Origin of the sequence: Parasphingorhabdus sp. (assembly GCF_036963805.1) — a bacterium.
GTDB lineage: Bacteria > Pseudomonadota > Alphaproteobacteria > Sphingomonadales > Sphingomonadaceae > Parasphingorhabdus.
In genome coordinates this window covers 1-57671 of record NZ_JBALUN010000005.1, presented here as the reverse complement: position 1 = coordinate 57671, position 57671 = coordinate 1, and the positions used below count along the sequence as shown (strand labels likewise).

Annotated in this window: 41 protein-coding genes and 1 pseudogene (1 of these 42 running past the window's edge); 25 read left to right on the top strand and 17 right to left on the bottom strand. The window is 53.3% G+C overall.

Going from position 1 to position 57671, the window contains the following annotated elements; all coding sequences use genetic code 11:
• The 3 genes in view from cbiB to cobU are tightly spaced (each overlapping or abutting the next) and all read left to right on the top strand, a layout consistent with a single transcriptional unit that may run on beyond the window.
• Window positions 1-713, top strand: partial view of an adenosylcobinamide-phosphate synthase CbiB gene (gene cbiB, locus V7676_RS13105; protein WP_335660149.1) — the 3' portion only. Its footprint begins 223 nt before the window's first position; the window shows 713 of its 936 coding nt (coding positions 224-936); its start codon lies off the left edge, out of view; the stop codon is at window positions 711-713.
• Window positions 701-2161 carry a cobyric acid synthase gene (locus V7676_RS13100; RefSeq protein WP_335660148.1) on the top strand — a complete coding sequence of 487 codons (1461 nt, stop codon included), beginning with the start codon at window positions 701-703 and terminating at the stop codon, window positions 2159-2161. Before cbiB ends, V7676_RS13100 begins: the two co-directional genes overlap by 13 nt.
• Window positions 2158-2664, top strand: coding sequence for a bifunctional adenosylcobinamide kinase/adenosylcobinamide-phosphate guanylyltransferase (cobU, locus tag V7676_RS13095; RefSeq protein ID WP_335660147.1), 507 nt, complete (start codon window positions 2158-2160; stop codon window positions 2662-2664). Before V7676_RS13100 ends, cobU begins: the two co-directional genes overlap by 4 nt.
• 48 nt (window positions 2665-2712) lie before the next feature.
• Here cobU and V7676_RS13090 read toward each other — a convergent pair whose 3' ends face one another.
• The 5 genes from V7676_RS13090 to V7676_RS13070 are packed head-to-tail and all read right to left on the bottom strand — an operon-like array spanning window position 2713 to window position 8657.
• Complete coding sequence (locus V7676_RS13090; protein WP_335660146.1) at window positions 2713-3558, bottom strand: HpcH/HpaI aldolase/citrate lyase family protein; 846 nt, start codon at window positions 3556-3558, stop codon at window positions 2713-2715.
• Window positions 3555-4010: a MaoC family dehydratase gene (locus V7676_RS13085; RefSeq protein WP_335660145.1), complete on the bottom strand. Its 456-nt coding sequence runs from the start codon at window positions 4008-4010 to the stop codon at window positions 3555-3557. The genes V7676_RS13090 and V7676_RS13085 overlap by 4 nt, the downstream gene beginning before the upstream one ends.
• Window positions 4010-5893: an acetyl/propionyl/methylcrotonyl-CoA carboxylase subunit alpha gene (locus V7676_RS13080; RefSeq protein WP_335660144.1), complete on the bottom strand. Its 1884-nt coding sequence runs from the start codon at window positions 5891-5893 to the stop codon at window positions 4010-4012. The genes V7676_RS13085 and V7676_RS13080 overlap by 1 nt, the downstream gene beginning before the upstream one ends.
• Before the next feature lie 5 nt (window positions 5894-5898).
• Window positions 5899-7500, bottom strand: coding sequence for a carboxyl transferase domain-containing protein (locus tag V7676_RS13075; protein ID WP_335660143.1), 1602 nt, complete (start codon window positions 7498-7500; stop codon window positions 5899-5901).
• Window positions 7497-8657 carry an isovaleryl-CoA dehydrogenase gene (locus V7676_RS13070; RefSeq protein WP_335660142.1) on the bottom strand — a complete coding sequence of 387 codons (1161 nt, stop codon included), beginning with the start codon at window positions 8655-8657 and terminating at the stop codon, window positions 7497-7499. Before V7676_RS13070 ends, V7676_RS13075 begins: the two co-directional genes overlap by 4 nt.
• A gap of 91 nt (window positions 8658-8748) precedes the next feature.
• Between V7676_RS13070 and V7676_RS13065 the strand changes: the two genes are divergently transcribed.
• Complete coding sequence (locus V7676_RS13065) at window positions 8749-9612, top strand: LysR family transcriptional regulator (protein WP_335660141.1); 864 nt, start codon at window positions 8749-8751, stop codon at window positions 9610-9612.
• An 88-nt stretch (window positions 9613-9700) separates the two neighbouring features.
• Here V7676_RS13065 and V7676_RS13060 read toward each other — a convergent pair whose 3' ends face one another.
• Window positions 9701-10402 (bottom strand): GntR family transcriptional regulator, encoded by a 702-nt coding sequence (locus tag V7676_RS13060; protein WP_335660140.1) that lies wholly within the window; start codon window positions 10400-10402, stop codon window positions 9701-9703.
• Between the two features lie 211 nt (window positions 10403-10613).
• Here V7676_RS13060 and V7676_RS13055 point away from each other — a divergent pair, with 211 nt between their 5' ends.
• Together V7676_RS13055 and V7676_RS13050 are read left to right on the top strand one after the other, a co-directional pair.
• The gene (locus V7676_RS13055; protein WP_335660139.1) at window positions 10614-11789 is read left to right on the top strand and encodes an acyl-CoA dehydrogenase family protein; all 1176 of its coding nucleotides are present in this window, start codon (window positions 10614-10616) and stop codon (window positions 11787-11789) included.
• Complete coding sequence (locus tag V7676_RS13050; RefSeq protein WP_335660138.1) at window positions 11786-12862, top strand: phosphotransferase; 1077 nt, start codon at window positions 11786-11788, stop codon at window positions 12860-12862. Before V7676_RS13055 ends, V7676_RS13050 begins: the two co-directional genes overlap by 4 nt.
• A 40-nt stretch (window positions 12863-12902) precedes the next feature.
• On the opposite strand, the gene ilvD is transcribed toward V7676_RS13050, so the two are convergent.
• On the bottom strand, window positions 12903-14756 hold the full coding sequence (ilvD, locus tag V7676_RS13045) for a dihydroxy-acid dehydratase (protein ID WP_335660137.1): 1854 nt from the start codon (window positions 14754-14756) through the stop codon (window positions 12903-12905).
• Between the two features lie 113 nt (window positions 14757-14869).
• Here ilvD and V7676_RS13040 point away from each other — a divergent pair, with 113 nt between their 5' ends.
• From V7676_RS13040 to V7676_RS13010, 7 genes are all read left to right on the top strand, one after another.
• The gene (locus tag V7676_RS13040) at window positions 14870-15784 is read left to right on the top strand and encodes a LysR substrate-binding domain-containing protein (RefSeq protein WP_335660272.1); all 915 of its coding nucleotides are present in this window, start codon (window positions 14870-14872) and stop codon (window positions 15782-15784) included.
• Between the two features lie 332 nt (window positions 15785-16116).
• On the top strand, window positions 16117-20769 hold the full coding sequence (gene gltB, locus V7676_RS13035) for a glutamate synthase large subunit (RefSeq protein ID WP_335660136.1): 4653 nt from the start codon (window positions 16117-16119) through the stop codon (window positions 20767-20769).
• A gap of 21 nt (window positions 20770-20790) precedes the next feature.
• Window positions 20791-22227, top strand: a complete 1437-nt coding sequence (locus V7676_RS13030) for a glutamate synthase subunit beta (protein WP_335660135.1) — start codon at window positions 20791-20793, stop codon at window positions 22225-22227.
• Between the two features lie 290 nt (window positions 22228-22517).
• Entirely contained in the window at window positions 22518-24719 is a 2202-nt protein-coding gene (locus V7676_RS13025; RefSeq protein ID WP_335660134.1) for an autotransporter assembly complex protein TamA, read from the top strand.
• The gene (locus V7676_RS13020) at window positions 24719-28927 is read left to right on the top strand and encodes a translocation/assembly module TamB domain-containing protein (protein ID WP_335660133.1); all 4209 of its coding nucleotides are present in this window, start codon (window positions 24719-24721) and stop codon (window positions 28925-28927) included. The genes V7676_RS13025 and V7676_RS13020 overlap by 1 nt, the downstream gene beginning before the upstream one ends.
• Window positions 28924-29157: a hypothetical protein gene (locus V7676_RS13015; RefSeq protein ID WP_335660132.1), complete on the top strand. Its 234-nt coding sequence runs from the start codon at window positions 28924-28926 to the stop codon at window positions 29155-29157. Before V7676_RS13020 ends, V7676_RS13015 begins: the two co-directional genes overlap by 4 nt.
• A 430-nt stretch (window positions 29158-29587) precedes the next feature.
• On the top strand, window positions 29588-31468 hold the full coding sequence (locus V7676_RS13010; RefSeq protein ID WP_335660131.1) for a CshA/CshB family fibrillar adhesin-related protein: 1881 nt from the start codon (window positions 29588-29590) through the stop codon (window positions 31466-31468).
• 222 nt (window positions 31469-31690) lie between these two features.
• Here the strand turns inward: V7676_RS13010 and V7676_RS13005 are convergent, their stop codons facing one another.
• Complete coding sequence (locus tag V7676_RS13005) at window positions 31691-32941, bottom strand: PepSY-associated TM helix domain-containing protein (protein ID WP_335660130.1); 1251 nt, start codon at window positions 32939-32941, stop codon at window positions 31691-31693.
• Between the two features lie 195 nt (window positions 32942-33136).
• Window positions 33137-35425: a TonB-dependent siderophore receptor gene (locus V7676_RS13000; protein WP_335660129.1), complete on the bottom strand. Its 2289-nt coding sequence runs from the start codon at window positions 35423-35425 to the stop codon at window positions 33137-33139.
• Window positions 35426-35473: 48 nt separating this feature from the next.
• On the opposite strand from V7676_RS13000, the gene V7676_RS12995 reads away from it, so the two are divergent.
• The 3 genes from V7676_RS12995 (at window position 35474) to V7676_RS12985 (ending at window position 38684) form a co-directional block, all read left to right on the top strand.
• A complete protein-coding gene (locus tag V7676_RS12995) occupies window positions 35474-35713 on the top strand; it encodes a hypothetical protein (protein WP_335660128.1) in 240 nt (79 codons plus the stop codon).
• A gap of 217 nt (window positions 35714-35930) precedes the next feature.
• Window positions 35931-37202, top strand: a complete 1272-nt coding sequence (locus V7676_RS12990; protein WP_335660127.1) for a tyrosine-type recombinase/integrase — start codon at window positions 35931-35933, stop codon at window positions 37200-37202.
• 993 nt (window positions 37203-38195) lie between these two features.
• Window positions 38196-38684, top strand: a complete 489-nt coding sequence (locus tag V7676_RS12985) for a hypothetical protein (RefSeq protein WP_335660126.1) — start codon at window positions 38196-38198, stop codon at window positions 38682-38684.
• Window positions 38685-39501: 817 nt separating this feature from the next.
• On the opposite strand, the pseudogene V7676_RS12980 reads toward V7676_RS12985, so the two are convergent.
• The 8 genes and pseudogenes from V7676_RS12980 to V7676_RS12945 all read right to left on the bottom strand — a co-directional run.
• Window positions 39502-39893, bottom strand: a pseudogene (locus V7676_RS12980) (IS5 family transposase); the annotation flags it as partial.
• Between the two features lie 337 nt (window positions 39894-40230).
• A complete protein-coding gene (locus V7676_RS12975) occupies window positions 40231-40983 on the bottom strand; it encodes an SDR family NAD(P)-dependent oxidoreductase (RefSeq protein WP_335660125.1) in 753 nt (250 codons plus the stop codon).
• On the bottom strand, window positions 40980-42413 hold the full coding sequence (locus tag V7676_RS12970) for an FAD-dependent oxidoreductase (RefSeq protein WP_335660124.1): 1434 nt from the start codon (window positions 42411-42413) through the stop codon (window positions 40980-40982). Before V7676_RS12970 ends, V7676_RS12975 begins: the two co-directional genes overlap by 4 nt.
• On the bottom strand, window positions 42410-43258 hold the full coding sequence (locus V7676_RS12965; RefSeq protein WP_335660123.1) for an isocitrate lyase/PEP mutase family protein: 849 nt from the start codon (window positions 43256-43258) through the stop codon (window positions 42410-42412). Before V7676_RS12965 ends, V7676_RS12970 begins: the two co-directional genes overlap by 4 nt.
• A gap of 4 nt (window positions 43259-43262) precedes the next feature.
• A complete protein-coding gene (locus V7676_RS12960; protein ID WP_335660122.1) occupies window positions 43263-43856 on the bottom strand; it encodes an isochorismatase family cysteine hydrolase in 594 nt (197 codons plus the stop codon).
• 68 nt (window positions 43857-43924) lie between these two features.
• Complete coding sequence (locus tag V7676_RS12955) at window positions 43925-44839, bottom strand: SMP-30/gluconolactonase/LRE family protein (RefSeq protein WP_335660121.1); 915 nt, start codon at window positions 44837-44839, stop codon at window positions 43925-43927.
• The gene (locus V7676_RS12950) at window positions 44839-47196 is read right to left on the bottom strand and encodes a TonB-dependent receptor (protein ID WP_335660120.1); all 2358 of its coding nucleotides are present in this window, start codon (window positions 47194-47196) and stop codon (window positions 44839-44841) included. Before V7676_RS12950 ends, V7676_RS12955 begins: the two co-directional genes overlap by 1 nt.
• A 182-nt stretch (window positions 47197-47378) precedes the next feature.
• Complete coding sequence (locus V7676_RS12945; protein ID WP_335660119.1) at window positions 47379-48278, bottom strand: LysR family transcriptional regulator; 900 nt, start codon at window positions 48276-48278, stop codon at window positions 47379-47381.
• A gap of 115 nt (window positions 48279-48393) precedes the next feature.
• On the opposite strand from V7676_RS12945, the gene V7676_RS12940 reads away from it, so the two are divergent.
• From V7676_RS12940 to V7676_RS12900, 9 genes are all read left to right on the top strand, one after another.
• A complete protein-coding gene (locus tag V7676_RS12940) occupies window positions 48394-49293 on the top strand; it encodes a VOC family protein (RefSeq protein ID WP_335660118.1) in 900 nt (299 codons plus the stop codon).
• Window positions 49294-49323: 30 nt separating this feature from the next.
• Window positions 49324-50208: an alpha/beta fold hydrolase gene (locus V7676_RS12935; protein ID WP_335660117.1), complete on the top strand. Its 885-nt coding sequence runs from the start codon at window positions 49324-49326 to the stop codon at window positions 50206-50208.
• A gap of 3 nt (window positions 50209-50211) precedes the next feature.
• Window positions 50212-50811, top strand: coding sequence for a flavin reductase family protein (locus V7676_RS12930; protein WP_335660116.1), 600 nt, complete (start codon window positions 50212-50214; stop codon window positions 50809-50811).
• Window positions 50789-52030: an acyl-CoA dehydrogenase family protein gene (locus tag V7676_RS12925; RefSeq protein WP_335660115.1), complete on the top strand. Its 1242-nt coding sequence runs from the start codon at window positions 50789-50791 to the stop codon at window positions 52028-52030. The genes V7676_RS12930 and V7676_RS12925 overlap by 23 nt, the downstream gene beginning before the upstream one ends.
• A 61-nt stretch (window positions 52031-52091) precedes the next feature.
• Entirely contained in the window at window positions 52092-52898 is an 807-nt protein-coding gene (locus tag V7676_RS12920) for an aspartate/glutamate racemase family protein (RefSeq protein WP_335660114.1), read from the top strand.
• Complete coding sequence (locus tag V7676_RS12915) at window positions 52895-54241, top strand: FAD-dependent oxidoreductase (RefSeq protein WP_335660113.1); 1347 nt, start codon at window positions 52895-52897, stop codon at window positions 54239-54241. The genes V7676_RS12920 and V7676_RS12915 overlap by 4 nt, the downstream gene beginning before the upstream one ends.
• Window positions 54238-54999 carry a hypothetical protein gene (locus V7676_RS12910; protein ID WP_335660112.1) on the top strand — a complete coding sequence of 254 codons (762 nt, stop codon included), beginning with the start codon at window positions 54238-54240 and terminating at the stop codon, window positions 54997-54999. The genes V7676_RS12915 and V7676_RS12910 overlap by 4 nt, the downstream gene beginning before the upstream one ends.
• Window positions 54996-55733, top strand: coding sequence for an electron transfer flavoprotein subunit alpha/FixB family protein (locus V7676_RS12905; protein WP_335660111.1), 738 nt, complete (start codon window positions 54996-54998; stop codon window positions 55731-55733). Before V7676_RS12910 ends, V7676_RS12905 begins: the two co-directional genes overlap by 4 nt.
• Window positions 55734-55855: 122 nt before the next feature.
• On the top strand, window positions 55856-57244 hold the full coding sequence (locus tag V7676_RS12900) for a sulfatase family protein (protein WP_335660110.1): 1389 nt from the start codon (window positions 55856-55858) through the stop codon (window positions 57242-57244).
• Window positions 57245-57671: the final 427 nt, after the last annotated feature.

Below are 57671 nucleotides of genomic sequence, written 5' to 3'. Positions count from 1 at the left end.
TGTTCGAGTGGGTTGTTTATGCATATTGCGGCACAGCGGGTTGGCCTTTGCTTGCCATCGCAGCATTTCCTGCATTGGCGCAGCGCAGTCTCTATGATCATGTCCGGCGGGTTGCCCATGCGCTTCGTGCCGGGGAATTGGAAAACGGGCGTGCAGCGGTAGCTATGATTGTAGGCCGTGATACCGTCCGCTTGGATGAACAAGGGATCGCGCGCGCTGCCATAGAAAGCCTTTCTGAAAGTTTTTGTGACGGGGTGGTAGCGCCGCTATTTTGGTTGATGGTTTTGGGATTGCCGGGGATTTGGATCTATAAAGCCGTCAATACCGCAGACAGTTTAATCGGGCATCCCGAACCGGAATATTTGGCTTTCGGATGGGCGGCAGCGCGATGCGATGATATCCTCAATCTCATTCCGGCTCGGCTATCGGGCGTGCTTATATGCCTCGCAGGTTGTGGAGGATGGCGGATTTTGTGGCGGGATCATGCCAAGCATGCATCCCCCAACGCCGGATGGAGCGAGGCGGCGATCGCGGGTGCGTTGAAGCTACGTCTTGCCGGACCGATAAGCTATGACGGACAGGAATATCTGAAACCGCATATCGGCGATGGTAGATCGCCACGTCCGACGGATATATGTCGGGCACTCAGATTATATATTCGTGCATCTGGTCTGCTTTGGATCACGACAGGGGGAATTATATGGCTACATTGATGCTACAGGGCACGGGGTCCGATGTCGGTAAATCGGTTCTGGTTGCCGGATTATGCCGCGCGCTATCCAATCGCGGGTTGCGGGTGATGCCGTTTAAGCCGCAAAATATGTCCAATAATGCGGCAGTGACGAGTGACGGCGGAGAAATTGGCCGGGCGCAGGCCTTGCAAGCCATTGCTGCCAGAGTGGAATTGCACAGCGACATGAACCCGGTGCTGCTGAAACCACAGGCGGATCGCCAATCGCAACTGATCGTCCATGGCAAGGTTCGGGGAATATTGGGATCAAGCAATTTTCGGGAAGCGCGGCGCAATTTGCTGCCGCAGGTCATGGAGAGTTATTACCGGCTTTCGAAGCAATGCGATATTGTGATGGTTGAGGGCGCGGGCTCTCCCGCCGAGATTAACCTGCGCGAAGGAGATATTGCCAATATGGGCTTTGCGCGGGTGGCCAATGTGCCGGTAGTGCTGGTTGGCGATATAGATCGCGGCGGCGTCATCGCAGCCATAGCAGGAACGAAAATGGTCATTGATTCAGCCGATAGCGCTATGATTCACGGGTTTATCATTAACAAATTTCGCGGTGATCCAGCATTATTTGAGGATGGCTATCAGTCCATTGAGCAGATTTCTGGGTGGCGCGGCTATGGAATTGTGCCTTGGCTTTCTGATGCAGTGCGCTTGCCGAGTGAGGATGCAGTTATATTGGAAAAGCCTGTTTCTTCTGCAAAGAAGCGTCAGATTATTGCTTGTCCGATATTACCGCGTATCGCCAATTTCGACGATCTCGATCCGCTTAAACTGGAACCGGAAGTTGAACTTGTCATGGTTCCGCCTGGTACGCCCATTCCGGCTGAGGCGGCGCTCATCATCTTGCCGGGTTCCAAAGCAACGATCGCGGATATGTCTGCGATACGGGATCAGGGGTGGGATATTGATATGCTGTCCCACCATCGGCGCGGCGGTGCGATATGGGGCATTTGTGGCGGTTATCAGATGCTTGGTCGAACCATTAGCGACCCGCATGGCATAGAGGGCCCGATACGCGACATTGCCGGACTAGGGTTGCTGGATATCGCAACGGAACTGGCTCCCTTGAAGGAATTAAAGGCGGTGCGCGGGACGGCTTTTGATGAAGTGCTGGAAGGTTATGAAATGCATGTTGGGATCACAAGTGGAGCCGATTGCAAACGACCTTTTGCGCTGTTGCAGAGGCAGAGGCCCGAAGGTGCGATCAGCGCAGACGGACTAGTGATAGGGACATATTGCCACGGCTTTTTGGGTTCCACCGCGCTGCGGCGCGCTATGCTGCAACGGCTTCGGATCAACAGCGACGGGCGCGATTATGTGGCGTCTGTCGATGCGGCGTTGGACAATATTGCCTCTGAACTGGAGCGGTATGTCGATATCGACGGGTTGCTAAGAATTGCGGCGGGTGCAGGGCAATGACCTCTTTACTGGTCCTTGGCGGCGCGCGGTCGGGCAAAAGCCGCTATGCACAAAGCCATGTCGAGGCGATGGGTAGCAAATTAGCTTATATTGCGACTGCGCAAGCGCTGGATAGTGAAATGGCGGGACGAATATTGCGGCATCAAAGCGACCGCGATGGACGTTGGCACACGATAGAGGCGCCGTTTGCGCTACCCGAGGCAATCACCGAAGCGTCCCATAAAGCCGATGCCATATTGGTCGATTGTTTGACGCTTTGGCTTTCCAACCTGATGTTGGATGACCGTGATGTGGAAAGTGCCGGCGATGCATTATGTAAAGTGGTGCAGAAAACCTCTTGCCCAGTAGCGCTCGTCGCCAATGAAGTAGGCTTAGGCATTGTCCCGGACAACGCGCTATCGCGGCAGTTTCGGGATTCGGCAGGCTGGCTAAACCAAAAGCTCGCCAAAGTTGTGGAGGAAGTCATATTTGTCGCTGCGGGGCTGCCCATGCGATTAAAATAGAATCCGCTACTTGCAGGCTGCTTTCCGGATATACCCTAAGCCCGTCTATTATTCTGCGCGTTCCAGCAGCTTTCTGGCCAATACCAGATGCGGGTAATCGATCATCTTTCCGTCAATGCTCAACGCGCCAATATTGGGCTGCGCAGCAAATGCCGCGACTATTTTCTTTGCATTCGCCAATTCCTCTGCCGAAGGCGCAAATCCTGAATTTATTGCTTCAACCTGAGCAGGATGGATCGCCATCATACCGGTAAAACCATCCCGGCGGCCGCGCGCAATATAATCTGCCAAGCCTTGTGTATCCGAAATCGCTGGAAATACTGTTTCAATAGCGGGAACGCCTGCCGCATGTGCCCCAAATAATGTCAACGCCCGTACCATTTCATAGGGGGATGTATAGCGACCATCATCTTCGCGCGATGACGCAGCGCCGATGGCTGCAGGTAAATCTTCTGCGCCCCATGTCAGGCCCATTAAGTGCGCGCTGACGTGTTTATAGCTACCCAGACCAAAAACGGCCGCAGGCGTTTCGGATGCAATCGGGAGGATGGGAACGGCATTATCTCCCATTATTTCGATCAGCTTTTCAACCGACTTTGAATCTTCTGCCTTTGGTAGCATTAGCCCATCGGGCCTGCTTGAACTGCCGACCGATAATATAGCCGCCAGATCGGCCTCAGCTAAACCGCTATCTAAGGGATTTATGCGAACCAACACGCTGGATTTCCGAGGTTGTGCGAGATATTTAGCGACGTTCAACCGAGCTTGGGGCTTTTGTTCAGTTGAAACAGAATCTTCAAGGTCGAGAATAATCGCGTCGGCTCCGCTCGCGACGGCTTTTGAAAAGCGTTCAGGGCGATCACCAGGGACAAAGAGCAGGGACCGTAGCTTCATTCGGCGGACTCTTTCTTGATTAGGGCCATCCGTAAGCACTGACACGTAACCTCTTCTCGCTGATTAAACAGCATATGTTGAAAGGTCACAATTCCGGCGTTGGGGCGGGATTTGCTTTCCTTGAGGGCGACGACCTCTGTGCGTGCATTCATGGTATCACCGATGAAAACCGGTTTTGGCATGACCAATTTATCATAGCCCAGATTGGCAACCAATGTGCCGAGGGTGGTGTCGCCTACCGACAGGCCGACCATCAGTGAAAAAGTGAAAGTACCGTTGACTAATATTTGACCAAATTCACTTTGTTTCGCTGCTTCTGCATCCAGATGAAGCGGCTGCGGGTTGTGGGTCATCGTAGTGAACAGCAGATTGTCGGTCTCCGTCACAGTCCTGCGAATTTCATGTGTAATTACATCACCCACAGTCCATTGATTAAAGAAGCGACCTGCCATTATTCTTCCTGTTCAATTTTTATCAGCAGCATGGATTCGGTAACCTGCTCACCAGTTTTTGCCGCTAGCTCGGTGACTATTCCATCAAACGGAGCGGTGAGGGAATGTTCCATTTTCATCGCTTCCAATGTTATCAATTTATCGCCCATTTTCACTTTTTGACCGGAACTGACTTCTACCGCAATGATGCGGCCGGGCATAGGTGCCAAAATAGCGCCTTGTGCAGCACTATTTGCATGGCCAGCATCCGTTCTCGGTAGGGATAGCGTATAGCGTTCCCCGGATTCATAAAGAGTGACTGCTGGCTCCGGTTTGCATGTCGCACTTCCTGCGAGCGAAGGGATGGGGAGGGACAGGCTGTGTAATGTGCCATATTGATCGGTGAGCGAGAGCGCGTCCTTTTGAGGTGCGTTGATACGAAATCCCGACAAATGATGAAATGGCCCAGACCCTGCTCCCAATATCCTGCTTGCTGCGTCGTTCAGCAGAGTCTGGCTGGGCATTGGGCGGTCTGTCAAAGTTTCGCCGCGCCGTTCGATAAGGCCGGTATCGACATTACCGCTTCCAAAGTCCGTATCGCTTGCCAGCCGAAAGAGAAAACCGGCATTGGTTGTGAGCGGTCCAACACGCGCATCGGACAAGGTTTTGCAGAGTTTTTTCACCGTTTCGGCGCGAGTATCGCTATGAACAATGACCTTCGCAATCATCGGATCATAATAGGGCGTGATTTCGCTGCCTTCTCCGACACCGGTATCAATTCGTGCTTCGTCGCTCGTACCAGATGAATTCAGCGAAAATGTTTCGAGCTTGCCTATGCTGGGCAAAAATCCGCTGCTCGCATCTTCCGCATAGAGCCGCACTTCCATTGCCCAGCCGTGGATCGAGAGCTCGTCTTGGCTTTTGGGCAATTGCTCACCAGCAGCCACACGCAATTGCCATTCCACCAGATCAACGCCGGTAATTGCTTCTGTCACCGGATGTTCTACCTGCAACCTTGTATTCATTTCCATGAACCAGATTTTATCGGCGTTCAGCGCGCCGCTGGCATCGGCGATAAATTCTATGGTGCCAGCATTTTCGTAATTGACCGCTTTTGCGGCGCGAACAGCGGCGGCGCAAATTGCGCTGCGTGTTGTCTCGTCCATGCCGGGGGCAGGGGCTTCTTCGATGACTTTTTGATGGCGGCGTTGCAGCGAACAATCGCGCTCGAACAGATGGACGATATTGCCGTGACTATCGCCAAAAACCTGCACCTCGATATGGCGCGGATTGTTGATCCATTTTTCAATGAGGACGATGTCGTTGCCAAAGCTTGCTTCAGCCTCGCGTTGGCAAGAGGAGAGCGCGCTCAGGAAGTCCGCCGCAACGTCAACCTTGCGCATACCCTTGCCGCCACCGCCGGCGACTGCTTTGATGAGAACCGGATAGCCGATTTTCTCCGCTTCTTTAGCGAGATGGTCCGGGGATTGATTGTCGCCCTGATAGCCCGGTGTAACCGGAACACCGGCATCGGTCATCAGCTTTTTGGCAGCGTCTTTTAGGCCCATGTCGCGGATGCTTGCGGGCTTGGGGCCGACCCATATCAAACCTGCGTCAATCACGCTTTGCGCAAAATCCGCGTTTTCCGACAGGAAGCCGTAGCCCGGATGTATTGCCTCTGCGCCGGTTTGTTTGGCGGCTGCCAGAATCTTGTCTGCGACTAAATAGCTCTCGGCGGCTGGTGATGGGCCTATGTGCACAGCCTCGTCCGCAGCTTTCACGTGCATGGCGTGCGCATCGGCATCCGAATAAACGGCGATGGTACGAATGCCCATGGCCCGCGCGGTGCGGATGATACGGCAAGCAATTTCACCGCGATTGGCGATTAGAAGGGATTTCATCATCGGGGTTACATCCTGAACACGCCAAAGCGCGCTTTCTCTTCTATCGGTGCGTTGAGCGTCGCTGCTAGCGCTAGGCCCAGTACATCGCGGGTTTGGGCGGGGTCGATAATGCCGTCATCCCAAAGACGCGCTGTGGCGAAATAGGGATTGCCTTCATCCTCATATTTTTGCCGGATCGGGGCCTTGAAGGCTTCGGCTTCCTCGGGTGTCCAATTGTCTGCATCGCGGTGAACCGTGGCGAGTACGCTTGCCGCTTGTTCGCCGCCCATCACAGAAATCCGCGCATTGGGCCAAGTGAACAGGAATCGCGGATCATAGGCCCGCCCGCACATGCCGTAATTGCCTGCGCCAAAGCTGCCGCCGATTAGCACGGTAATTTTGGGAACCTGTGCGGTCGCAACAGCCGTGACCAGCTTCGCGCCATGTTTGGCAATACCTTCTGCTTCATATTTGCCGCCAACCATGAATCCGGAGATATTTTGCAGGAATAATAAGGGTATCCGCCGTTGGCACGCCAATTCTATGAAATGCGCGCCTTTGACCGCGCTTTCGCTGAACAACACGCCATTATTGGCTAATATTGCGACGGGCATTCCATGGATATGCGCAAAACCGCAGACCAAAGTTGTGCCGTAAAGCGCCTTAAATTCTTGAAATTCCGAACCGTCCACTAGCCGCGTGATAACCTCGCGCACATCATAGGGCGTACGGACATCCTCTGGCACAACGCCGTAAAGCTCTTCGGCCGCATATTTAGGTGCGCGTGGTTCTGCCATATTAATATCAGGCGTGCGCGGTGGCGGCAGGTGCGACACAATATCGCGCATGATTTGCAGTGCATGTTCGTCATTATCGGCGACATGGTCGACCACACCGGATTTGCGTCCGTGGAGGTCCCCGCCGCCCAGTTCCTCAGCCGTTATGATTTCGCCGGTGGCCGCTTTGACGAGTGGCGGTCCCGCCAGAAAAATTGTGCCCTGTTCGCGCACGATGATGCTTTCGTCAGACATGGCCGGAACATAAGCGCCGCCCGCCGTACAGCTGCCCATGACACAGGCGATTTGCGGGATGGATTTTGCCGACATTTGCGCCTGATTGAAAAACATCCGGCCAAAATGGTCGCGGTCGGGGAAGACTTCCGCCTGATGGGGCAGGTTTGCTCCGCCGCTATCCACCAAGTACAGGCACGGCAGATGGTTGACCTCCGCTATTTCTTGCGCGCGGATATGCTTTTTGACCGTCATCGGAAAATAAGCGCCGCCTTTTACCGTGGGATCATTGGCGACGATCAGACATTGCCGTCCCGATATCCGGCCAATGGCGGTGATGATGCCTGCACCGGGCGCGCCATCATCATAAAGGCCATTTGCTGCTAATTGGCTGAGTTCCATCAAGGGCGTGCCGGGATCAATCAGTCTTTCGACCCGTTCACGTGGGAGTAGTTTGCCGCGTGCAACATGGCGCTCGCGCGATTTCTCGTTGCCACCTTTTGCCGTTTCCGCCACTTTGGCGCGCAACTCTTTGGCCAGCATCTTGTTATGAGCGGCATTGCTTTGAAAGACCGGATCGGCGCTGTTCAACTTGGTGGAGACTATCGGCGCGCTCATAGTCCGATCAGCTCCCGCCCGATCAGCATCCGGCGAATTTCATTGGTGCCCGCTCCAATATCAAGCAGCTTGGCGTCGCGCATATAGCGTTCTACCGGCCAGTCCTTTGTATAGCCCGCACCGCCCAGCGCCTGTATTGCTTCCAACGATACTTTGACCGCATTTTCCGAAGCCAGCAGGATCGCGCCAGCTGCATCAAAGCGGGTTGTTTTACCCGCATCGCAAGCCTGAGCGACCGCATAAACATAGGCCCGCGCCGAACCGAGCGCGACATACATGTCTGCCACTTTTGCCTGCATCAGTTGGAACGCTCCAATCGGTTTTCCAAATTGTTGGCGTTCCCGAACAAATGGAATGACCACATCTAGACAGGCTTGCATGATGCCAAGCTGTATCCCCGACAGAACAGCGCGTTCATAATCCAGACCCGACATTAACACGCCAGCGCCGCCGTTCAGCGGCCCCATGATATTTTCGGCAGGCACTTTGCAGTCGTCAAAAACCAGCTCCGCAGTGGGAGAGCCGCGCATCCCCATTTTGTCGATTTTTTGGCCAATGCTGAAACCCGGCATGTCTTTTTCAATCAAAAAGGCGGTAATGCCTTTTGATCCGGCGTCCGCATCGGTTCTCGCATAGACCACCAGAACATCGGCATATGCGGAATTGGTGATCCAGAATTTTGTACCGTTGAGGACATAATGATCGCCTTGCTTTTCGGCTTTCAATTTCATGGAAATAACATCACTGCCTGCACCCGCTTCCGACATAGCGAGGCTGCCGACATGCTCACCAGAGATAAGCTTGGGCAGATATTTTGCCTTTTGCGCTTCATTGCCCCAGCGGCGGATCTGATTGACGCATAAATTGCTGTGCGCGCCGTAGGAAAGGCCGATAGAGGCGCTCGCCCGCGAAACTTCTTCTACCGCGACGACATGTTCCAAATAGCCGAGACCAAGGCCGCCATATTCTTCTTCTACGGTAATACCGTGCAGGCCGAGCGCCCCCATGGCTTCCCAAAGCTCATCACGGGGAAACCAGTCATCGGCATCAATCTTAGCAGCGAGAGGTTCAATTTTATCGACAGCAAAGCGGCGGGTCGTTTCGCGGATCATTTCGGCATTTTCACCAAGCGCAAAGTCCATCATCGCTTCTGACATATCGGGTTCCTCTCGTTGTTTTGCCAATGATAGCGTATTTTAACGATAATGAAAAATTGAAACTAATGAATATATACTATAGTGCTCATCTATGATTGATCGATATTCATTACGCTATTTTCTGGCCGTTGTAGACAATGGAAATTTTTCACGTGCGGCTGCTCAGGTCAATGTTGCGCAGCCAACGCTATCTGTTGGCATATCAAAGCTGGAAAAAAATTTAGGCGTGCGATTGTTCCATCGTACTAGCAAACGGGTGCATTTGACGCCGGAGGGTACGCGGTTTTTGAACCATGCGCGCACTATCGAAAATGAATTTAATGCCGCCGAATCTTCCGTGCGCGCAGAAGGCTCTGCCGAGCAACTACGGGTGGGCATATTGAATAGCATATCCAGTGATTTTATTGCTGACGCCATAGTCACCGGTCACAAAAATAATATGGGCCAAGTTGAATTTGTCGAAGGTAGTGAACGGCAACTTGCCAATCATCTGGCGCGCGGGCGCGTGGATATTGCGCTCACGCTGGTCGGGCGTGGCGGCGACCGGTTTTTAGAGGAAATCCTCTATGAGGAAGGCTATGCGCTCGCACTTTCGCGCGATCACCCGCTGGCGAAGGAAGATGTGATACCGGCGGAGGCGTTAGGGGATGAGGTTATGATGGTTCGCCGTCACTGCGAAGCTTTGTCCGAGACAAGCCGCCATTTTACCGAACGCGGCGTCCGTCCGTTTTTTGCCTTTCGTTCAACTGATGATGATAAAATATTAAAGATGGTCGCCTGCGGCTTGGGATTAACCGTGATGCCGGAGAGACATGAAGCCGCCAATGTGGTGCGCCCCAAAATGCTCGGGTTTGATTTACGGCGCAAAATTGGCGTTGCTTTTGGTCATCGCAAGGAATCTTTGGCTCAGGCATCGCACCCGATTATCGACGCATTTCGGGCAGGCGTTTCGTAATTATTTGAGATGGGGGGCGGTTGTTAACTTCACCTTTGTGAAGCGCTGCACTCCAGTGGACATTGATTAACTCGTCAGGGATAGGCCGTCATGCCGTTGAGCTAGGGGCCGAAAATTGCTTATAAATACGTCCTACTTCGCCGCGTATATTCTCGACATGCCGGCGACTTATCGCCTCGGCTGCTACCGGATCACGCGCATAAATTGCATCGTGGATAAGACCATAATCTGCCAGCCTGATCATTTGCATGCGGGTCGAACGAAATTGCGAATATATGATATGCATCCCGATCGCCGGAAAAAGCCGTTGAATTTCACGATTCCCACCAATTAAAAGTAACGCGCGATAAAATTGACGGCGGGCTTTACTGAACAGTTCATCATCCTGACATTCTACCGCTTCTTTTAGTAACTGAACGGCGCTTGTCATTTCGCCTGTGAACGGGGATGAGTGGGCGTGGCGTGCTGCTGTCGATGCGGCTAAGCCAGTCATTGCACCTGCCACATCTAACACTTCATGCAACTCTGCATGATCGAGTTTCCTGATCGCAGCCGAGCGATGGCGCGATAAATCTACGACACCTCGCGCTGCCAGTCGCTGCATGGCTTCTCTTATAGCATTACGCCCGACGCCAAATTGTGCCGCCAGTTCGGTTTCTATCAATCGCTGGCCCGGAACAAGCCTGCCTGCCTCTAGATATTCCATCATCGTCGATGCGATTTTATCCACAGAGCTAGTGATCACGGGCATTGAAATCTCGCGGTCAGTTGTTTCGGGCTTGTGTTCCACATTGCATCCTCATATTGTTCTACAATCTTGTAGCGTTAATCTGTGAGAGTTTTAAAGAGGGAATATGGCGGATATATCAGTTACAGGGAAGCGGGTCGTTTTAACGGGCACTTCCAGTGAACTGAGCGCTTATTTCCCGCGGCTACCTAGCTGTAAATATGATTGTATGGGTGAGCAATAGCTCAGCCTTTCTTTAAGCCAGGAGTGAATAATGAGCCTTGAAACAACAGAGCGTGCGACGGAAATTGCGAACAAAGTAGAAGCATTTGTACGCGATGTCGTGTTTCCGTATGAAAAAGACTCGCGCTGCGGTGCGCATGGCCCAAGCGATGACTTGGTCGATGAAATGCGCGAAAAAGCACGGGCTGCAGGTGCGCTCACGCCGCATATATTGGCTGATGGATCGCATCTGACGCAGCGCGAGACCGCGGCAGTATTGATCGCATCTGGTCTTTCTCCTTTAGGTCCGCTCGCTTGCAACACGATGGCGCCCGACGAAGGTAACATGTATCTCATCGGTCATGTCGCGACAGATGGGCAAAAAGCCCATTTTCTTGAGCCGATGGTCAAAGGAGAAGCGCGCTCTGCTTTCTTTATGACCGAACCAGCGGAAGAGGGTGGAGCGGGCTCTGACCCCTCTATGATGAATACTACCTGCAAATTAGAAGGCAACCACTGGGTTATAAATGGCCGCAAAGCTTTCATCACCGGCGCGGAAGGTGCAAAAGTAGGTATTATCATGGCTAAATCCGATGAAGGGGCCTGTATGTTCCTTGTCGATTTGCCCGATCCCGCTGTCCGTATCGAGCGAGTGCTCCATACCATCGATAGTTCTATGCCAGGCGGCCACGCGGTGGTGAATATTGAGGATTTGCGCGTACCGGCTGATCAAATGCTCGGCAATAGCGGGGATGGCTTTAAATATGCGCAACTGCGGCTAAGCCCCGCTCGCTTGTCCCACTGCATGCGTTGGCTAGGGTGCTGCATCCGCGCGCAAGAGATTGCTACCGCTTATGCGTGTAAACGTCAGGCATTTGGAAAGTTATTGGTCGATCATGAGGGCGTGGGCTTCATGCTTGCGGAAAATATGATCGATATCCAGCAATCCGAATTGATGATCGACTGGTGCGCTGCTGTACTCGACACCGGCGCACTCGGCACAGCAGAAAGTTCTATCGCCAAGGTAGCTGTGTCAGAGGCACTAATGCGCATTGCGGATAAATGCGTGCAGGTCATGGGTGGCACTGGCGTAACTGGTGACACGATTGTCGAGCAAGTCTTCCGTGAAGTTCGCGCATTCCGGATTTATGATGGCCCGACCGAAGTGCATAAATGGAGCCTGGCAAAAAAAGTGAAGCGTGATTTCTTGAAAGCAAACGCATCATGACTGGGCCGCAAGACGAAAATTTAGGCACCACGGCTGTACGTGAAGGCTTTGAATTTGACGAAGCGGCATTGGCAGCCTGGATGCAAGAAAATGTAGCGGGTTTCGCGGGGCCCATGACGGTTGAACAGTTTAAGGGGGGGCAGTCGAACCCCACTTATAAGCTGGTTACCGAGGATGCTAAATATGTGCTGAGGCGCAAGCCACCGGGTGAATTATTGAAAGGCGCCCATGCCGTCGAGCGGGAGGCTAAAGTATTAATCGGTCTTGCCAAGGCTGATTTTCCAGTCGCGCATGTCTATGGCCTGTGCACTGATGATTCAGTATTGGGTACATGGTTTTATGTGATGGAAATGGTGGAAGGGCGCATTTTTTGGGATGCGACCGTACCAGGTGTTCCCACGGAGGAGCGGGCCGCAATTTTTGATGCGATGAACGAGACTCTGGCGAAGCTCCATAGCGTAGATTATGAAGCGGTCGGGCTTGGTGATTATGGCCGACCCGGAAATTATTTCGAACGACAAATCGGACGTTGGACGAAACAATATCTGGCCGATGAAGATGCAGGGCGCGATCCGTATCTGGATAAACTCATCCAGTGGTTGCCTGTAAATATTCCCGTTGGAGACGATATGACGAGCATCGCTCATGGCGACTTTCGTATCGACAATATGATTTTTCATTTCACAGAACCAAAAGTACTGGCGGTGCTGGATTGGGAGCTTTCTACCTTAGGCCATCCCGGCGCTGATTTTGCCTATAACGCGATGATGTATCGCATGCCGCCTGAAATTGTTGCCGGACTTGGCGGCGCTGACATAGCTGCGCTTGGTATCCTGACCGAAGAAGAATATGTTGCAGCCTATTGTAAGCGGACAGGGCGTGGAGATATGCCGAATTACAACTTTTATGTCGCGTTTAATTTCTTCCGGCTCGCAGCAATTTTCCATGGCATAAAGGGACGCGTATTACGCGGAACGGCTTCGTCTTTACAAGCAATTGAGCGAGTAAAAATATTGCCAATGCTTACCAAATTAGCTTGGGAACAAGCTGTGAGGGTAGATAGCGCCGATTAGGTCAGAGAATCTACAGCGGGTTTATGGCTGCGGTGCATAATTATTCACCCTCAACCTGACTCACATCGCGCACCGCGCCGCGTGCCGCATTGGTGGTAATCGCTGCATAGGCGCGCAGTGCCGGTGATACGTTGCGCTTGCGGCCAAAGGGCTTCCACGCTTTTTTACCGCGCGCCAGCATTTCCTCTTTGCGTGATGCCAGTTCGGTCTCATCCACATCAAGCTTGATGATCCGATTGGGAATGTCGATCACGATCTTGTCGCCGGTATTGACCAGAGCGATCAAACCACCCTCGGCTGCTTCTGGCGACACATGGCCAATGGATAGTCCGGATGTTCCACCGGAAAAGCGCCCGTCTGTGATAAGGGCACAAGCCTTACCGAGGCCTTTGGATTTCAGATAGCTGGTCGGATAGAGCATTTCCTGCATCCCCGGTCCGCCTTTTGGCCCTTCATAACGGATGACGACTACGTCGCCTTCTTTTATTTCATTGCCCAATATGCCAACAACTGCCGCGTCCTGACTTTCGTAAACATGCGCGGTGCCGGTGAAGGTCAGGATGGAATCGTCCACGCCTGCCGTCTTCACAATGCATCCTTCGGGGGCAAGATTGCCGAACAGGACAGCAAGGCCGCCGTCTTTGGAAAAAGGATTTTCTGGTCCGCGGATCACGCCAGCATCACGGTCGAGATCAAGCTCTTTCCAGCGGTTGCTTTGGCTGAATGCTTCAGTTGTGCGCACGCCGCCCGGAGCAGCCTTATAAAATTCGCGCACGCTCTCGCTTGATGTGCGGCTAATGTCCCAGTGGTCGAGCGCATCGGCCATGGTCGGAGAATGGACTGTTGGCAGGGTGGTGTCGAGCAGACCGGCATTATCGAGTTGACCCAATATGGCCATCACACCGCCTGCACGATGAATATCTTCCATATGCACATCCTGCTTGGCAGGCGCGACTTTACATAAGCAGGGCACACGGCGGGAAAGGCGGTCGATGTCGTCCATGGCAAACGGTACTTCGCCTTCATGCGCGGCGGCGAGCAAATGCAGCACCGTATTGGTTGAGCCGCCCATTGCGATGTCGAGGCTCATGGCATTTTCAAAAGCGGCAAAGCTTGCGATATTGCGGGGCAGGGCAGAGGCGTCATCCTGCTCGTAATAGCGTTTGCAAAGATCGACAATCGTACGGCCTGCTTCGCGGAAAAGCTTTTCACGGTCGCTATGGGTTGCGAGAACAGAACCATTTCCTGGCAAAGAAAGTCCCAATGCTTCGGTCAGGCAGTTCATGCTGTTCGCGGTGAACATGCCGGAACAACTGCCGCATGTCGGACAGGCAGAGCGCTCAATCGTGGCAACTTCTTCATCGGTATAGCTATCATCGACAGCAACGACCATTGCATCAACCAGATCAAGCGCAACAGTCTCGCCGCGTATATCCGCTTTGCCAGCCTCCATTGGACCGCCAGAAACAAATATGGCTGGAATATTGAGACGCATAGCGGCCATCAACATACCGGGCGTAATCTTGTCACAGTTGGAAATGCACACCAGCGCATCGGCACAGTGCGCGTTTGCCATATATTCCACGCTGTCTGCGATAAGGTCGCGGCTCGGTAAGGAGTAGAGCATGCCGTCATGACCCATTGCGATGCCGTCATCGACCGCAATCGTGTTAAATTCTTTTGCAACGCCGCCTGCGGCCTCGATTTCGCGGGCAACCAACTGGCCAAGGTCTTTCAGGTGCACATGGCCGGGAACAAACTGGGTGAAGCTGTTGACGACAGCGATAATCGGTTTGCCGAAATCTTCATCTGTCATGCCGGTTGCGCGCCAAAGGCCGCGCGCGCCCGCCATATTGCGGCCATGTGTGCTGGTGCGTGAACGATAATGTGGCATTTCGGTAATTCCCTGAGATCTATTTTTATGTGGGCTTCTTTATTCTAATTTTCTAAAGTTGAGAAATATATTATTAAGGCAATATAAAGTCGTAAAGGATATTAATAAAAATGATCGATCTACGGCAACTTCGCCACTTTATCGCCGTTGCCGACACGCTACATTTTGGCCGCGCTGCAGAGCGTTTGGGCATGACGCAGCCGCCGCTCAGCCAGTCCATCATGGCGCTGGAACGCGAATTGGGCGCGAAGCTTTTCATTCGTTCAAAGCGTATCGTTACGCTGACTGCTTTTGGCCAACAGTGGCTGGAGCATGTCCGGCCTGCTGTTCAAGGAATAACCGACTTATCGGATATTGCGGAGCAGCTGCGAATTGGCACTGGGGGGCGGCTGTCCTTGGCCTTTGTTAGTACTGCCGATTATAGCGTCCTGCCTAGACTGGTTCAAAGATATTCTGCGGCATTTCCCGACGTCGCGCTGGAGCTTACTGAAGCGACGAGCGATGTACAGATTGAGGCATTGCTCGAAGGACGGATCAATGCCGGCATCCTGATTTCCGCGCGATCCGCTTTGCCAGCAGGATTGGATTATCGTCCGCTGGTCATAGAACCGCTCGTCGCCGCTGTTCCCGAGCAGTGGATCGAAGAAGGTCGCCTGACTTTGGAAGATAGGGTGCTCCAAAGCGACAATTGGATGACGCACCCTCTCATTATCTTCCCAAAGCGCGTGTCGCCCGATTTTCACGAACTCGTAATGAGCTATTATATGGCGAGGGGCTATCAGCCCTTCATCCAGCAAGAAGCAATTCAGATGCAAACGATCATCAGTCTTGTCTCAGCTGGTTTGGGCATGGCGTTGGTGCCTGCGTCGTTGCAGCACCTTGCTCGAACCGGCGTGCGTTACATCGCGATTGCTGGCGAAACCCCTAAACTTGAAACCGGTCTCGCATGGCGAAGGGAGGACCAAGCACCGACCTTGGCTGCGCTGATAAAAATTACGGAAAACTTGCAAAGGGTGAATGATCAGTAATCCGAAGCCTCGGCTGACGGTAGCATAGCTCTCAAAAAGACACTGGCCATCTTCAAATTGCTTGAAAAACTATAATTTTATGAGCAAATCAGAATCCGTTTGGCATTGTACCACTGCGAAATTTAATCCGCTCCCCTATCGATTTTTAACAGCGGTCATGGCTTTGAAATTGCGTTGATTTTTTTCCAAAATGACACGATCATTTTGCGCGGTGCATGGTATGAGTGCAATATTTATTTTCCTTATTCCTGAATTCTTATCTTCAAAATACACATTAATCCATCTAGGAGCACTTTAATTACAGAAATCCTAACGAAAAATAAGGACGGAAAATGAACTTCCCGCCACGGCAAGGCCTATACGATTCAAACAACGAACATGACGCATGCGGCGTCGGTTTTGTCGCGAATATCAAGGGCGAAAAATCGCATCTGACAGTGAAGCGTGGCTTGGAAATTCTAGTCAATATCGATCACCGTGGAGCTGTTGGCGCTGACCCGCTGTTGGGTGATGGTGCCGGGATATTATTGCAGATTCCTGACGCACTTTTGCGGGATTGGGCAGTTTCGGAGAGCCTCACCTTACCAGCTGCGGGTGACTATGCTGTTGCTATGTGTTTCCTTCCACGGGTTCCAGCAGAGACTGACTATGCGGCGGCGCATTTTGAGCGCTTTATCGCCAAGGAGGGACAGGTTTTAATCGGCTGGCGCGACGTACCAATCGATACAACAGGTATCGGCAAAGCCGTGCTCGAACAGATGCCCATGATTCGTCAGGCAATAATCGGAAAAGGCGAATCAATCGCCGATCAAGATGCATTTGAACGCAAAATTCTGGCTATACGCAAACAAGTGCATAATCCGCTTGATGGTCACGCTGAAAAGCATGGGATGCCTGGGCTGTCTGAATTTTATATGCCGTCATTTTCGACAAGAACGATTGTCTATAAAGGACTATTGCTCGCCGATCAGGTCGGGTCGTTTTATAAAGATCTCAACAACCCGCTGACCACGTCAGCTGTGGCGATGGTCCATCAACGTTTCTCCACAAACACTTTCCCATCGTGGAAATTGGCTCACCCATACCGGTTTATTGCCCACAATGGTGAGATCAACACAGTGCGCGGCAATGTGAATTGGATGAATGCCCGTCGCCGGACGATGGAATCCGATCTATTGGGCGCCGACCTCGACAAAATGTGGCCGCTCATCCCGCACGGTCAATCTGACACAGCGTGTCTGGACAATGCCTTGGAATTGCTTGTCGCCGGGGGCTATTCTTTACCCCATGCGGTTATGATGCTGATCCCAGAAGCATGGGCTGGCGATCCTACAATGGATGCCGACCGCAAAGCATTCTACGAATATCACGCCGCCTTGATGGAACCGTGGGATGGCCCTGCTGCCGTTGCCTTTACTGACGGCCGTCAAGTTGGTGCCACGCTAGACCGTAATGGCCTGCGTCCAGCACGTTTTTGTGTGACGGATGATGGTCATGTTATCATGGCATCGGAATCCGGTGTGCTTCCGGTCAAAGAGGATAATATCGTCCGTAAGTGGCGGTTGCAGCCCGGTAAAATGTTGCTCATCGATATGGAACAGGGCCGAATTATCGAAGATGAAGAGATTAAAGCCGATCTTGCCAAAGCCAAGCCATATGCAAAATGGCTGGAATCGACACAGTATAATTTGAAAGATCTCGATCTGGAAGATCTTGATGATGTAGATGCACCGAAAGCCAACGGACAAGGTGATCCCGCAGCGCTGCTTGATCGCCAACAGGCATTCGGATTTACCCAAGAGGACGTGAACAAGTTCCTCGAACCCATGGCGACCGACGGCCTGGACCCGATCGGTTCGATGGGTACCGATACGCCGATTGCGGTTCTTTCCGGTAAACCGCGCTTGCTATACGATTATTTCAAACAGAATTTCGCTCAGGTGACGAACCCGCCGATTGATCCAATCCGCGAAGAATTGGTGATGTCGCTTGTCTCGATGATTGGTCCGCGGCCTAATCTTCTGGGCCATGATGCCGGCACGCATAAACGGCTTGAGGTTGATCAACCGGTGCTCACCAACGCGGATTTGCTAAAAATTCGTTCGGTCGAAGACGCGCTTGATGGTGCATTTCGGACTGAAACCATCGATATGTCGTGGGATGCTTCAACCGGTGCAGCCGGTCTGGAAATGGCGCTTAAGGAAATGTGCTGGGCAGCCACAGAAGCTGTGCTTGCTGATCGCAATATCCTGATACTTTCCGATCGCGCGAAAGGTCCGGACCGGATAGCCATGCCCGCCTTGCTTGCGACCGCAGCCGTGCATCATCATTTGGTCCGGCAGGGTCTGAGGATGCAAACCGGTCTGGTAGTTGAAACCGGTGAAGCCCGTGAAGTGCATCATTTCTGCGTGCTCGCAGGATATGGCGCAGAGGCGGTTAACCCCTATCTGGCGTTTGAAACTCTCGAGGAAATTCGCGTTCGCCGCGAACTGCCGCTGACCACGCAACAGGTCGAGCAAAATTATATCAAAGCAATCGGCAAAGGTATTTTGAAAGTCATGTCCAAAATGGGCATTTCGACTTATCAAAGCTATTGCGGTGCGCAGATTTTTGACGCGGTTGGCCTATCAAGTGAATTTATCGAAAAATATTTCACCGGTACAGCAACCATGATTGAAGGCGTGGGGCTAGCGGAAATCGCTGGAGAAACCGTATATCGGCATACCGAAGCCTATGGCAATAATCCGATCTATAAAAACATGCTCGATGTGGGCGGTATCTATGGCTACCGGCTGCGCGGTGAAGAGCATGCTTGGACTCCCTCCAACATTGCGAATTTGCAGCATGCAGTGCGCGGCAATGACCCGAAAAATTACGCGGAATTTGCAAAATCGATCAACGAACAGAGCGAACGTTTGCTTACCATTCGCGGGTTGATGGAGCTAACAAAGGCAAATGAACCGCTTGACATTGACGAGGTGGAACCAGCAACCGAGATCGTGAAGCGCTTCGCCACTGGAGCAATGAGCTTCGGTTCGATCAGCCGGGAAGCGCATACTACACTCGCGATTGCGATGAACCGTATTGGCGGAAAATCCAATACGGGCGAAGGCGGAGAAGAGGCGGATCGTTTCATCCCTATGGATAATGGTGATTCTATGCGTTCTGCTATTAAGCAGGTCGCAAGTGGTCGTTTTGGCGTCACTGCCGAATATTTGGTCAATGCCGATGATATTCAGATCAAGATGGCGCAGGGTGCCAAGCCTGGTGAAGGCGGACAACTTCCCGGTAGCAAAGTGGATAAGAATATCGGCAAGGTTCGCCACTCGACACCGGGTGTTGGTTTGATTTCTCCACCACCACACCATGATATTTACTCCATTGAAGATCTGGCGCAGCTGATCCACGATCTCAAAAATGTGAATACCGGTGCACGGATTTCGGTGAAGCTGGTTTCCGAAGTGGGTGTCGGCACGGTTGCCGCAGGCGTATCTAAAGCGCGTGCAGATCACCTTACTATTTCCGGTTATGACGGCGGAACAGGCGCTTCGCCGCTAACTTCGCTGACCCACGCGGGCTCTCCCTGGGAAATCGGTTTGGCTGAAACGCAACAAACATTGCTGCTAAACGGATTACGCTCCAGAATATCTGTTCAGGTCGATGGCGGCCTGCGTACAGGCCGTGATGTTGCCATAGGAGCGCTGTTGGGTGCTGACGAATTCGGCTTCGCAACGGCTCCGCTCATTGCTGCGGGTTGCATCATGATGCGCAAATGCCACCTCAATACCTGTCCTGTAGGTGTTGCGACGCAGAACCCGGAATTGCGTAAGAAGTTCACAGGGCAGCCGGAATATGTCATCAATTATTTCTTCTTCGTTGCAGAAGAACTGCGCCAGATAATGGCCGAAATGGGTTTCCGCACGATAGAAGAGATGGTTGGGCGGGTTGACCGGATTAACATGAATAAAGCGCTGCACCACTGGAAAGCCGAAGGTATCGACCTGTCGCGTTTGCTGCACCAAGTCGTTCTCGCCGAGGGAGAACCGCTGCATCAGACCATAACGCAAGATCATGGTCTTGAAGCCGCACTGGATCAGGAGTTAATCGCGGCTGCTGCACCGGCGTTGGAGAACGGCCAAACCGTCAAGATCGAACGCAAAGTGAAGAACGTTAACCGGACGGTCGGCGCGATGTTATCGGGCGAAGTTGCGAAAAAATATGGCCACGCAGGCCTGCCGAACAACACCATTCAACTATCGTTCGAAGGTGTAGCGGGGCAAAGCTTCGGTGCGTTTCTGGCGCACGGTATCTCGGCTGAACTGGTCGGCGATGCCAATGACTATGTGGGTAAAGGCCTTTCGGGCGGCCGCGTGGTTGTCAAACAGCCAAGCCATGTCGATCGCAATCCGACCGAAAATATCATCGTCGGCAATACCGTCCTTTATGGCGCGGTTGCCGGTGAGGCCTATTTCAACGGCGTCGCGGGCGAGCGCTTTGCAGTGCGCAATAGCGGTGCCGTTGCCGTCGTTGAAGGTACGGGTGATCATGGCTGTGAATATATGACCGGCGGCGTGATTGCTGTGCTGGGCAAGACGGGGCGCAATTTCGCGGCCGGCATGTCCGGTGGTGTTGCCTATGTCTATGACGAGGACGGTCTGTTCCGTCAGCGTTGCAACATGGCGATGGTCGATATCGAGACAATCAACGACGATGTAGAGGATGGCGAAGACACCACGCCGCCGCAGCAGCTTCCGGTCGATGTGAATGATTATGGCATGGGTGACATGCTTTATCATGACGCCGCACGACTGCGTATATTGTTGGAGCGTCATAAACTCCATACGGGCAGTAAACGAGCCAGCGAAATTCTCGACAATTGGGAAGAGGCTCTCGGCCGTTTTGTGAAGGTCATGCCGCGCGATTATGCTGCGGCACTGAAACAACTTGAAGCCGAGCGTCTCGACGCAATCGTTGCTGCAGAATAATTGAAGATATTGGAGTAGACCGTGGGTAAAGTAACAGGCTTTCTCGAAATTGATCGCAAAGAAGCGACTTATGCTGATCCGAAGGAGCGGCTGACACATTATAGGGAATTCACCAATCCGCTTCCGGAGAAGGATATCAAAGACCAAGCAGCGCGCTGCATGGATTGCGGTATTCCCTATTGCCATAACGGCTGCCCGGTGAACAATATCATCCCGGACTGGAATAATCTGGTCTATGAAGGTGATTGGAAAGCGGCGCTCGAAACGCTCCAGTCGACCAATAATTTCCCTGAATTTACGGGCCGTATCTGTCCTGCGCCTTGCGAAGCCAGTTGCACGTTGAACATCGATGATGTGCCGGTGAACATCAAATCCATCGAATGCGCAATTGTTGATCGCGGGTGGGAAGAAGGCTGGATCACCCCGCAGATTGCCGAAGAAAAAACCGGAAAATCGGTCGCGGTTGTCGGATCTGGTCCTGCAGGCATGGCTTGCGCCCAGCAGCTTGCCCGCGCTGGCCATAATGTCACATTGTTCGAAAAGAACGACCGGATGGGTGGCTTGCTTCGCTATGGCATCCCGGATTTCAAAATGGAAAAGCATTTGATCAACCGCCGTCTCGTGCAGATGGAGGCCGAAGGTGTTGAATTTCGTACCAGCACTGAAGTTGGTGTAACCGTTTCGGTAGAATCGCTTCAGGAAAATTACGATGCTGTCGTGATGTCCGGCGGTGCGGAAAAACCACGAACGCTTGATATTCCAGGCTGTGAAATGTCTGGCGTCCGTTTGGCGATGGAATTTTTGTCACAGCAAAACAAACGGAATGCCGGTGATGATGAAATGCGCGCTGCGCCGCGTGGAACTCTTGTCGCCACTGGCAAGCATGTCATTGTCATTGGCGGCGGCGACACGGGATCGGATTGTGTCGGCACTTCCAATCGCCAAGGCGCGGCCTCGGTCACCCAGATTGAAATCATGCCCAAGCCACCAGAAAAAGAAGATAAGACCTTCTCTTGGCCTGATTGGCCGTTAAAACTGCGCACTTCGTCCAGCCACCAAGAAGGCTGTGAACGAGACTGGGCCATCCTCGCAAAGCGCGTTCTTGGGACAAACGGCAATGTCGAAGGTCTTGAATGCATCCGCCTCGAATGGATCGATGGCCAAATGCAAGAAATCGCTGGAAGCGAGTTCTCACTCAAAGCCGACCTGATCTTACTTGCTATGGGTTTTGTGGGACCACGTAAAATGGGTCTTGTCGATCAATCGGAAGTGGAACTTGACGCCCGTGGTAATGTCGCGGCCAATGTAACGAGCTATACAACAAGCAAGAGCGGCATTTTTGCGTGCGGCGACATGCGGCGTGGCCAAAGCCTTGTCGTCTGGGCCATTCGCGAAGGACGGCAATGTGCAAGAGCGGTTGACCTGCAACTTATGGGTCAAAGCGTCTTGCCTAGATAATATAGAATTACCGCAAAAGCGCGAGCGATTTGGATGGTGAGTTAAATATTATTCGCACTCGATCCCTCCCGGTCGGATTTCATATCGACCGTCGAAAGACGTGTCAGGAACAATCGCTTCATGTCTGCTTCGGGCCCAATCCATAATATTGCTGCTCATAGGGAACTAAATAGAAATTCGGAGGTATTGTCTCTGAAGTCGTCACCTATGCAAATTAGCGCTGAGGACGGTTCGATCTAAAAAACAAGGCATATCATCACTTAATATATGCGTGTAGATGCGGTAGCAGTATGAGTATCGGGAAGGTTTATTACGCTGCCACGGCAGTTTTTTCGTTGGGCAGTATCTGTCTGACGCCTGTATTTGCACAAGATTCAGAAGGCACAGAAACTGGCCAAGACCCACACTCACCAATTATTGACGATTCGGAATTTGATGCCACAATTCCGCAGATTGATGAAAACCCGGATGCATCAATGGGTAGCGTTGCCGATTGGGAAGCCGAGCAACGCCGACTAGAGCGCGATGCACAGCAGGAAGATGCAGAGGATGGTTTAACAGCCTTGCCCGCAGTGCAAGACGGAGACCCAGACGAGTTGATCGCCGACGCGCCGGTCAATGACCCTGAAATGGACGATCCGCTCACACCAATTGAAAGTTTTGATGTCGAGCCATTTGACGAGAGCCAGTATACCGAAGCCGACGACAGCGAGCAGGCCGCATCTTTGCGATATGATTATCGGATCGATGGCCTGGAATCACTGAACGAGAGTGGAAAAACCCAAATTCGTCCGGTAAGCGCTGACGATATTCTCGGACGATTTGGTGACCTCTCTGCGCTGGATGACGGCAATGGTAAGGCTGCGAACGGCGCAATGGTTTCTGCGCGGATGCGCGAAGACCAGCAATTGCTCGTCGATATCATGTCAGGTCAGGGATATTTCGATGCATTGGTTAACGGGTCGGTCGAACTCCCCGAAGCTGAAGGCGAGAAACTGGCTGTGGTGTTTCAGATGACACCGGGCAGGCGCTATAATTTCGGGACGATCATGTTCGAAACCGATCCGGTGGTTCCAGTTGATCTGATTGCGAGAAATTTTGTACCGAAAATTGGTGAACCGATTGTGGCCGAGCGCGTGCTGGCGGCGGAGGCCAATATTGCAGTGGTGCTACCGCAGGAAGGCTATCCTTTTGCCAAAACAGGGCAGCGCGATATATTGCTGGATCCTGAAACCAGTACCGGTGATTATACTCTCCCCGTCGATATAGGACCGCGCAGCAGCTATGGTGACATTGTCACCACGGGCACGACCGCATTTGATGCGGAGCATATCGAGGTTCTTACCCGCTTTGAAAAAGGTGATCTTTACGACAGCCGCATGGTGGATGACCTGCGCAAGGCTCTGGTCTCGACAGGTCTATTTTCGATCGTGTCGGTCAATCCATCCCTGAGCGGGGAAGCCGGCCCGGATGGTACGGAATATGCAACGATCAATGTCGAACAGGAAGCCGGCCCACCCCGCACATTGGCAGGCAGCGCAGGATATGGCACTGGACAGGGCTTCCGGCTGGAAGGTAGTTGGACGCATCGGAACTTATTTCCGCCAGAAGGCGCACTAATCGCCAGCGCCGTCGCCGGAACACAAGAGCAGGGAGCTTCGTTAACTTTCCGTCGTAGCAACGCAGGCAAGCGCGACAAGACTGTGGAATTCGGGCTATCTGCCCTGCATAGCGATTTTGAAGCCTATGAAGCCTTTACCGGCAGGCTGGCCGGTCGCGTTTCTTATGACAGCACGCCAATCTGGCAGAAGCGATTGTCTTATAGCTATGGTTTTGAAATTCTTGGTACCAATGAACAGGATTTCAATTTCGCAACCGGAGTACGTGACCGGCGAACATTCTATATTGCCGCTCTGCCAGGCCAAGTAACTTTTGATGCTACCGATAGCCTGCTTGATCCCACTGAAGGGTTCCGCTTGTCGGCAAAGCTATCCCCTGAAGTATCTTTCGGGAGCGGTACACAGACTTATGGCCGCGGTATATTGGAAGGGACAGCTTATTATCAGGTCAGCGACGGCATTATACTTGCCGGGCGTACGCGGGTTGGCTCCATTGCAGGCGCGGACCGTGCATTAATCGCGCCTTCGCGGCGCTATTATGCTGGCGGCGGTGGATCAGTGCGCGGCTTTGGTTATCAGGAGCTCGGGCCCAAAGATATTGATAACCGCCCGATTGGGGGACGTAGTTTGGTCGAAGCGGCGGCGGAAATACGCTATCGGTTTGGTGATTACGGCGTGGTCGGTTTTGTCGATGCGGGACAAGTTTATACTAGCTCGACACCGGGCTTTGATAATTTGCGTTATGGTGTCGGCGTCGGTGGGCGTTTTTACACCAATTTTGGTCCGCTCAGGGTCGATGTTGCCACACCGATCAACCGGCAACCAGGAGAATCGCGTGTATCGGTCTATATCTCAATAGGTCAGGCATTTTGATGGCAGAAACCGAAGCCATGACGGAGCCAACCATGCAAAGAAGTTCGGCCCAAAAGCTTGGAATCGGATTGGGGACATTGGTCGCACTCATTCTGGTTGTGTTGATTGCCGGTTATTTCTGGCTAGACAGCAGCAGTGGACACCGTTTTGTCGCGAAACAAATTGAAGCTTTTGAATTTGAGAGCGGTATGCAACTTGAGGTCGGCAAGATCGAGGGTTCAATTTATAATCAGATGGAAATTGCCGATCTGAAAATTCGCGATCCCAAAGGTGTGTTTGCTACTGCCGAAATTGTCGAGATGGACTGGCGGCCCTTCGCCTTTATCAGCAGTCATGTTGATATCCGTTCGCTGATCGTTCCCAAAGCCAAGCTGCTGCGCATGCCCGCATTGCTGCCAACCGAAGGCCCATTGTTGCCTGACCTCGATATTGATATCGGAAAATTAGAAATCGGTGAACTGGACATTGCCAAGGCAATAACCGGTGAACGGCACCTAGCTAGTATTGCGGCCGATGTGCAAATCGCGGACGCTCGCGCCAGAGTAAATGGAAACGGCCAGGCGATTATCGCGCCCGGTGTCGCAGGCGGAGACAAGTTCGCGTTAAAGCTTAACGCCGTTCCGGATAAAAATGATTTTGATGTCGCGCTTAATCTCGATGCTCCAGCCAATGGCCTGATCGGAGGTTTATCCGGTACTGGACTACCGATGACTCTCACGCTGAACGGTAAAGGTGACTGGAACAAATGGGACGGCGCGCTCAAGGGTAAAAGCGGTGAGGATATGCTCGCTAACGTAGCAATAATGGCGCGAAAGGGTACATTTACTTTGCGCGGTGCGGCGCGCCCCGGATTATTTGTTTCCGGGCCGAGCCGCAACATGTTGGAGCCGGTCACCAATATTAACTTTACTGCTGCTGGCGAGGAACGCAAATTTACCATCAAAGGGCAGCTTGATAGTGATAATTTTTTGCTTGCCACCAACGGGTTGGTCGATCTTGGCAATAATAGTATGCGCGATCTCAATGTCGATTTTCGCCTGCTCAAACCATCGGTCATTGCAGAGAATTTAAATGGGGCAGGCATTGCCGCCACATTGGTTTTGAACGGCGACTTCGCACGCCCTGGTATCGCTTATAATATTAATGCAGCGCGAATTGGCTTTGACGAAACGACGGTATTGGGCCTGCGAGCAAGCGGCAGCGCGAAATTGGACAAAGAGCAATGGCGCATACCGTTACAAGCCCGGGCGCAGCGGATCGCGGGCCTCAATGAGGGTGTTGGCGAATTGCTTACTAATGTCCGATTGGATGGCGATTTCGCATTCGCCAATGGGCGGCTGCTGTCCGACAACCTCAAGATCAATTCTGACCGGATCAATGCGACCGCAGTAGTTGTCGCTGATCTTAATCAAGGCCTGTATACTGGTGGGCTTAAGGGCCAAATTAACGGCTACCGCGTGGAAAGCGTGGGCATCTTCAATATCGATAGTAACATTGACTTAAAATCTGGAAGCAACGGAGCCTTTGCTCTGACCGGCACTGTCCGCGCCCGGTCCAGCCAGATATTCAACGATGGCGCACGCGAATTTCTGGGCGGCAACAGCCTGATCGTTGCCGATATATCCTATGGCAGCGACGGTATCGCGCGGATAAAGAGCCTTAACGTCGCCGCACCATCTTTCCGGCTGACGCAAGGTAGTGGCAGCTATACGCCATCCGGCGGCATTAATTTTGCAGCAAAGGGCATGTCCAATCAATATGGTCCACTCGGCGTTAAAGTCAGCGGCAGCGTTGCCCGTCCGGTTGCCACTATCGCTGCAGCGCGTCCGGGGCTTGGCGTCGGGCTGAACAATGTCGTTGCCACCATAAGGGGTAATGCAAAGGGCTATGGTCTGGTTGCGGGGGGCGATAGCGATTACGGCCCGTTTGACGCTAATGTCGAGATCCTCGCTGGCAGCGGGCTGCTGACGATTGATCTTAAATCAGGGACAAGCTTTGCAGGCGTGGGCTTAACGGGGCGCATCCGGCAAACCGCAGCGGGTCCTTTTGCAGGACAATTGGCCGCCAATGGTTCCGGTATCAATGGCGATGTGGTGCTAAGCTCCTTCAGCGGCAAGCAACGTGCGATTATCGATGCGACGGCAGTCGACACTGTGCTGCCGGGCTCCGCAAATCTCGCAATTCAGCGGGCAATTATTGATGCCGATATTACTTTATATGACCAGCCGCAGGTGGTGGCTGATATACAGATTCAAGGCTTGAATATGCAAGAACTGCAAATTGGAGCCGCACGAGCGAAAATTAACTATCGGAAGGGGCAAGGCACCGCAAAAATCATGGCCGAGGGCCGGAATAAAGTTCCGTTTCGTTTCGCCGCCAATGCCATCCTCGATCCAAAGCTTTGGCGCGTGGCACTGGATGGGCGCGCTAATGGCGTTGATTTTAAAACCCGCAAAGCGGCCAGGATCATCCCTGAGAGCAACAAATATACGTTGCTTCCTACTACCATTGACCTGTCAAAAGGCAGCATTCAATTGGCTGGCGATTATGGGCGCGGCCTTAATATCCAGAGCCGGTTAAAAGACGTGAATCTTGCGATCATTAACCCGATGATGCCGGGTCTTGGGCTGGGCGGGACAGCAACGGGAAGCCTCGATTTCGCCCAAAGCTCGCTCAAATCTTTTCCAGAGGCGGATGCACGGATGCGGATCGATAATTTTACCCGTACCAGTCTGGCATCGGTTTCGCAGCCCGTGGATATGCATTTTGTCGGCCGTCTTCTTCCAGATGGCGGTAATGTACGCGCGATCTTCCGGCGCAGGGGCGCGGCTATCGGCCGGATGCATGTCAATTTGACTCCCCTCCCGCCCGGAGCGGGTAGTTGGACAACCCGTTTGCTGGCCGCGCCATTATCCGGCGGTTTGCGCTATAATGGCCCTGCCAGCACTTTATTCTCGCTCGCTGCACTTCCTGATCAGGATTTAAAGGGCGCTATTGGCGTGGCCGCTGATTTCTCGGGCCGTGTTCAGACACCCGTACTGACCGGTGTCGTCCGTGCGAATAACCTGATTTATGAAAATAACGCCTATGGCACGCGGCTCACCAAAATGAAGATACGCGGTGAATTTAACAATGACCGGCTGGAAGTCACGGAACTGACCGCCAAAGCTGGTGAAGGTACAATCAGCGGCAAAGGTTTTGTATCGCTCAGTTCCGACAAGGGCTATCCGCTCCAATTGGCGCTAAATTTGGATAATGCAACTTTGGCAAAAGGAAGTGATTTAGCCGCTTCGGCCACTGGCGAGATACAGGTGGTCAATAATGCTACAACCCCCGCGACTATTCGTGGTCGTATTCGCTTGCCCGAAACGCGCTATAAAATAGTTTATGAAGGCTCTACACAAGTCGCGACATTAACTGGGGTGCGGCGCAAGCCTGCGCTGGGGCGCAAGAAAATTACCGGCGATGCCGACCCTATAAGCGGAGTTCCAAGCAACTGGAAACTGGATATTGATCTGGTCGCCGACAATCAAATTTTTGTGACCGGCATGGGCCTGAATTCTGAATGGTCTGCTGACATCAAAGTGCGGGGGACGACTGGGGCGCCGGTATTAACTGGTGGGATCGATCTGATCCGCGGCACGCTGGGTTTCGCAGGGCGTTCTTTCGATCTTCAATCCGGGCGTCTGCGATTCAATGGCGGTTCGATGACCAACCCGACATTGCGACTAGTGGCAAGCGGCGAAGCTGATGAAATAAATATCAATGTCAATATTACTGGTAGCGCCGAAAACCCGGAAATAGTGTTCAGTTCTACGCCTAGTCTTCCACAGGACGAGATTATGGCGCGTATATTATTCGGTAATTCAATCGGAGAGCTTACGCCGATCCAAGCGGTGCAACTGGCATCCTCGCTCAATCGTCTGCGCGGCGGCGGAGGAGGACTTAATCCGCTCGGCGTGTTGCAGTCCTCTGTCGGCATAGACCGGCTGCGCTTATTGGGTGCTGACAAAGATAACGGTCGCGGTACGTCAATTGCTGCGGGACAGTATATTTCTAATGATATCTATGTAGAAATCGTGACCGACGCGCGCGGTTATACTGCCACTCAATTGGAAATTAGCCTTACGCCAGCTTTATCAGTGCTTAGTTCAGTAGGTAGTTTTGGCGGTTCAAACGTTAATGTGCGTTACCGGAAAGACTATTGATGCGCGGTAGGGCGATTATTCTGGCCATTGCCATGCTATCACTGACGGCATGTGAAAAGGATTTTGACGAAAAATATCAAGATAGCCTCGAAAAACTGAACGAAGAAGCCAAGGAGATTAAATCCGGCGTTGAACAGCAATTGGCCGAAGGGCGGGAGGCCGATAAAACCATTGAGTCGGCAGAAGATAGTGAGAAACAGCCTGAAATAAAGGGTGATGCGGCTGAATGACTGCGGACCATATCGATAGGCGACCACAAACTCCGGCAATTTAGGAAAGCCAGAGCCTGAGTGAAGAATTTTGCGGTCCATCCTCACTCACGCTTGATAATTATGGTGTCTCAATGCAAAAAATGCTGAGATCTTCTAGGTTCGAACCAGCAACCTACCGAATTACTTAGCCTTCAGTGGCAAATGTTCTGACGACGGATACTTTACTATAGGTTTTTACTCATACCCTGAGTTGCGGTGCCTGCTGGTTGTGCAAACAGAGAGCCAAGACATGTACTAATCAAAATCGGTAGTAGGGCCATCTAAACGATATAATGATCGGATTACTAAAATGCTTTGCAACGCTGATATCATCTTCTAACCGATGATTAATCAAATTTGTCTATAACAGCTTTGTTATGATGTGGAGGCCTCTAAATTGGTACGAGTGATGGCACCTTACGCCGTGCTTGCGCGTCAAATGCTGCCGCGGTTATTGTTGCTTGTCCTTTTTTGGCTTTCTGCGGGGCCAGCTTATGCTGCAACATGCGCTCCGGCTGCCTCACAGGGCGCTGCGCCAGCATCGTGGCAAACCTATTGCTGGCTCGATTTCAGCTCCTACAACGATGTTACCGCACGCTCCTCGTCTGGTCAGGTTTTTTCCTTTTCGCTTTCCGATGGATCGACGCTAAGTTTCAATTTGAAGACGACCAGTACATCTGCCACCGGAGCGGTCGCCACTACTGCACCGAGCTGGAGTGGTTCGGCGGTTGGCAATACGTCATTCCTAGGAATTCCCGGCAAACCGATTCTTTACAACACGACAAGCGGAGCAACGGTTACATTCAACATAACGAGCATAAAAATAACCCCGCCTCCCGGCGTTGCTAGCGTAACCGATTTTGCATTTGTTGTGGCCGACGGCGAATCCACCGACAATGCCGAGTATCTTGAATATACCACCAATGGACAGCCTTGGCAGCTATTGGATACTGTGGCGCCGATTAGCGGCAGTCTGTATCCGGTTCTGACGGGTATTGGAACCTCAGTAATGCGTTCGGCAGGCGGCGGGCAGCCAAGTCATATCGGAGCACATATCGGCGGCACGAACAGACCGACGTCGGTCACTGCAGTGATGAAATCAGGTGGATTGGAAGGAATAATGTTTGCCGTCCGCTTTGCTTCCATAAAGCTAAACAAGATAATCTCTGGCTCGCGTATCGATCCCACCGATCAGTTCAAATTTGAAATTCAATCCGCGTCTTCATCTACCGTGCTGGCATCGGGCACCACGACGGGGACTGGCAATGGACCTTTTCCCGCAGCAGTAATTTCTACCGCGTCGGGCATTCCAATAAATTTGATCGAAACAATGGCACCGGGAAGTGCTAATGCGATGTCGCGATACCGTCCGTCGCTAACGTGCACCAATGCCACAAGCGGGACCGGCACTGTCATGCCGAATAATGTGATTACAAGCAGCTATAATTTCGGCCCGCTCAATTTTGGCGATATTGTCAGTTGCGCCTTTACTAACACACCCTATCCGCATGTGCGGTTAACCAAAGCGATGGGCACAGGCGGACGTATATTCAATACGGACCAGTTCAATCTTCAGCTATTGCAGGGCACGACCGTTGTGGGCAGCGCCACGACGACCGGAACCGGCACAACCGTCACGAATGGAACTGTCGGCCCTGTGCAGTTAACGGCCGGTACCAGTTATCGGCTGGCCGAAACCGCCGCTGGTTCGACCGTGTTGTCGCGTTATACTCCGGTGCTGTCCTGTACGAATAGTAACGGCAGTTCGGCGACCATACTCCCCACCATGCTGGGTTCCAATTTTTCGCCTGCATTGGGTGATGTGATTGTCTGCGTCGTCACCAACACGCGGGAAGCGGTGAATGCCAAATTGACCGTCACCAAAACGTCAGCGGTCATCTCCGATGGAATTAGCGGCGCAAGCCCTAAAGCCATTCCCGGCGCGATTGTACGATATTATATAGTGGTAACCAATGTTGGTGATGCGTCGGTCGATACCGACAGCATCTATATCGATGATATTTTGCCAGCGAACATGACATATTCGGTGTCGCCGTCTGTAACATTTACGGATGGGACCACACCTAGCGGATTGAGCACAAGCCTGCCATCCAGCCGTATCACGTTCTCGAATGTTGCGGGCGGCGGCAGTCCCTATACTTATACACCCTCCGGCACTTTTGATGCGGCCGTCAAAGGCATCAGGATCCGTCCGGTTGGCGTTATGGCTGCATCAAACGGGACAAATAATCCCAGCTTCACGCTCAGTTTCGATATGCGGGTCAATTGAATTCCTATATTGAGCTACGCCTGTCAGCGGCCACAAGTTAGCCGGGGTGATGGTTAGTTTCGGTCGATGCCTTTGCCTGCGTTTCGGGTGGGGGCCCCTATATTGGGGCGATTAGGGCGCGTTCAGAGTCTCACATAATTATAGGGCTTAGCGTGTCACGCAACCAACGCGCCAGTCTGGCAATCTATAACAAAGTTCGTCTGTCAAACAGCCTGTCCGTCGTCAAAGCATTGGTGGCAGACCGCGGCGGAGCTTCCGCACGGAGCGTCCCGAACGCTTTTTCATCCAGATAACGACACCAGTAACCGAGAGCGCCGTTACCATCGCGCCGATAAGGCTAACGGCAATGCGATATGGCAGGCCGAACACCATCCCCATGTGTAGGGCCATGATCCAGTTGGTGAATGTGTTGGCGCTATTCTCGCCGGCGGGAAGGCTTGCCTGTAGCAAGCGACCGTTGCTGCCGCTGAACGATACCGTGGATCGCCCGCCATCAAGAGTAAAGTCCTTCTCGGATGTAAAGCTGTAGGCATAAGTGCCACTGCCCGGCGAGTAGCTGATGGAATTAGCGGTACCTGCTGTCAGACCACGTCGTGTCATTTCCTGCTGGGCTAATTCCGCGCCCCGATGTACTGCCGCAGCGACATCAAGTTTGGGGTGGTAATTCGGCTTGCCGAGAACAGGGAGTGTTGCGCGAGGTTCGGCCGCCCCGAACAGCTTCATCACAGGAACATAAACCGGCGTCAGATTGAAGGCGACACTCGACCAGGCAAAGACAAGCAACATCGGCCAAATCCAGAGGCCGCCGGCGCGATGTATGTCAAAATTTATTTTGTAGGCAGAAGAACCCCAGCGGATGGACCATGATGGCTTCCAACGCCGCAACCAACCCGGCCCGGCTAAGGGAGCTGCCTCCATGCGCCGCGGGACCCGCACAGGAAGGGTCAGGTAAAATCCGACGAAACTGTCCAATGTCCAAATCAACGCCGCAACCCCGAAGGCAAGTACGCCGAGATCGCCAAGCGCAAGACTGTAATGCAAGCGGTAGATGAAAGGCATTAAATTCTTCAGGCCTTGCCCGATATCACCCCACCGCCGTGTTCCGAGTGTCCGTCCATTATAAGGGTCAATGAATAGCTGGTCCCACTGGTCTGAATAATTTGTGAGTGCACCTGATTTGGGATCAATCCGCTCGACATAATAGGTAACAGAATGTCCGGGTTTGCTGTGGAGCGGCAGGTACCTGATTTGAGCGCCCGGATAGTTCGCCAATACCCGTTCGCGCAAAACGAGAGGTGGCAGCGGGAGTGAACCAGCCACTGGTGCCTCAACTCTATGAAGCCCGGGCGTAATCACGCCTTCCAACTCGTCAGTCCAAGCGAGGAAGATTCCGGTAAACCCCGCAACCGTCAAGAAGAAGACGAGCGTCAAGCCTGCCCAGCGATGGATTATAACCCAAAATTTGCGGCTCACCCCTGCCTCCTTGGAAGGAAATGGTTTGTGCCCGCACAATTGGCCGTCCCGAAATATCCACGTATAAAGTTGGGTTTGTCGGCCGGTCGTGTCGCCACCTGCATGATTAGTAGCGCTGCGGTTTTATCCCTACCTAGGAGGTCAACAATCCGCAAACCGTCTACGATTGAAAAATGATCTCGTGCAACCATGATTTTACCAGTAGATTTTGGCGCTGAGCGAGCCGTTTATGCCCTCACCGATATTGCTGAGACCCCAGTATTTCTTGTTGAAGACGTTGTTGATGTTGCCGGTGAACGCCACGCGCTGCCCGCTAAGTTCGGTGTCATAACGGAAACCAACATTAGCCAGTGTCCGCCCAGGGATGTACAGGGCGTTGTAGTCGTCGGTTGGCGCTTTGCCGAAATATCTTACATTCCCATGGATGCTAAGCCCCTGAACCGCGGGGATGCTGTAATCCGCGTTGCCAACGAGTTGCCACTTTGCAGCCTCCCCAGGAACATTTCCTAGGATAGCTTCATTATCCACGGAGACGTTTTCAATGCTTGGATCGAGATAAATGATGCCGCCGCCGAGCCGCAAATTCTTGTCTACCTGGTAGCTGCCGATGGCCTCCACTCCCTTGTAGACTGTCAGTCCGTCCTGAGTCAGATAGCGCTGCCCATCAATATATTGGTCGATCTGGTTGGCACGCTCGACGCGAAAGCCTGCCGCTGTCAGGCTGAGACCCTGATTTTCGTACTTGAGGCCAAATTCAACTTGCTTGCTAACGGTCGCGGAAAGGACATCCCCGAAGTTGGCATAGTCACCGCCAACCCGCGCACCGCCTTCCATCGACTCGACATAGCTTCCGTAAACCGATGTGTGCGCGGCGGGCTTGTAAATCAGCGCAAAGGTTGGGGATAGCGCCGATGTTCGATAGGACGAGTCCACCAGAGGATCGCCATCGGAATCGAGAAGTTTGTAGCGTGTGTAGCGGGCGCCGACGATCGCCTGGATATGCTCGCCAAAATGCAGGGTATCGCTTAGGAAAACTGCGCGCTGCTGATCTTGCCAAGGTCCCCCTTCAAGACCGAACGCAGCTTGGTTGGTGATGTGAAAGGTCTGCCGTTCGTGGATGTTACCCACAATCCCATCGCCCCAGTAATAGTCATCTGACCCAAATTTGCTGGGATTGGCCATATATGACATACCAGCTACTATATCGTGCTTCACTGGCCCTGTATTGAAACCACCTTGCACCATCAGTTGCGAAAAATGGCTCTCCTCAAGGTCCGCGAAATGGTAAATCGCCCCTTGATAGTCGCCCGACTGATTGAGAATATCCACGAAAAACTTGTTTGAATTGTGTAGTTTCCGTGTGTAACCATAGTTTAACTTAGTGTTCCATCCCTCGGCGAATTCCCAATCTAGACCAGTCGCTATCGCCAACGTACGCGTTCTATAAAAGCTGTTGTCGACATTAAGGTTTTTATAGTTGTAGGTCGGCGTTGGCAGAATAGAGCCGCTATAGCTGCTCCAATAGATCTGAAACGGCTCATGCTCGAGCTTGCTTTGTTCATAGGTCGCAGTCGCCTGCCATTTGAGCGAAGGACTGAATGTGTAGTTGAGTGCGAGTGAGCCAAGCCAGCGGTTGACGCCAGCTTCATTATAAGCCGTCCCCTTCTCCCCGGCGATATTGATCCGATAGCCGAGCTTGCCATCATCTGTCAGGGGGGCACCCGCATCGAGGTGACCGGATAGAACCCCCTTGCCGCGCAACCCGACCTCGGTCGTCAACAGCGGCTCAACTGTCGGTCGCTTGGTTTGATAGCTGATAGCACCGCCGGGTGCACCAAAACCGTGCATGAAGCCAGTAAGCCCTTTGAGCGCCTCTACACTTTCAACTGATTCCAGTGGGAAATCGCCGCCCCAATAGAGCAGCAAAGGCACATCATCGATATAATAGTTACGGACACCTAGTCCGCGTATCTGTGTGCCCCACCAATTAGTGGTTCCCCCGGTAGCAAAAGAAAAAACTGAGGGGTCATTGACGAAAATCTGTGCAATGGTGGTCGCCTGCCGTTTTGAAATTTCCTCCTGATTCACGACGGTGATGGAATAGGGCGTATCGAGCAATTTTTTTGCTCCTAGCGCACCATTTCCGGCCATCTGGTTTTGCCCATCCCCGTCTTTGCGCGCGGTTACGATGATGTCAGGACGCTCGCTGGCATCAGCAGAGCCAAGTTCCTCCGCAGCAGCAACCGCAGGTGCCAAAATCATCGGTGAGCAAAGCAAGGTAAATCTGATCAAACTGCGCACAATATCCCCCATTGGAGTAGTTGGCCCGCGTGAGCAGGCTTGTGGGTTCCTCCGCTGAAAAATGACTGGGACACGTCGTTGTGCCCCAGTCCAGGGAGGAGAGCACATCGGCAAAGGACTGCCGATGCATAAACGGGTTGGCGACTCGCCTGCACCGATGTAGAACTCGCTAATGAGAATCACTCTCAATATCAAGTAAAATAAGGTAGGCTTAATATGAGGCGTTGTAAGATGACTACGATTTTGCAGGTTATCGGCGTTTCTGGAGACAAAAATAATCGAATCATTCCTGTCGCTGAGCCTGCTTGCTCTTTAACCCCGCTGGCCTGCGCTCTCGCAATGGATTTAATTCACTTACAGGGTAATGATGAGGGCTGGGTTGCGAGCCTCAAGCTTATCACGAAACAGGCCCGCGAAGTGCATTGTAGAAGCCCTTTCTACATGACAATTGCTCATCAAATATCGTTATGAGACCTTTGCTTTGTTGCCACGAGATGCGTGATAGGCCGATGGCCGTGCGCAGTTCTTAAGGAGGAATAATAAGGGACAGAGGCGCTGTCTATTTTTCCGCCCAGTCCCGCATTGAGCGCAGCCATGTCGATGTTGCTCACTGCTAGTTTGCTGGCGACGTTCGCGAACCTGTAAACCGTCGATACCCCAATTATTCCCATTGCTTAAGGAGGTCGTGATGGTTAAGTTAACAAAGGCATTTATCGACAGGGTAAAACCCCCTGCGACGGAATATGAAGTTCATTGGGACGATGCAGTGTCCGGTTACGGTTTGCGGGTAACGCCTGCTGGAAAACGGGTATTCATGGCAATGGGGCGGGTCAAAGGCAAGCCGGTCCAATTTACTATTGGCAACTATGGAGTTTTCACTGAAGTCCAAGCCCGCAAAAAAGCTCAGAAGGTCTTGCAGCAAATGCGTGAAGGTATTGATCCGCGTGATACGAAGAAGGAAAACGAGGCAGCCAACATCACATTGCGTCAGGTAGCAGATTCATATTTCTACGAACGGCCCGGTATGCTGCGTCCAACGACTATCGTTGAGAAGGAGCGGCATATTGAACAGGTGTTCGCGGCATGGAAAAACAAGCCTATAGCCTCAATTACCGAGGCTGATGTTCGCAAGCGATATACCGAGATGGCCACGCGAGGTTTGAGAGGGAAGGGACCGGCACCCGGGCAAGCACAGATTTCAATGACCACTTTATCAGTCCTAATAAACTACGCGCAAAGGTGGTATAAGCGTGCAGATGGAACGCCATTCATCCTCTACAATCCAGTGGCAGCGCTCAAGGGTGACTGGCCACGCTTCAAACCTCGCACCCGCGACATTCCTGAAAATCGTGTGGGCGCTGCTTGGAATTTGCTTACCACGATGCGTGAGCATCCGAAGAACCCAGATGCTTTAGCAGGGATCGATCTTGTTCGCTTTTTGCTGTTAACTGGATGTCGAAAAACAGAAGCTGCAAGTCTCCGATGGAGCAACGTTAATCTTGACGAAGCATGGTTCCACCTCCCGAACAACAAAGGGGACAATCCGGTCTGGCTTCCTCTCTCATCGTTGGCGGTCGCGCTGCTCAAGGCGCGCAAGCCTTCAGACGACGACAAAGGCGCCAGCGCATATTGCTTCCCATCGCGTGCGAAGGGTGGTTACGTTTCCGACACGCGCGCGCCACTAGAACGCATTGCTAAGCTGATTGACCAGCCCATATCTGCTCATGATTTACGCAGGACTCAAATTAGGATAGGTATGGCTACCCTCGGTATCGATCTTTATAAAATGGAATTGCTCAGCAATCATAGTCCCCAAAGCGTGACAATGCGTCATTATGCGCAGACCCAAAAACTCCAGTATTTACTCCCAGAAACTCAGCAGATCAGCGATTGGATCGAGCAGCAAGCTGCGATTGTCAGCGGTTCAAACGTGGTGAGCCTGCAAGTTGGGGCCGCATAGCCTCGCGCACAGTGCTGATTTGGGGTGTGCCGCCAGTGCAGGGGCAGCAGGTGCGCTTTTTAGCCCCAGCCAGCCCTAAAACTGACAGATAATAAGTCTCCCACCGGCGATTTTTTGAAGAACAGCCATATATGCATAGCTTTCTCCCTACCGGCGATTTTTTGAACCAAAATGACACAGTATTTGCGTGTTTTTTTGTATAGTTTAAGCTAATTTTGTGCTACATAAGCTTAATTGTTTTACCACAACTATGATATGGTAGGGCGATAACCAACTTCGGCTATGTCCGAAGTTGTCAACCCCCAATTAGGTTCCGCTCTGGGGTTACAACCGCGGGCATTTGTTGCCTGCTGATTCATAGCATTAGTAGGCTTGCGGAGCTAATGCTATGAGTGCCTTACATCTATCATTTGAGCAACTATGTGAGTTGTTCAATTATTCGCCCAAAGGGCGGCCCCTCGACCCTAAAGAAACTGCAAACGTGCTGTCCCTCTCAGTTGACACGCTGGAAGGCTATCGAGGGCGCGGGGTTCCGCTTCGTCATTTCAGCCCGCCTGGTTCCCGTATCATACGGTATGCGGAGCGCGACGTTCTCGCATGGCTTGCGTCTGGCTCGCGTTATAGCACCAGCGACACCGCAGGTTCTTAATTCCATTCAAATTTGATGAATAGTGGCAAGATGTTCAAACATCCTGCCGCCGAAAGGTTTGTCGTGAACAGCAATATTATACACGATCCCAGTGAGGGTCCGAAAGCAAATGCCCCGAAGTTAAACTCAGCAAAATCACCATTTTTTAAAAAGGGAGGGGGTACGAATAGGCAACCTGAAATTGATACTATACCCCGAACGTGCAGGTTTAGTTTTTTCGCAACTTTCTATCGCTGTCGGCGCTCCACCCCACAAAATAGCTAATCTCCGTGCAGCAAAGACCGCTGCTGAAAAGCATTTCATCGCACGCGATGTATGATCCAATCAATTTAGGTTTGAACGTCATGACCGAACAAAAACCCAAATGGATGGAAGGTTGGACACCTGCACCGCCAGTGGAAGCTAAGCCTGATAGGCCAGTCGGCAACCCTGCATGGACTCCGAATTGCACCTCACCCAATCCAGCGGGCAGGCCTAAGGGCATTCCCGACAAGCGATTGCTAGCCACACAGCAGATGCTGGATGAAATGCGCAACATCGTTTCAGTGCTAGTTGGCAAGGCACTTGAGGGTGACACGAACGCCGCCTCTATCGTGCTGGCGAAATGCTTGCCCAGCATAAAGGCGCAAGCGGAGAAAGTGAATTTCCCGCTGCGGACGGACGCGCCAATTAGCGAACAGGTTGCACAGGTCCTTGATGCAATCTCAGCCGGAACACTGGCGCCCGATGTTGGCAGGCTGATCATCGAATCCATCAAAGCGTTGTGCGACGTGCGTGCAACGGAGGAATTGGAAGCACGGATTGAAGCGTTGGAGGAGACGAAAAATGGGTGAATGCAAAATGGAATTATTTGCACAAAAATTAAAAAAGGCGGCGATGCGAACACGCGCTGCCCAATTGAGAGGATAGGGGGACCGATGGCTATCATTCAAACACAACGGAACCATGTTCGTATTTACCGGTCAGAACCTGACCACGATCTGTTTGTCGAAACTCTTATCGTTCCCAATGATGGTAGTAACACCTACAAATGTATCAACGTTATGCCGATCACCAATTGGCAAGACGCTGTGGATTGGGCGTTTGAAATTGCCAACCAAATGGCGCATCCGATTATTGTAGCAGCCATTGGCGGTGAATCGTTCTTACGTCGCCACGATAAGAAAATTTGTGACACGCTTGCAAATCTGAGCGATCAGGAGCGGGGCGAACTGCGACAGACAGCGATTGCGGCATGTGCTTCCATCATGCGCGACTGCGACGACCAACAAGTTCGCGCTGCCATTGGACGGCACAAGAGACTCAAAGAATACGATTCTAGTGATTTCACTAGGATCGTCGATATAGTATCGGGTTTTGATCAGGTCATTACATGTGCTCATATTCTTACGGAGACATCAAATCTCCTATCTTACACCAACCAAGATGAGAAAGGTCTTTTGCTCAAGGGATTAGGTGGTTTACTAATAGATATGGAGGAATTACAGCCGCATTCAGTTGATGCCTGTGGGCATTCCTCGTTCCTAAGGCTTAGTTTGACAGACGCCGTTTTGCTCACGATGGAAATTTCGGGCGCGCACCTGCTCACAGTTGATCTTGATTTGACCATCGCAGCCCTGCAGGATGGACGAGACGCTGTGAATTACAACTGGTATCGCGATGGAGCTTGGAGTTTAAGCCGCCCTTCGTTTTTCCGATATATCGGGGAACAGGCCCTTTTTTAAAAGGATGGCAGCGGTACGATGTGCTTTCAGATGCGTGGCATCGATCAACAGCATATCATCGGCATCGCGAGTAGCAGCCAGAGCAGAGAATATCTTGTTGAACACACCCATGCAGCTCCAGCGGACAAACCGATTATAGATTGTTTTGTGCGGACCGTAAGCAGCGGGGGCATCGCGCCAACGCAAACCATTACGGATAACAAAGATGATCCCGCTCAATATCCGCCGGTCATCCACCCTTGGAACGCCATGCGATAACGGAAAATATGGCTCTATCCGGCGCATCTGCGCTTTGGTCAGCAAAAATGGATCATCCATGGCAGCACCTCCTTCGATGCCGACATTGAATCACAAAAATACCGCGATCGAAAACGCTTTAACAGATCCTGACCCTAGGTTGAACCGAGAGCGGGCCGACCGGTCTCGGCCCGATGAAGCGGCTTACTAGACGCCCAAGGCGATCAAAGGAGACCGACAAAAAACGCTTAAATTGTAGGATGCAAGGAAATTTTACTTTCTGACTATTTGCTTACTTTTTATCAATTGTTTGGTTCCCACAAGATTTATGTACTTTCGGTATGTGATCGACGCTAGTGAAAAGGAGAATTTATAAGATGGCAGTTACCGGATCTGTTCGATGCTAGACAGCATTCTGTTAGTCCATCCAGAGGCCACCATTCACGTCCACGATCTCACCGGTCATATAGGAACCTTCGTCGGCGCAAATCCATGCTACCAGACCGGCCAGTTCCTCTGGCCGCCCCATTCGGCCCACGGGGATTTGGCGAATGAGCGTTTCGGGAAAGTTTGCGGTCATCTTACTGGCGATGGGGCCAGGTGCGATGGCATTCACGGTCACACCATGCGCAGCCAGTTCTTTGGCCAGATACAGTGTGAGCGCGTGTACGCCGGCCTTTGCCGCACCATAAGCGGCATTAGCTGCCTTGTCCTGTTCGCTCTCATCAACCCATGGCCGTGGATTGCCTCCATTCTTGCCCAGCACCGAACCGATATTTACGATTCGTCCCCAGCCGGCCTCGCGCATGATCGTGGCCGCGGCCTGACATGCCAGGAATACCGAGCGCAGGTTGATCGCCTGGATGCGGTTCCATTCATCGAAAGTGATCTGGCCGAACGAACCGAGCGATGTGACTCCTGCGGCATTGATCAAGATGTCGAGCGAACCGAGATCGTCCACGATTTGTTGGCAAAACGGGCCAAAACTCTCCACCAAGGCAAGATCAACTTCGAGTTCGAGATCCCCAACATGATCGTCACTGGCAAGGTTACGGTCCATGATCGCAATTTTCGCGCCCATGTCAGACAGGCGGCGCGCGATGACACCGCCGATCATTCCTGCACCACCAACGACGAGGGCAACTTTCCCTTCAAGTGGCGCCCCGGTCACGGGATTGCGTTCGCTGCATGGGCGCCAGCCAGTTTGCCGAAGGTCGCCCCGCGCAGCACTGAAGTTGACCCGGTATAGGTGCGGAAATACAAACCCATTGTCTCGCCAGCGGCATAGAGGCCGGGCATCGCATCGCCGTCCTGGTTCAGAACCTGCCCGTTGCGATCGACCTTCAGCCCGCCAAAGGTGAAGACATTCGCCGAGATGATCGGCCATGCGCGATAGGGAGGATTATCAACGGCGCGCGCCCAGTTTGACTTAGGCGGCCATAACCCTTGGGTTGCAAGGCCATCTAATTCGAGTGGTGTGAACACTCCTTCGCCGCAAGCCTCATTGAACGTTTCCATACTGGCGCGCAGCCTGTCAGCGGGCAGTTCCAACCTCTCGGCAAGTTCGCCTATGGAGGTGGCTGTTATCGGAGGCTGGTCAGTTCGGCTGCCCTTCTGCCAATTGGGCACATCGTCCAGTTTCGTATCAGTGATGAACCACGCGATACCGTCGCGCTGACGATAGATCGCTCGCGTGACGGCCTCGTAATGAGCGTCCACCGTGCCAGGTGCCTCGTCGGTGAAACGGTCACCCTGCTTGTTCACCAGAATGCCATAGGGAAAGGTGAATACAGCCGGTTCGGCGATGCCCGAGCGCGGGTCAATCGGTTCGGCGTGATAACTGCCGAAATCGCCATTGGGTGCAGCGCCTGCTCGCAAGGCCATCGCGATGCCTTCGCCCTTGTTATAATGTCCACCGCGCGCCACCGGTCGCAAGTTAACCGCCCGCGGGCCAAAATAGTGGGTAAGCATCTCCGGATTGCCTTCAAACCCCCCGCTGGCGAGGATCACTGCGGCGGCGTCCATGCTGTGAGTTCCTGTCCGGGAGCGCACGACCAGTCCCGTCACTTTGCCGTTCGCGCATTCAAGATCGAGCGCGGTGGTCTCAAACAGAAATTCGACGCCTGCATCCTTGCAGGCTTGTGTCATGGATTTGATGATGGCCAGTCCGCCGCCCACAGGCAGCAGCCGCGTGGTAGTGGTGGTGATGAAGGCCGTTGGCAGGAAATCGAACGCGACTCCCTTTTTCTCCATCCACCGCAGGGTCGGTCCGGCATTCTCCGCCAGCGATGTGGCAATCTCAGGATCAACAACTGACTGGCTGCGCGCAATCGAAGACCAGTCCGCCACATCGGCTACCATTTCCTGCTCGATCGCCGGATCAACATAGCCACCGCGGTTTTCCATCAGGTGATCGACCATGTCGTCAGCCACCTCGTCCACCGACTTCATACGCAGATAGGCTTCGGTGTAGCGGGTATTACCGCCATGCTCGCCTTCGGGAGCACGTTCAATGATCGTGACCTTGGCACCGCTTTCGGCAGCAGACAGCGCCGCGCTCAGTCCGGCGACACCGCTGCCAACCACCAGAACATGTATCATTGCGAAAACCTTTCTTCCAGCGCGTCCCATTTGTGCTTGGCAACGGCGCGCTGCCGTTCTTCGAAATCAGCCAGTTGATCACCAACCCGAGCGAGGGAACCGTCTTCCCGAAGTGCCGTGAGCACGTTGGAACTGGCCCTGACCGCTGCCTGAAGGGCGGCATTGGCATAAAGTACCAAGCCAAAACCCATCTCGGCAAGCTCTGCCTGGGGAAGGGGCGGAGTCTTGCCGCCGTGGACGATGTTGGCAACTTGGGGCACGGGCAAGGCCGCGATGCGCAGCATCTGTTCACGGTCGCACGGAGCTTCCACGAAGGTCATGTCGGCACCCGCTTCGATATAGGAATGTGCACGGTCCAGCGCCGCGTCGATGCCATCAACGGCAATCGCATCGGTGCGGGCGATCACAAGTGTACCTTTGGTACGTGCGTCGACAGCGGCGGAAATTTTGGCCACCATATCTTTTGCGGGAATTACGGTCTTGCCGCTGAAATGCCCACAGCGCTTGGGAAATTCCTGATCCTCCAATTGGATCGCAGAAGCACCAGCGCGCTCAAGCACTTTCATCGTGTGCCAGGTGTTCACGGCATTGCCAAAACCTGTATCCGCATCCACGATCAGCGGCAGCGTTATTGCCTCGGCAATACGGCTGACAGTCTGTGCGACTTCATCCAGCGATGTCAGGCCGATATCCGGTGCGCCCAATGCCATATTGGCGATACCGGCACCGGTAACATAACAGCATTCGAAGCCTGTATCTTCAACGATGCGGGCAAATAAGGCGTTGGAGGCACCAGCCGCGATAGTGGCCGACCTGCGGTCGGCTATGGTGGTGAGAATTGACATCGCGTCAGACTGCGGACGCTGAGGTCAGAAACTCTTCGGTCGAGATTACCTTGCCTACGGCAGGAGCAATATTCTCGATGAAGTGCGCGTGCAGGGCCGGATTGGGGGCCGCACATATATCCTCGATGACGAGGGGAGCGAAGCCTGCGTCGTCGGCAAAACGCGCAGTGCTTTCTACGACAAGATGCGTCGCCACACCTCCAAGATAGAGCCGACGGATGCCATTTTGCATCAACCAGACCAGCAGACCGGTATTGAAGAACGGGTTAACACATTGCTTGGTCACAATCAGCTCATTATCGAGCGGAACGACGGCGGGATGAAATTCGCTCCCCCATTCGCCAAGGATCGCGGCCTTGTTGTTCTTCAGCCCGGCAATCCGGTCGGCCACGCTCAGACAATCCTTATAGTCTGCCCGGAAACCAAGCCGCACATGGATTACGGCAATATCATGCTCGCGCGCGGCAATCAGGGCCTTGGCGGCGTTGTCGAGTACTCCTCGCTGCTGAACAATATCGGCGAGGCCATGGGCGCCCACCTTTCCCTTGGGATCGACCATTTCATTTTGAAGATCAAGAAGTAAGAGTGCTGATTTCACGTGTGTTTCCTATAATTATGGTTGTTTGAAGTGGCCTGGTGTTTATCGATGACTGTCAGTTTGAAGCGTTACATTGCCGGAGAATGGAACTCCTCACCGCGTTGCCGCGCGCGCCAGATTTCGCCTTTCTGCGCTTCCGTGATGTAGAGCCAACCGTGATGGTAACTCACATTGGTCGGCATTCTGCCTGCTTGCGGCGGAAGAACGATATCGGCTTGCCGTTGCCCTTCGGAAGTGAATATTGAAACTGTTCCAGCTTCGATGTTGGCAACGTAGAGTTCGCCTGAAGGACCATATGCCAAACCGTCCGGGCCTATGCCGCCCAACGTATAGGCGAAGACGTGCGCCAAGTTGTAGCGACGCTTTGAATGCAGCGAAGGATATGAGACAATCCGCTTCGCCCCGAACTCGGCTATCAAAACATTATCGCCATCCGGACTGATCGCTATTCCGTTCGGGAAGGCCAGATTTTCGGCGATCAGTTGCAAGTCCGATGCTTCATGTGCCAGATAGAAGACCCGCCCAGTCCGTTTTGCGAAATCGGAGCCTCCCGGTACTGTAAAGTAGATGCCACCTTGTTCGTCAGCGACCAGGTCGTTGACTGCACCCAAAGCCCCCCCCTCGTAGCTTTCGGCGAGCATATTTGTTTCGCCGGTTGCAGGATGGAAAATCATCAGCCCGTTGCTGACCGCTACGACCAGAGATCCGTCGGGGCGCAATAGCAAGCCGTTTGGCTGATTATCGAATTGGTTGGCGGTTTCGCATTTTCCTTCCGGTGAAATCCGAAATATGTTGCCGCCAAGGGGGTCGCTCGCGACAAGAGTGTCGTCATCAATAAAGGTTGGGGATTCCAGGAAGCCGCCGCAGGTGGAGTAATGCTCGATGTTCCAAGCCCCTTCCTTGGTGGGAGGGAGGCCGCCTGCGGCAGTTGCCAGCAGAGTCAATGCGCCAGCACCGGCCAAATAGCGGCCTCCGAGAACCATTAGTACTTGAATCTTAACTGGAATGCGACGGAACGTGGGCGCTCTGGGTAAAGGACCACCGCACCGTTAGACGTAGCCAAGGGAGCTTGGAAACTTGATGTGGCTTGGTCCGACAGATTTTTGCCAATCACGGCAAACTCCCAAGCTTTGTCGGACGGACCAATTCCAACACGAAGGTCAAATTTGGCATATCCATTCTGTTCAAGCAGGGAGTCTGCGGCCGCACTGAGGAAATAGCGCGAACTGAAGTACATCTGTGGATCAATCCGCAAATCGAGATTGCCTACTGGAAGCGTTAGGTTCGCACCGAATGTACCGCTCCATCTGGGGGCAAATGGCCGATTCTTCCCAGATAGGTCTTGAACGCAATTTGGCGTCAATAACGCTCCGAGAACGGTGCAAGCGCCGTTCGGAAAATCACGATAAGTTGAGTCGAGATACCCTAGTTCACCACGCAACTGGAACTTCGGTGACACCTTGATTGCTGCACTCAGCTCGATACCTTGAACCCGCGATTTGGCGGCGTTGGCAACCCGAGAGACAATAGTTTGGTTGGCTCCCGAACCGACGAACACAATCGTCGTTTCCTGAAGGTCGCTGTAATCACCTCGGAAGCCAACCAAGCTGAACGTTAGTGCACGATCGAATGCCGTGCCTTTGATACCAGCCTCGTAGGCATCCACCGATTCAGGGCCAAAAACACCGCCTTGTGCGCTAGCATCAAAACCGCCTGACTTGAAGCCAATAGTATAGGAGGCATAGGCCATGATTTCAGGGGTGAGGTCGTACTGCAAGCCGATGGAGGGCATCCACTTATCATCGGTGCGCTTTGTAATTGGATATTGGGCTAGATTGGCACCGCGACCGGCAGCGAGGATTTGTTGCGCAACATCAGGGAGCGGATTAACGAAGGTAAGCGTGCCATCCCCAACGCCGAAGGTCATCGTCCGGGAACCCCGCTTCTCGACAGAAGTGTAGCGAAGCGCAGCATTGATTCGCAGAGGTTCAATTGGGTTCCAGGTGATCGAACCAAAAGCTGAATATGTGTTGGTTTCTTCATCAAGGGTCGGACTGCCGACCACTGGATCGTTAGGCGCCAGATAAGGGGCCAAGGGTGGCACAGCTAATGCGAATGGAAGTAGGAAAAACCCTGTGCGATTTACAAGATCAAGGTCTGTTTTTGCATAATAGGCACCCGCCATCCATTCCAGTTCACCGCCAGATGTAGAAGTCAGCCGAATTTCTTGGCTGAATTGTTCAAACTGCTCCTCGTTGCGGGTTGGCAGCAAACCATCCCCACCGATCCCCACTTGCGGGGTCGGGATTAGCTGGATTTTCGCCGCGTTGTCGTGCTCGAAATAGCTAGTGATCGATGTCAGCGTAACGCCGCCTAATTCGAAACTGTTTGTCCAACCAAGTTCAAAATAGTCGTAATCGAAGTAGCTTTCTTGACCAGCGGATCGATAGTCAAATTTATCATCCGTTGCTCCTCCAGCGAGATACCCGCCGCAAGCAAGGCCCGGCCCGCCATATTCTGGCGCTGGAGGGCAATTGATTATTTCAGAACTGAATGCGTCGTCCGAACGCAAGCGCGCTCCATCAATGCGTAAGTCGGAACGCCAGCTATCGGTGACATCCGCTCGAATTGCAAACCGCCCGATCAGGTCTTTCGTGTCTGGTCCATCAGTGCCCAGAGTTACATTGTCGATATAGCCATCCATGCCTGCAACGCGAACTGCAGCTCGAATAGCCACACGGTCACTTGCCGGAATGGTAACTCCTGCCTCAACGGCATATTCTCCGTCAGACGGTGAATACAATGCACTTCCATTAGCGGAAAATTCGAAGTCGGGTTTACGCGTCACAATATTGAGTGCGCCGGCGATCGCATTATTGCCGAAGAAAGTCGTTTGCGGCCCCTTGAGGACTTCTATTCGTTCAAGATCAAATAGTGCAGCCCGCGTAGCTCTTGACCGGCCGCGATAGACGCCGTCCACGAATGTTCCGACCGATTGCTCGAACCCTGTGTTCTGACCTGAGCCAAGTCCACGGATTGTCAGTACATCGGCATTCGTACCGCCTGTAATCCGGACGTTTGGAAGTCGTGCGGTGACATCTTGAAGGTCGCGCAAACCAAATTCTGTGATCGCTTCGCCATCAACCACCGAAACCGAGACAGGAACGTCTTGTAAATCTTGTTCGCGCCCGCGTGCAGTGACCACAATGATATTTTTATCGGTTTCGTTTGCAGATGCGGAAGCGCCATCATCCGGCTGCCCCTGCGCAAAGGCGGTTGAAGGCGCGAGCATAAGCCCGAGCACCAAAAGCGAGCACTCAACTGTGTTTTGTTGTTTCATTAGCTTCTCTCCCAATGACGACCCACGCATTGCGGTTCTAGTTCAGTCGCGGCCTTTGACACGCTGACTAAACTCGTCGTCCTCTGCTGAGAGCGCTACGCAACAAGCCTAATCATTGGAAGTGATAATATCAAATAGCCGCTATCATTAACGGTGATACAAAGCTATTGATCTGGCACGCCTTATGAAGTTATATCTGTCAAAGTTCTGCGCAGCCAAGCCAGAGCCGTATCGACGCCATTTTCTTGATGCCAGACGGCGATGATCTCAATGGCTGGTGTTGGCAGTGGTGGGATAATCCACTTGATATCCCATTCCCCCAGGATCGTCGTAGCAAGTCGGCGAGGCATGATTGCAACGGCGTCGCTTTCCGCCACAATTCGTGGAAATATGAGGTAGTTTCCCATCGTTAGGCTGAGCTCTGCCTCCGAGCCTTGCTCGTGCCACAGCATCGTCTCGTGATTGAACACCGCACGCGGTATGGCCGAATAGCCGATGTGTCGAAGCGATAGGAATGCCTCGCTGCTCATTCCTTCATACAACGCGGCATTGTCTTGTGCGCCTATACAGACATATTCGTCCTTATATAGCGGCATGTGCTCCATTCCCGAAACCCGCAATGCATTTTCCGGCAGAATGAGCAGGTCGATATCCGGACGTGAACCACTGCTCAGAAACTGTGGCTTCATGTTCACGAAGTCAAACGATAGGTTAGGCGCTTCCTTTGCCGCTCGTTGGAGCAGGTCGGCCCCAAACAGCGCGACGATATAATCGACAGTGGCGATAACCAGCCGGCGCTCGACCCCAAGGAACTGACCTTCAGAGTAGGAGATAATCTGCCGCGCATTGTCGAGCAGGGATACAACTTCCGGCATGATACCTATGACGAAAGGCGTCGGGACCATCGCGTTTCCGGACCAGATAAATAGCTCGTCGTTTAAAGCACGCCGCAAGCGGGTTAGGGCAGCGCTGACTGTCGACTGTCCTAGGTTGAGAGAGCGCGCCGCAAGAGTCACTTTACGGGTCATCCATACCGCTTCGAGCACGGTAAGCAGGTTAATATCGAAGTCTCGTATCTTCATGATGCTCACTATCGTTATTGGTAATACTGGATATCAATAAATATCGCTTTTCGCAACGGGAAAACCCATCGATACTCTCAGTCAATTAGCGCGACAACAGCGTGGAGAGGGCAAAATGGCAGAACTGGAAAACCTTGCATATATCGTAGCTGAAGCGAGCGACCTCGACGCGTGGGAAGAATTTGCCGTGCAGGTTTGCGCGATGATGGTCGGCTATCGCGATGATAACAGCTTGGCCCTGCGGATGGATGACCGGCCTTGGCGCATCCGCCTCGAAAAGGGCGATTCCGACGACATTTTAGCTGTCGGCTGGGCCTTGGCTTCCGAAGAAGAGCTTGAGGAATATGTCGCCCAGTTGCGTAGCCGCGATGTCGCCGTCACCCAACAGTCAGATGAGCTGGCCGAGCAGCGGATGGTACAACGGCTCTTTGTCTTCACGGACCCCAACGGGGTTGACCATGAACTTTTTTCAACGATTAATTTTCCTGACAAGCTGGAGCCGTTTTCGTCTTCGGTCATGCGCGGAAATGGCTTCGTCACGGGGGAGCTTGGGATCGGTCACATTCTGCCCGTGGCGCGGGATTATGAGGAGTCGAAGCAGTTCTATGAAAAATGCATGGGGCTACGCTTCAGCGACCGCATTCGGGAGGAAATTGCGCCCGGCATCTTTGCAGACGCAACTTTCTATCACACACATACCGGAAGGCATCATTCCCTTGCCACCGGCCAGTTCCCATCGAAAAAGAAACTTAATCACATCATGCTCGAATTTCGTTCGATGGACGATGTCGGTGCAGCCTATGACCGGGCAATAGCGGCAGGCGTCCCGATCATACTCGAGCTTGGCCACCATCCCAATGACCAGGCGTTCTCTTTCTATATGGTCGCGCCTTCGGGCTTCGGCCTCGAACTTGGGTTCGGAGGACGTCTGATCGACGAGAATTGGGAACCGCAACTGTACGATGTGATGTCGGATTGGGGGCATGCCCGCAACGTGCAAACCATAAGCGCCTGAAAGTCGTGCGCTAAATTCAAGAGGATAATTATGTCAATCTGGATCGATCTACTGGGCGCGGAAATACGCTATGTCGAAACCCCAACATTTGGGCGTGTGCGTATTGCTGAGGCCGGCAAGGACAATACGACGGCTTTGTTCCTGATGCACGGAATAGGGGGGCATCTCGAAGCCTATTCGAAGAACGTCGTCCCACTTGGCGAGCATTTCCATACGATTGCCTTCGATTTCGTCGGACATGGGCTGAGCGAGAAAATCCTCGATATGGAATATCCACCTGAAATCTATGCCGATCAGCTCAAGGAGCTGATGGATGCAATGGGCATCAACACCGCGCATGTCTCGGGTGAATCGCTGGGCGGCATGGTAGCATGTCATTTTGCCATCAAACATCCTGAGAAATGCCTGCGACTAATCCTCAACACCACCGGCGGGATTCCGATCGTCACAGAAAAGGGCAAGAATGACCTGCTCGAATTGGCGCAGCTCACCGAGAAAAATTACGGCAAGCCGCCTAGTTTCGAAAGTATAAAAGAGCGCATGCAGTGGCTTCTTTATGAAGGCAACTGGGAAGATCTTCTGACTGAAGAACTGGTCAACAGTCGGCTTGCGATTTATTCGCAACCGGAATTCCAGCGATGTGCGCCATTTGTCTTCGCGCGCCTTAACAAGGTAAAAGATTCAGGCGGAGCACCCGACATGGTCGACCTGGAGAAGGTTGAGCCTGAGACATTGATGTTGTGGACGAGCCACAACCCGATCCATGACGTCGAAGCGGCCGAAGCGGCCTTGCCGAGGCTGCCGCATGGTCAGCTCTACGTGATCAAAAAGAGTGCTGGCCACTGGCCGCAATATGAATCGCCAGAGGAGTTCAACCAGATCGTTGTGAACTTTCTCACTAAGGGCAAAGTCTGACTGATGCCAGCCAGTGTCAAAACCAAGGAATTTGTGCCGCAGGACGGCCAGCAAACATTGATTCCGCCTGACTTGTTCAAGCAGGGGATGCGGCGGCTGGCCGGTGCGTGCACAATTATTACCTCCATCGCTCCTGGGCAGGGGCGAGAAGGCTGGGCCGGCCTCACTGCCACTGCGGTGACCTCCGTTACCGCCGATCCACCGAAAATCCTGGTGTGTATCAACCGGTCAGTATGGGCACATAGAATGATCACGCGCTCTCGAGTTCTAGGTGTCAACGTATTGGCCGATGATTGTCTGCATTTGGCGAACCGCTTTGCAGGAGGTTGCAAGCCCGAGGAGCGATTCGAAGAGGGTGTGTGGCTTACCAGCACTTCGGGAGCTCCGCTGCTCGCCGATGCTTTGGTGAGTCTTGATTGCATCGTATCAGAGCATGTTGAGGCGAGCACTCACGATATCTTCATTTGCGATGTTCTGGGCATGATCCAGCGTGAGCGCAAAGGAAATCCATTAATCTATTTTGACGGGGCATATTTGTGTGATGCCGAAGCCTTAGAGCCCGTCGCCAATAAAGGAGAGAATGATGAGCACCGTAGCAAATGAAGAGAAACAGGTGGCAGATTATGCTCCTGAGAAGGTCAATAATGAGGGCCGGACACCCACTGGAGACGAACTCGTAGCGCGCGCAGCCGCGATGGTTCCAGGGCTACGCGCCCGGGCTGATGAGATCGAAATCAACCGCGCAGTTCCCGATGACGTGATAGAGTCTTTTAAGAATGCCGGATTCTTCCGTATTCTGCAGCCGGAGAAATGGGGAGGCTGGCAAATGAACCCCATTGTCTTCATGCGTGTGTTGCAGGAGCTGGGCCGAGGCTGTGGCGCCAGCGCCTGGGTCATGATGATCCTGGGCGTCCACAACTGGGAGTTCGGACTTATGGCTGACCAGGCGGGTGATGACGTCTGGGGTGAGGATGATGAAACCATTGTCGCTTCGTCTTATCCTCCGGTCGGCGAAATGACGCGTGTCGAGGGCGGCTACAGATTGAAGGGCCGTTGGCCGACGTCGAGCGGCACCGATCACGGCAAATGGGCCTTTATCGGCGCGCTGGAGCGCAACGAAGTTGGTGTTCCAGTGGATCGCATCACGCTTCTGGTCAACCAGGATGATTATGAAGTCATCGACGACTGGTATACATTCGGACTGGCGGGCACTGGTTCCAAGAGCCTGCTGATCAAGGATGCCTTCATCCCGGAGCACCGGACCCATTCGATGATCGACTATCGCGACGATGATCGTCCGAAAATGTACAAGTTTCCTTTCTCCATGATCTTCTATTCCTCGGTATCTGCGGTCATCATCGGCTTCGCCCAGGGCGCGATCGACGTATTCACCGAGCAGATGAAGGTGCGTGAGGATAACGGTACCGGCGCTTCAACCCGGTTGAGTCCATATGTTAAGGACCGCCTCGGTAATGCTGTTGCGCGGGTGCGATCCTCCAAGATGCGCATGGAGCAGATGATGGCTCATGCGACCGAGATCGTCGAACATGGCGAGTTGGTGCCCAACGAAGACCGGATAGCCTACATGCTGGACATAGCGCGGGTCGGCCGAGAATGCGAAGAAGCTGTGCTACTGCTTTACAAATGCTGCGGCGCGCGCGGGGTATACAAATCCAACCCGATCCAGCGCTATCTTCGCGACGTGTTGGTGGGCGCGAACCACATCACGCAAGACGGGGACAATAATGCCGGTGCCCTCGGCGGTTTCCTGCTGGGTGAGGGCCTGCCACCGTTAATGTATGAAAAACCGGCCAGCAACTAGGGCTAGCGTTTCTCCCTCCGGGTGGCTGATGCAAGCCACCCGGATAAACTGCAAGGCAGACATGACCCAATCTATCCGTATCTGGCACCAGAGCTTTACCGTATTATCCGATCTTGGCGCGTATAATGAAGCGCTGGAAGAACATTTCCGCCGGGTTTCTCGCCCGGAAACCGAAATCGTCATGCACGGGATGCGTCCCGGTACATATCGCACCAATTATCCGGGCGATGATATCAAATATGCCGGGTTCCAGTGGCTGCATGGACTGCAGTTTCTGCAGAATGCAATTCAGGCAGAGGCCGACGGGTTTGATGCCTTCGCGCTCAGCACGTTGCCGGAACCCGGATTGACCGAGATCAGGCAAATGCTGTCCATTCCGGTGGTCGGTTACGGTGAATCCGCCGCCCGCGCGGCAGTTCGTGACGGCCGCAAATTCGGTGCGCTGGTGTTCATTCCCGATCTTGCCGAATTATACCGGGCGAATGTGCGGCGCTACGGGCTTGGCTGCAGATTGGTGGGGGCTTGCCCGGTTGGTTTTGGCTTTGCCGATATTCTGGCAGCTTTTGACGATCCGGACTACGTAATAAGCGAGTTCAAACAGTCAGCGCGAGCACTGATCGCGAAAGGTGCCGAAGCCATCGTACCCGGCGAGGCGCCGATGAATGTAATCCTGACCAGGAACGGTATTACCGAAGTTGACGGGGTCGAGGTCATCGATTGCCTGGGGACATGGGTGAAAGCTGCCGAAAGCGCTGTTGACCTGTATCGCGCTGAAGGCGCGCCTTCCCTCGCAGGCTATTTCGAGGCCACCCCCGAACGCGAGCGCCGCAACGAATTACTCGAATATTACGGGATCTGCACGAGATGAGCGATTTGATTGTCGTGGGCGGCGGTGCCGCAGGCTGGTCTGCCGCGCTGACTGCTGCACAGGCGGGACTCAACGTATGTATTCTGGAAAAGCTCGGGGAATCGGGCGGTTCGTCCGCGCTCAGTGGCGGTTGCCTTGCCTTTGCCGGGACTGATCTGCAGCAGGAGCAAGGTGTCGAGGACAGCCCAGATCTTCTCTTCGCGGACCTGCGAGAGGTGGGCAAGGAGGAAAATGATGAAAATCTGGTCCGCACCTACTGCGATCGCCAGCTTGAGGTCTACGGCTGGTTGAAAGACAGCGGAGTCACCTTCAGTCCAACTCTGGAAACGGCATCCGGCCAATCTGTTCCGCGCGTTCATACAGTGGACCCGGCGGATTTGGTACGCAATCTGGCACGTGCGGCGCAGGCGACGGGAAAGGTGGATTATCACCCGTCCTGCGCAGCACGCGAACTGATCCGGGAAAATTCACGGGTCGTCGGTCTGGTGACGACCCAGGGAGAGGAGCTCAGGGCCAAACGCGGGGTGATACTTGCAAGTGGAGGCTTTGCCAAAAATCCTGAACTGCTTAAACTTTTCGCGCCCCATTATGAAGAGGCAGTGTTCGTTGCCGGTGACGGGTCGCAGGGAGATGGCCTGCGTATGGGATGGAAACTTGGTGCCGATATGCGCGACATGGCTTATGTCAAAGGCACCTTTGGCAAGCATCCCACCGACGAAAGCAACGACCACAGCTTGCAGGCCGTTTACAAGGGGGCGATCGCCGTCAACCAAAACGGCAAGAGGTTCGTCGACGAGAGTATTTCCTACAAGCTGCTTGGCGATGCCGTGATGGCCCAGCCTTGGCGCACCGGCTACCAGATCATGGATCAGGCAATCTTCGACACCGGCGATGATCGCGTCCGAATCCTCGATTTCGGGCGACGACTGGAAGAGGGGCTGTTCTATACGGGGGACACGATCGAGCAACTGGCGCGCCAGATTGATATCGATCCTGAAGTACTCAACGAAACAATCGCACGCTACAATAGCGGGGTGGATCTGGGTGAGGACAGCGAATTCGGCCGCAAGCATCTGGTCCACCGCCATGGCAGCCTGTGCAAGATTGAACAGCCTCCTTTCTACGCATATCCTTCGACGGCTGTTGTTTTCGGCACCTATTGCGGACTTCGTATCGATCCGAAGGCACAAGTTATCGATGTCGATGGTCAGCCGATTGCAGGGCTTTATGCGGCCGGCGAAGTGACCGGCGGGTTCCACGGCGCTGCCTACATGACGGGATCGGCCTTGGGCAAAGCCATCGTTTTCGGACGCATCGCAGCGGAAAGTTGCGCACAACCATGAAGATTCTGGTGTTCATTGCCGGTGTCTCCGACCCGAAATGGCCGGTTCGCGCCACCGATAGAGCGATGCCTTCTATCAGGCCTGACCAGATTGTGCTGAGCCCGTTCGATGAAGCGGCACTCGAGCTGGCGCTGCAAATCCGCGACGCCAATCCGGCTACGCAGATTATCGTCAAGGTGGCTGGCGGACCCGATGGTGAGACGCTCGCGCGCAAGGTGGCGGCATCCAATCCCGACGAAATTGCGCTTTTGCCTGCTGGAGATGACTGGAATCTAGAGGCATCCGCGCACATGCTAGCCAGCCAGGTTGAGGGGGCAGAGCTAGTCGTCATAGGCCGCGAATTTGGCGATTGCGACCCCGGATGCGTGGCGGCACAAATGGCCGCAAGACTTGGGCGCCCGATTTTTTTCGACACGCAATTTGTCGAGCAGACAGAAAACGAAATCCGGTTCGGCCGGGAACGTGAAGACTGTATAGAGCGCCTCGCTTTCTTGGACCCTCTCGTCATTTCGACAACCAATGACGAGCGCCTCCGATTGCGCAAACCCCTGATGAAAAACGTGATGATGTCGCGCAAGCGTGACATTCCATTTAGCCCATTTGGCGCTAACGACATGATTTCATGCGATGATATCGAGTTGGTCGGCGTAGGCGAACTCCTCAACGGCCGAAACGAAGCGCAATGCGAATTCCTGCGAGGCGATCTCAGCGAACAGGCCCGAAAGCTGGCCGATGTGATCTCCGGGCATATGACATGAGTGGGTTTGCGATCGTCAAACTGCATCCATCAGCCGAATACGACCGCGTCGAGTTGCCTGCGACCGACGCCCCCTCTCTCTATCTTTTGCCGACCGGCGAAGAAGCGCTCGCCGGATATCTCGCGGCCCAATTCGGTCTGGTGCAATTAGGGCGGATCACTTCTTTCGAGCAGGATGGAGCGATCCTGACCGTTCATCGTGCCGCTTTTGGCGGTAGGCTGGATTGCGAGCTCAGGGTTAGGGGCAAGTCGTGCATCGCGACCACGGCCATGCCGTTTTCGTCCGATATCAGCACCGAAATTCTCCCGTTGCCGCTTCCCGGAGTGGAACGATCGCCGCTCGACGATGCGGGTGTTCCGCTGGAACGTGCTACGATCGTTGCCGCTGGTGGCCGCGGACTCGACCAAGGCGGTTTTGATGCGCTCCTGCGGATTGCTAGGGCTAGTGGCGGTGCGGTTGCGGCCAGTCTGCCAGCTGTGGATCTGGGCCTCGCCTCGGTAGCCAGTCAGGTCGGCCAATCGGGTAAGTTCGTCACACCGGAAATTTATCTTGCCGCGGGGTTGTCCGGCACGCCGCAGCATATGGCAGGGATAGGCGAAGGCACGACAATAATTGCTGTCAATTCCGATCCAGAAGCCGCGATCTTCAAATTTGCGACCCTTGGTATGGTTGGTGATGCGAATAAAATCTTGCCTGAATTGGCCCGGTGCCTTGAACAAACAGGTAAAGGCTAATGAAAAGCACAAGGTTTGTTGCAGGCGGTAGCTTGATGATCAAGGGTGACGAGATCACCCATTTCGGCTCCTATTTTATGGCATTAATTCGGGCATATGACTGAACTGAAGGAAATTATACGATGCAACTCCGTTTTAACCGCCGCCAGACACTGGCAGGCCTAGTAGCAGCTTCGGCCAGCTCGGTTTTCACCTCCCCGCTGATAGCAAAGGCAGGAAGCGACCTGCCCAATATCATTTTCATCATGGCCGACGATCTTGGATATGCCGATCTGGGGTGCACGGGTTCGCGCACTATTAAGACCCCGCATATCGACAGTCTCGCTGAAAACGGGATGCTGCTCCCGCAGGGGTATGCGAACAGCTCTATCTGCTCGCCCACGCGCACGGGTCTGCTTACTGGCTGCTACCAGCATCGTTTCCCGGTTGGGCTTGAAGAGCCGGTCGGACCCTGGACCCCGGAAGGCACCGGCATACCTGAAGAACGACGTACCATCTCCGAGGTGCTGAGGGCGAGGGGATATGAGACATCTTTGGTAGGAAAGTGGCACTTGGGCAATTCGCCCGATATTGGGCCTACTCGGCATGGCTACGATCATTTCTTCGGAATTCTAGATGGCGGCGCCGACTATTTCCGCCACCGCCCGGTGATGGGCGGGCAGGATGTCGGGTCGTTCCTGATGGAACAGGAGGTCGAGGCCCAGAGAGTCGGTTATCTGACAGATGTTTTCGGGGACGAGGCCGTTAACCGCATCCGCAACAAGCGCAAACCGCTGTTCATGTCGCTGCATTTCACAGCGCCGCATTGGCCGTGGGAAGGGCGCGAAGACGAACAAGTCGCGCGTGAGCTGATCAACATTTACCACTATGATGGCGGCAGTCTGGACACCTATCGCCGGATGGTCGAGGCGATGGATGACAATGTCGGCAAGGTGCTGGCTGCCTTGCGGGACCGGGGCGAGCTTGAAAATACGATCATAATCTTCACCAGCGACAATGGAGGGGAACGCTTCTCCGATGTCTGGCCCTTTATCGGTATGAAAGGGGAATTGCTCGAAGGCGGGATCCGCGTGCCGATATTGTGGCAGTGGCCGGCAGGCTCCCCGCGCGGCGTTGTCAGTGAGCAGATGATGATGTCGATGGATTTTCTGCCCACCTTGCTGGCAATAGCGGGTGGCAAATCCATGCCCAGCGAGTTCGACGGTATGGACCTATCACCTCAATTGATGCGGGGCGCCACCCCAATCGAGCGGACGCTGTTTTGGCGGATGAAAAATGCAGGTCAGGCGGCCGCAAGGCGTGGCGACTGGAAGTTTCTAAAACTGGGAGACAAACAGCAGCTCTTCAACCTGCGCCAAGATCAGCACGAGCGCGCCAATCTGGCGCAGAAGAATCCGGAAAAGATGCGCGAGCTTCAATCGGCATGGGACGCTTGGAATGTGCAGATGCTGCCCTATCCGGCAGATAGCTACAGCCATGATAATCGTGATTTCCTGATCGAGCGATATTGATGCGGTTTTCCCTGGTCCCCAGCGGAGTTAGGAAGCGTTGATGTTGACACCGTCACAGATCGTTTTCAGTGTGACTCACTTATGCCAGACCTTTCCGGTATACACCAGGTTATGCGGAAGCTTCGTGAGGAATCGACCAAGAGTGACACTTGCATCTGCGCAATGAGTGGCGAGCCATGATAGCGGATGAGGCAGTCCGAGGTCGACTAAAATCAAGCTGCGGAAATGCCTGGCTCGTCAGCCAATGTACAGCTCATCGCTGACGTCGATCGTCTAGACCTCTGTTGTGCGCCCCAGCGAATCGGTGATTGCCGTTGCGAATGCATGGCCTTCCTTGGCGAGTTGGATTTTGTAGATATGTAGGGACTCGTGAGACATCTTCTGTAAAATTCTGATGCAGGAAGGAGATGATCGAATGACCAAGGAC

Excerpts from the sequence above, each read along its gene's own strand:
- V7676_RS13100 (WP_335660148.1), top strand. The coding sequence starts at position 701 with ATGGCTACATTGATGCTACAGGGCACGGGGTCCGATGTCGGTAAATCG.
- cobU (WP_335660147.1), top strand. The coding sequence starts at position 2,158 with ATGACCTCTTTACTGGTCCTTGGCGGCGCGCGGTCGGGCAAAAGCCGC.
- V7676_RS13090 (WP_335660146.1), bottom strand. The coding sequence starts at position 3,558 with ATGAAGCTACGGTCCCTGCTCTTTGTCCCTGGTGATCGCCCTGAACGC.
- V7676_RS13085 (WP_335660145.1), bottom strand. The coding sequence starts at position 4,010 with ATGGCAGGTCGCTTCTTTAATCAATGGACTGTGGGTGATGTAATTACA.
- V7676_RS13080 (WP_335660144.1), bottom strand. The coding sequence starts at position 5,893 with ATGATGAAATCCCTTCTAATCGCCAATCGCGGTGAAATTGCTTGCCGT.
- V7676_RS13075 (WP_335660143.1), bottom strand. The coding sequence starts at position 7,500 with ATGAGCGCGCCGATAGTCTCCACCAAGTTGAACAGCGCCGATCCGGTC.
- V7676_RS13070 (WP_335660142.1), bottom strand. The coding sequence starts at position 8,657 with ATGTCAGAAGCGATGATGGACTTTGCGCTTGGTGAAAATGCCGAAATG.
- V7676_RS13065 (WP_335660141.1), top strand. The coding sequence starts at position 8,749 with ATGATTGATCGATATTCATTACGCTATTTTCTGGCCGTTGTAGACAAT.
- V7676_RS13055 (WP_335660139.1), top strand. The coding sequence starts at position 10,614 with ATGAGCCTTGAAACAACAGAGCGTGCGACGGAAATTGCGAACAAAGTA.
- V7676_RS13050 (WP_335660138.1), top strand. The coding sequence starts at position 11,786 with ATGACTGGGCCGCAAGACGAAAATTTAGGCACCACGGCTGTACGTGAA.
- ilvD (WP_335660137.1), bottom strand. The coding sequence starts at position 14,756 with ATGCCACATTATCGTTCACGCACCAGCACACATGGCCGCAATATGGCG.
- gltB (WP_335660136.1), top strand. The coding sequence starts at position 16,117 with ATGAACTTCCCGCCACGGCAAGGCCTATACGATTCAAACAACGAACAT.
- V7676_RS13025 (WP_335660134.1), top strand. The coding sequence starts at position 22,518 with ATGAGTATCGGGAAGGTTTATTACGCTGCCACGGCAGTTTTTTCGTTG.
- V7676_RS13020 (WP_335660133.1), top strand. The coding sequence starts at position 24,719 with ATGGCAGAAACCGAAGCCATGACGGAGCCAACCATGCAAAGAAGTTCG.
- V7676_RS13010 (WP_335660131.1), top strand. The coding sequence starts at position 29,588 with ATGGCACCTTACGCCGTGCTTGCGCGTCAAATGCTGCCGCGGTTATTG.
- V7676_RS12995 (WP_335660128.1), top strand. The coding sequence starts at position 35,474 with ATGACTACGATTTTGCAGGTTATCGGCGTTTCTGGAGACAAAAATAAT.
- V7676_RS12990 (WP_335660127.1), top strand. The coding sequence starts at position 35,931 with ATGGTTAAGTTAACAAAGGCATTTATCGACAGGGTAAAACCCCCTGCG.
- V7676_RS12985 (WP_335660126.1), top strand. The coding sequence starts at position 38,196 with ATGACCGAACAAAAACCCAAATGGATGGAAGGTTGGACACCTGCACCG.
- V7676_RS12970 (WP_335660124.1), bottom strand. The coding sequence starts at position 42,413 with ATGATACATGTTCTGGTGGTTGGCAGCGGTGTCGCCGGACTGAGCGCG.
- V7676_RS12965 (WP_335660123.1), bottom strand. The coding sequence starts at position 43,258 with ATGTCAATTCTCACCACCATAGCCGACCGCAGGTCGGCCACTATCGCG.
- V7676_RS12955 (WP_335660121.1), bottom strand. The coding sequence starts at position 44,839 with ATGGTTCTCGGAGGCCGCTATTTGGCCGGTGCTGGCGCATTGACTCTG.
- V7676_RS12950 (WP_335660120.1), bottom strand. The coding sequence starts at position 47,196 with ATGAAACAACAAAACACAGTTGAGTGCTCGCTTTTGGTGCTCGGGCTT.
- V7676_RS12945 (WP_335660119.1), bottom strand. The coding sequence starts at position 48,278 with ATGAAGATACGAGACTTCGATATTAACCTGCTTACCGTGCTCGAAGCG.
- V7676_RS12940 (WP_335660118.1), top strand. The coding sequence starts at position 48,394 with ATGGCAGAACTGGAAAACCTTGCATATATCGTAGCTGAAGCGAGCGAC.
- V7676_RS12935 (WP_335660117.1), top strand. The coding sequence starts at position 49,324 with ATGTCAATCTGGATCGATCTACTGGGCGCGGAAATACGCTATGTCGAA.
- V7676_RS12930 (WP_335660116.1), top strand. The coding sequence starts at position 50,212 with ATGCCAGCCAGTGTCAAAACCAAGGAATTTGTGCCGCAGGACGGCCAG.
- V7676_RS12925 (WP_335660115.1), top strand. The coding sequence starts at position 50,789 with ATGATGAGCACCGTAGCAAATGAAGAGAAACAGGTGGCAGATTATGCT.
- V7676_RS12920 (WP_335660114.1), top strand. The coding sequence starts at position 52,092 with ATGACCCAATCTATCCGTATCTGGCACCAGAGCTTTACCGTATTATCC.
- V7676_RS12915 (WP_335660113.1), top strand. The coding sequence starts at position 52,895 with ATGAGCGATTTGATTGTCGTGGGCGGCGGTGCCGCAGGCTGGTCTGCC.
- V7676_RS12910 (WP_335660112.1), top strand. The coding sequence starts at position 54,238 with ATGAAGATTCTGGTGTTCATTGCCGGTGTCTCCGACCCGAAATGGCCG.
- V7676_RS12905 (WP_335660111.1), top strand. The coding sequence starts at position 54,996 with ATGAGTGGGTTTGCGATCGTCAAACTGCATCCATCAGCCGAATACGAC.
- V7676_RS12900 (WP_335660110.1), top strand. The coding sequence starts at position 55,856 with ATGCAACTCCGTTTTAACCGCCGCCAGACACTGGCAGGCCTAGTAGCA.